Consider the following 53,819-nt stretch of genomic DNA (forward strand, 5'->3'; position numbering starts at 1 on the left):
TTTGTTGCTCAGGTACTTATAAATAAAGTTAAATCAAAGTGTTGCGGAATTAAGGAAATATTCATTTCTTATGGATAATGTGAACTTTTCCGGGGAGTGGACGGGACATTTCAGACAGGCTGAAAATGGAACGGAAGTGATTTTTACAGAGTCAATTAGCCTAAAGAAATGGTGGTTATATCCTTTTGCATTGTTGTATTTGAAATTACAGCAGAAACGGTATATAGCTGACCTGAAAAGAAAATGTGAACAAGAATGAACGGATCGGCCAAGTATATAATACGCCATTTGCAAGGTAGTGAGAACCATTTGCTAAGAGAATTTCTTTACGAAGCGATTTATATCCCTGAAGGAGTCAAACCGCCCTCAAAGGACGTGGTGGATTTACCTGAACTGAAACTGTATATTGAGGACTTCGGAAAGAAAAAAGATGACTTTTGTCTGGTCGCAGACTGTGAAGGGAAAGTGGTCGGTGCAGTATGGGTACGTATTATGAATGATTACGGACATGTGGATGACAGGACCCCATCGCTCTCCATATCCCTATATAAGGAATACAGGAGTAAAGGCATAGGAAGCCATCTTATGCGTGAAATGTTTCGATTACTTGAGAGCAAAGGATATAGTCGCGTCTCTCTGTCCGTACAAAAGGCGAACTATGCCGTCCGAATGTATCTAAAACTTGGATTTAAGATCATCCATGAGACTGAAGAGGAGTTTGTCATGCTTAAAGATCTCTCACTATCCTACTAAAGACGGACAACCTCTTATATATGTCATCTTCTTCAAGAAGACATCTCCCTATTATATTATAGATTACCGGTAAATTATCGGTAATCTTTTTCTTTTATAGTTCCATAGAACATTTCTTTTATAATTCATCTTTTACCGCTTTCCGGCTTCATTCCCGCCGCACCGGCCTTGGTTTTATCAGATGCAAAGGTCTGCTGTCGCGCTTGATCCTCCGGCTTGAAGTGCATTTCCTGCAAATTCTTCCTTTCTGTGAAAGAGTAATTGGCAGGAAAAGCCGTCGTATGAAGCTGTACCGACAGCTGTAAACCGCATCCATAAAACCCCAAGGCGGTTCAAACGGGAAAAGAACCGACCAGAGGGAAATAAAAAAACAATTCAAAATTGACATCGACATGGATAAAATAAGATTGGTAGTTTACAACGAATATGCACTGGGCTATATCATGCCCCAACAACCCGACAAGGTTTGCACATTGGCAGACAGGACTACGCTCGGCGCACCGTTCCGGACAATGCTTGAACCCTATTTCATCGGAAAGAACGATACCGTAAGGCTGGCCGGCAGGAAAGACTTCGACACGTTCCGGCTATCGTTCGGGGGGTACGACAATACGCAAATGTACGAGTATGACACCAACCAACAGGAATAGCAGTAATCAGAAAATCAATGTATAACAAATCAAAATTTATGAATTATGGAAACAATGAACATTCAATCAGTAGCAGAGAAGAACATCGTATCAGTAGTTTTGGCAGATATTCAGCCGAGTAACTATAACCCACGCAAGAATTTTGATGTAGCAAGCCTTGCGGAATTGGCGGAAAGCATCCGTCAGCAGGGCGTCCTCCAGCCTATCGGGGTGCGTCCCATTGCGGAGAACCGCTTTGAAATCATATTCGGGGAACGCAGGTATCGTGCCTCACTCATGGCAGGACTGGAAGAAATTCCGGCAATCGTTCTGAATGTTTCGGACGAGACCGCCGAAGAAATGGCGGTGACGGAAAACCTGCAACGCAAGGATGTAACCCCTATCGAGGAAGCAAACGCCTATCAGAGGCTGATAGAAAGCGGACGGCACGACATTCAGTCTTTGGCCATGCAGTTCGGCAAGAACGAGACCTATATCCGCACCCGACTGAAGTTCGTCTCCCTTATCCCCGAAATAGCAGAATTGTTGGAAAAGGATGAAATCACTATCAGCGTGGCAAGCGAAATTTGCCGATATGGCGAGGACATCCAGAGAGAGGTTTTCGACAAGCACTTGAAAGAGGGTATCATGTTTGGCAGTTGGCGAGGCATGAAAGCGACCGAGGTGGCAAAGAACATCGAGCGCCACTTCACGACAGACCTTGAACGCTACAACTTTGACAAGACCCTTTGCCTGTCATGCCCCCATAATACCAACAACATGACATTGTTCTGTGAGGGAACATGCGGAAAATGCGCCAACAAAGGCTGTCTTGATGAAATGAATGCCGCATTTTTGACGGAAAAGGCAATAGAGACCATTAAGGCTTATCCTGCACTATCTCTAAGCCATGACGCATATTGCTATAATGCGGATGCGGTTAATCGCCTCAAGGAAATGGGCTATGAGGTTGTGGCACTGCAATGCAGATACAAAGACTACCCGACACTTCCCGAAGAGCCTGAAGCCGGAGAATATGATACGGAAGACGAATATAAGGAAGCTAAGGTTGAGTATGAGCAGGATATGAACGATTATATGGAAGAGGGCAAGGAACTTGTACGCAGGGCAGAAGTAGGCGAAATATCGCTCTTCGCACGGATTGGGAACGAAGACATTGTCAAATGTTATGTGGAGAATTCCATGATGAATGCCGTCAGTGGACAACAGGCAGGACAGGAACAGCTTTCCCCGATTGAAAAACTGGACAAGCAGGACAAGCGAAACAAGGAGATTGCCAGGGAAAAGACCGTGGAAGATACCAAAAAACAGATTTTGGAAGTGGATATGACCGAAACCAAGTTCGGGGCTGACGAAGAAAAGATGATTTATTTCTTCCTGCTTTCATCGTTGAGAAAGGAACACTTTGCCGCCGTTGGCATAGAGGGAGAACATTCGCCCTATCTGTCCAACGAGGACAAGACAAATATTGTGGCCAATCTTACCCCAAAGGCAAAAGCCGTCATCCGCAGGGATTTCCTGATTGAGAATTTCAAGAACGCATACGGAAGCAACGCCATAGCCGACATGTTGCTTGAATTTGCAGGAAAACACATGCCGGAAAGACTTGCCGACATCGAGAACGGACATAATGAAGTTTACGAAAAAAGACATCAGCGCATCGAAGAAAAGAAAGCCGTCCTTTTGGTGCAGGAACAGGCCAAACAGGAAGCAGAGCAGACTGAAGCCGATGCGGACAACGAAAAACAACCTCAATCCCAAGAGGTTGCTGCTTGACCATAATTCATAGTTGATTTCAGATGCAGGGCGGAGAAATCCGTCCTGCTTTTCTGTTGAGTGCCGGAGGCAGACCGGCGCCGCCTGACCTTTTTTATACACCTCCCTGTCTTTCGGCAGTCTCCGTCTGCTGAAACAGTACGGACCGGGTTCTGGCTGATTCCTACAGGCCGCACGGGCGGTCTTCCGTCATCGGCCGGCCCGGATAACCTTTATAGCCGGACCTCTTATAATACCCCGGTAGTCTCAACATTTGTTTTCAGCGAAGTTACAGCATCTTTCCGGACAAACGCAAGATCCGGGTGAATTTGGGAAACAATCTCCAATCCTGCGGATAGTATTCTTTCCCAAAATCTTGCACGAAGTCCAGACAGAGCTGTGCACGGGCGAAAAAAATTGTTTCACCTTAAATCTTCGTTATTATGAATACATTTTCTTTCCCTCAGATTTCAGTAAATTACAAGGATGCCGATGCTGCAAAACGTACCTTGGTAAACTCCTCCAGAGTGAGCTACGACATCTTCAAGGAGGCATACGATGAATGTATGCAGCATCATGAGGAATGCTGGGTGATGTTCCTCAATCAAGCCAACAGGCTTCTCGGACTCTCCTGCATATCAAAATGCGGCATCAGCCAGACCGTTGTGGATGTCCGTATCATCCTGCAGACGGCTCTTCTGGCCCATGCCTCGGGCATAATCCTCAGCCACAACCACCCGTCAGGCAACATGGTGGCCAGCTCCAGTGACAATGCCATCACAAGCAAACTCAAGAAAGCCTGCGAAATCCTTGACATCACTCTCCTTGACCATATCATCCTCTCGGATACAGGCTATCTGAGCTACGCGGACGAAGGGATGCTTTGACAGCATCTCTTTTCACGGCAAATCCCGTTATACTGCCGCCCTCATGTGCGCCAGGCGGAGACTGTTATAAAACCTTCATGCACGACGGCAGCCCTGGGCTGCTGTAAGCACTCCGGTCCGGATCTGTGGCTGATGACGGAATCCGGCACGGGCCGTATTCTGCCATCGGCCGCTCCGGGAACCTTTATAGCGGCACCTGTTTTAACGCCGTCCGTCATAAGCCCCCGCCACCACCCTTATCCCTTTCTATTTTCCCTCTTGTATTGACATGAGAGTCATTTCTTCTTTCGTCGTCCTTCCCGTCGCCGCGTGGACTTTACTGGTGCGAATGTAGGCGGTCGAGCCTGTTCCCTCCGTTTTGAAGTGCATTTCCTGCAAATTCTTCCTTTCTCTGAAAGAGTAATTGGCAGGAAAAAACATCGGGAGAGGCTTTGACGACCGTCTATCGATGCACCGTAAATCCCGAAGCGGCTCCTCCGAAAAGGAGGCCGAACAGAGGGAAGAAAAACAAAATCGTTAAATATCAGAATTATGGACAAGGACATCAAAGAAAGCAGAGAGTACCGTCTCGCTAAAGACTGGGAAATGGCAGTCAACAATTACAGTTTCAATCCGGCTCGATTTGCAGCAGCAATACCGACCATGCACCCGACACTGCAGCAAAGCCTGTATAGGTTGATTAAAGAGTGCATCAAGGTTATGGCGGATGACAGCCGCAGGTACGACGAACGCAATATGGCTTCGCACGAGGAAGCGAAATGTATCATGGAGTACCTGAAAGAACACGGGAGAAACATACCATTAAAGTGATAGACCGATGAAAAAGAAAGAGGTGGAATTTGCCGGCAGAACTTATTCTTGCCGTGTGGTGAAATCAAATGAAGGTGAAGAACTCCTTATCGGCTCAACAGGTTTGCTTGACGCACTCCAGCCCGGTAGTTTCGACAGCGAGAACGAGGGCTTTGCGAGTAAGGAGGCTGAGAAATTATACGATGAGATTTTTTTCTTCACCGATGCCGGAAGTCTTGAGCTGCCGGATGACGAGCTGGTTGAGATGCTGAAAGAAGACAACCCGGAATGGTTTGAATAAAATGAATATATAAATCTATTAAAAATCAAGATTATGGATAAAGAGTATGTAATGAGAGTGGCTGCGACAATTCGCGAACAGCTGGTAACGATGACCGACACGCCGGTCCTTATGTCATGGGGCATCGGGGAGTTTATGGCAACAGTATTCAATGACCTGCCGGGACTGAAATTCCATGTAAACGGAAGACTCTTCCAAGGGGAAGTGCTGATCTGTCTGAACGGCTCGGACTATTATGAAGTATATCTCCGGAACGGGACAGACATAGAGTGCCTCAGTGACGAAGTCTGCTTCGATGAACTGGGAGAACTGATAGACCGCCATATTGAAAGCGGAACTGACAAAGAGGAATATGCACGCTTCTGTGAACAGGCAGCCATGTCATTCGGATTTGGCAATTGAGGAAGTACTGTACTTATAGGCTAACCCCGAAGGCTCGCATCTGAACCTCCGGGGTTATTGCTGTGTTATGGATGTGTTTTGTCCTTGTCTGTATCTTGATTCTCACACCGGTTCCCTTGTTTGTCAATGTAGTACCAGTCATCACTTTCCCAATACCAGTGCTCGCTGCCGGAGCCTGCCACCTCTTTCCGTTCCCCCGAATCGGTGACTTTCGCCTTGCCACCCTCGAATGGATAGCCGAAGGCAAAACGAGGACGGATGACGGTCTTGCCTGTCTCGTCTGCGTAACCGATACGCCCTTTCCGGTCCACTATGCGGTACAGTCCTTCACTTACATAGTCGTCTCCGTTGTCATATTGAAACGCTGCATAATGTCTTGCACTGCCGCAACTGCACAGCAGCAATACGGCACTCAGATAAATGATAATCTTGTTCATGATGCGGGTTGTTTTCATTTGATAATCTGTATTTGTTAATGTCAAGGCAGCAGGAACTGCATGTTGAAACGGCAGAACAGCATCCTTCTTTCCCTGATTATATTCATGTCTTCTTTTCTCCATATTCCATTCAATGATACCAAGTAAAAAGCCAGAAGATTAAACACAAATCAATCAGCCACAGACCAAGCGGCAATAGTAACTGAAGCCAGAAATATTTTTTATCCTTTTTTTTCAGGATATCGGCGGTAATAGGCTTGTTCTCTCGCTTTTGTGAAATATTTCTTTTCTATCCTGGAAAATTGACGGAAATACACCGAAAGATTCTCCCTTCTTTTTTACTCTTCAAAAAGCAGCAGATATTCCACCTTCCTTCTCCGCTCGATGCTCGGAACTACCTTGCCTTTATAGCAGCGGAAGGAAATGTACTCCTTGTAAATATCCCTGTTTCCGGCTTCCAGTTTTTGTATCAGCTTGCTTTTGGGAAAGTCTTTGCTACCTAAAAGCCGGTACGGGCCTACCTGGTAGGCAAGACACGAGAGCAACGTAGAATCACGCCCGAATCTGCTGAACAGACGGCAAAGTTTCATCATGTCCGCTCGCAGGATGGAGTCTCCCTGAGCTTTTGTGATGTCGTTGGTAAAACTCTCTCCGGGAAGAACCTTATGACCCCATCCCACATAGGGCCAATGTTTTTTCTCACCATGCCAACCCTCATAGTATTTCGTGCATCTGATTGCCCTCTCCAGCGGTGGCAGCTTGTATATGGACAGTTGGGCAGTTCCCGTTTCTGTCCCATGCCTTTCCTTCCCATAGACTGTTGCCACTGCAGATACCAGCAGTATGATGACAAACATCCTTACGTGCTTCATTTCGCACCCCGTTTGTTCAACACATCCTTGATCATCTCCTTCACGTCCTGACCCACCTGCACGAAGTTCTTGTACAGGATGCGTTCCCGTTCCTCCCTCGATTTGAAGGTGTAGAATCTCGGCAGCGGCACATACGCGGCTTCCTCTTTCTTTATCTCTCCCATATCGAAGTCCGTCTTGCAGAAAAACTTTGTGGTCTTGAACTCTTCCGACTCCTGAATGTTCATCGAGCCGCCTACGCCGGTCTTGGTTTTCACGAAGTCCCTCGCTGTCTGCCCGCATATCCATCCCGTTGCCATATCGGAAATCTTTGATGCCGGCACCAGACTGTCCATGTTCTCGTTCAGGTTAATGCTGGTCTTGTCACGGTCAATGGTCACGCCCTTCTTCACTTGCACGACCTTACCGAAAATGTCATTCGACAGCCATTCCAGTGTCTCTTTCGAGCGGGCCGAACCGCTGACCACGTTACCCACGGTCGTGATGATCTTCTGCATACCTACCTTGCCGTAGTCGGCCTCCAGCTGCGGCAGCTCCTGGAATCCCAAGGTCACGCTCACCTTGTTGCTTCGGGCAGTTCCTATCAGTCGGTCTATCTTGTGGAAATACAGCGTCGGCAGCTCGTCCACGATGATGCTCACCGGGATGTTCTTCCCTTGGCCTGTATTCACTCGGGTGACAAGACGGTTCAGGATAAGGGCGTTCAGCGCACCGATAATGCTCTCCATCTCCGGGTCGTTGGCGATGAGCAGGTAGCTCGGGTTCTTCGGATCGCTCACCTTCAGGTCAAAGTCATCCCCGTCACGGTGGAATATCCAGTACGATTCCTTGGTCGCCAGACGGGACGTATAGACACGCAGCGTACCGATCATACCTTCCAACTGCTCCATGGCCTTGTTCCTGAAGGCAGTCTGGAACGGCCCGAGCAGCGGTGCCACCTCGTTGTCAGTCTCCAGTACCTCAAAGATGGTCTGATAACTTTCGTTCAGGAACGATAATATGTGCGGCATGTCCGAATACTTTCCCAGCCAGTAGGCCGGCTCCACGATGTTGCCGCCCTCTTTGTCACGCACGACTCCGGTCGGCTTCCAGAATTTGGTTTCCGGGTCCTGACGTTTCTCCGCATACAGCATGTTTCCGTCCTTGTCATACGGCTCCCGTTCGTAATTGACAAAGAAATAGATGCAGGCAGCAAGGAAGTTCACAGCGGATGTCTGGAAAAACTGGTCGCTTCCGCCGCCACCTTCCTTCTTGCCCTTCTGCAATGACTCGAGCAGGGTTTCCGCCGTCTCACTGGCTGCCGCCAGGTTGTTGATGTATTTTGCCTGAATAGGATTGACACGACGGCTGTATTCCACGTCCACGAAGTTGATCATGTTGAACTTGCACCCCTTGGGAACTCTTCCAAGTTTCTCGTTCAGCTTGTAATGGTAGTAAAGTTTCGTGGCAAGTGTCGGGAATTTATAGTCATATACAACCATGGCAAACCCCTTGGCACTGTGCTGACGGATGAACGGTTCAATGATACTGAATGTTTTACCCGAGCCGGGAGTTCCCACGACCCACGTCCCGCGGAAAGGGTTGCTGATACTGACCCATCCCTTGCGGAACTTCCCCTTGTAATAGTAGCGCATCGGGATATTCACGCTGTATTTGTTCTCCTGAATCTCTTCGCTCTGCTCGAAACTCTCGTTCTCGAAGTTGAAGCGGTCCTTCATCAGGCCCTCCTTGATGAACTTGGAGATATTGTCCAGGGCTATATGTACCAGTATCACTCCCACGAGCGAAGCCGCCATGTATAGGATACGGTTCAGCGGCAGCGTATAGAGCCGCATTTCCATCGGATGTCCGAACAGCCATACGGACAGGACAAGCAGAAGCAGTCCGCCGGTCAGGGGAAAAATCACCTGCTTGCGGGCGTTGAACTCCAGATGCTTCTTGTTCCTCGTACCGATACAGGTGATGCAGATCAGCAGTATCGTGGCTATCTTGCTGTACACGAGATGGCCGTCCTGATAGATCGTCCATCGCTTGATACGTCCGTGGATGTCAGTCAGTATGCCGCCCCACTGGTCGAATACTGCCGGGTCAATGGCATACTCGAAGAACTCCAGCAGAACCGACACATAGACGACTGCACGGAATATCTTGTAGAATCCTTGTAACTCTTTGCTTTCTTCCATTTTTTATAGCTTTTTTATTGGGTTGTGGTTCTGATCGCCTCGGATATTGTTGGACTTGATTATTTTGATTCAGACGAAAATAAATGTCATGTTTTTGCAGTAAAAAACAAGACTTTTCTTATATTTGCATCCGGAACAAAACGATTCGATTATGGTGATTACTAAACAGGTACAGGAAATACTGGACGCCACGCCTCCGGGCAAGGTGCTTACCATTGCCGATTTCAATGTGCTGCCGGAGTACCAGCCTGCGTTGGTCAAGGCACTCAGCCGTCTGGTGGCAGAAGGCTCTATCTGCAAGATTGCCAAAGGACGGTACTACAAGCCTAAACAGACGGTGTTCGGCACATTGAAGCCTCCGGTGGCAGAGGTGGTCAAGGACCTTCTGGAACGTAACGGCAAGCCAATCGGCTATATGACCGGTACGGCAGCATTTGCGCAGTTGGGGTTGACGACACAGATCACATCGGCCATTACGATAGGCACGAACAAATACCGCCGGCCTATGAAACGGGGCGAATACAGCGTGTCCTTCCTTGTACAGCCTAATGCAATCACACGGGAGAACATTCCTCTGCTGCTGATCCTTGACGCGCTCAAATTGCTCCGTGAGATTCCGGCAACATCACCTGACGATTGTGTGCGGGGCGTTGCTCGGCTGATAGCCGCTCTGTCCGAAGGCGATCTGGAGAAACTGGCGGACCTGGCCGAAAATTACCAGCCGTATGTCCGGGCATTGCTGGGTGCCATTCTGGACAGTCTTGGAGCTGACACCCGACAATTGCGTGCGACACTCAATGGGGTCACGACCTACAAACTTCCTGTCACCGCACAGGCTTTACCCACCAAATTAAAATGGAACATCGTATGAGACTACACGAGAATCAGCAACTGTTTGCCGATGCCATAGAAGCGGCTGCACGTCCGGTACAGGACGGCGGACTCGGCATCAAGAGTATCTTTATCGAGAAAGACTATTGGATCTGTCGTTCGCTGTCGCTTATGGCTACCGGAGACAAGGATAATCGTGCCATTTTCAAGGGCGGAACTTCCCTGACCAAGGCCTACGGCATCGGGGCACGTTTCTCCGAGGACATTGACGTGGCCATCGCCGAAGCATGGACACTGAGCGGAAACCAGCTAAAGAACCTCATACGCCGTACATCGAAGAATATGACAGCCGGACTGGAGGAACTGGTCATCCCCGGCATGACAAGCAAGGGATCGCATTACCACAAGGCGTTTTACACCTATCCACGGGCCATAGATACGGAACAGGTCGGAGCAATCCGGGCTGGGCAACTCCTGGTAGAAATCAACAGTTTTGCCAATCCATATCCTTTCGAGCGGCGTTCTCTCTGCAGTTTCCTGACAGAGTTCCTGCAGGCTACCGGCAACAACCGTATGATAGAGGAATACGGGATGCAGCCGTTCGAGGTCAATGTGCTTGACCGTCGCCGCACGCTGACCGAGAAATTGGTGTCACTCATCCGATGCTCGCTGGCCAATCTGTATATGCCGCAGTTGACGGCCAAAATCCGTCATTTCTACGATCTGCATCATCTGCTGAAAGATGAAGAGTGCCTCACGTATCTTCATAGCGATGCTTTCCCCGAAGATTTCAGGTCACTGCTCGAACACGACCGGCAGAGCTTTGACAAGCCCGAAGGCTGGCGTGACCGGCGACTGGAGGAGTCCCCGTTGATGACAGATCTGCCGCAGGTTTGGGGCAACTTGCAGACAGTTTACATGGGTGAACTCCCGGATTTGGCATATCGTGCCATTCCGGCCCCCTCGGATGTCGAGGAAAGCATACGTCGCTTGATGGCATTACTGCGTGAATTCGGCTCTGGTTTGTAATCGTATGTTGTCCAACAATGTCAAAGAACGCAATCGTATATCTCTGGTTTACCGGTTGATGGTTATAATCGGGCGTACCTTGTGCGCCTGTGTCTTGGGTGTTTCCTGTATGGCTCCGCTGCCCATCGAGTAAAGCCAGGCTTTTGCCGTTTCCTGTTCGGCCACTTCCGTGGATGTCCAGTACCAGCAGTCGCCGTCGGTCAGGGGCAACGGATCGCCCCCGCACTGTTCGATGACAGGATTTACCGTTTCCCGGATAGTATATAGCAGACGCATCTGTGCCACCGACGGAACGTATGCGCTCTGCCCGTAACACCAGAGGTCAAAGACCGTTTCCGCCATCGGCGAAGCCGTTTCCTTCGTTTCATATAGAGCGAATGTATTGGCATTGCCGTCATGTGCCGCGAGGTCCGCAGATGTGCCTTGGGCAATACCGAGGCTGTCGGCAAATGCCTGCGGGGTGATGTCCCACAGGTAAACCGCGTAGCCGTTTCCTTCCGCACCCTCATGCTGCCGGGTGTCGAACACGACGGCCACAGCCTTTTTCCCGGATTGCTGGTATTCCGTGTAGGACAAGGCCGTTCCGTCCTCGCACAGGACATGTCCCGGGCGGACAGCCGTGTCCGGTACGTCTATATGCGCGTCACAACCTGTCACGGCGACTGCTGCGACAAGTACCGGTACGAACCGGCTCACCTTTCTGAAAATGTTCTGTTTCATCTTTTCCCTTATTTTATCGGTAGTTTCACACCAAGGGCTACACCTACCCGAAGCAGATCCGCGCCCTTTATCATCAAATCACTCTTCGCCTGCCAGTACAGCGTCCATCCGGACCGCAGCACGTAATTGTGCTCGTAACCGAAATGCAGGCCGCCCAGGAACTTCTTCGTGTCGCTTCCTGCCGAAGCTCCTATACGCAGGTTGCCGTAATGATTGCGGCCCCGTACCACGCAAGGCTTGTATGCCACGCCAAAGCCATAGGTGCGGTAGTTGCGCCAGAAGGATTCCGGACAGATATGGCCGCACGGGCCGCATTCGGCCCACTGCAGGTAGCCGTTGGCAAAGAACTCCCACGCGTGCCGGTAGTTCATTTCATGTTCGTATGAAAACGTCACGTCCATACCGTTCCTGTAAAGCAGCCCGACCCCCAGTGAAAGACGGCCGCTGTTGCGTTGTGCGTTCGCGCTGAAGGCAAGGCACATGCAGGCAAACATCAGAATCAGAGTCTTTCTCATAATCATTCCTCCTCCAGCAGGTCAGCGTTAAACGAATCGGCAGACAACACATCCTCATAATCGATGTTCAGGCTGATATTGCGGCCGCTGATTTGCTTTTCCGTCATTTCGACAGTCAGCAGCTTGTCGTTCGGGAAGGTCATCTTCTTGATGACAAGCACATTCCTGTAGCCATGTCGGAATGTCTTTCCCGGTTCCAGTATCATCGCCGGAGTAAGCTCGATAGTCTGGGCGTTGGTGGCCTTGGCGAGTTTCTTGTCAACGAGCTTTACCCTGATCTCATCGATGTCGAAACGGATGTTCGTCTTGTTCTCTATGGAAAAGTCTATGAAGAAGTAGTCCCCGACAGAGTATATGTTGTTCAGGCGCATCACCATACGGTGTGCCTTGGTGGCCACATTCCTGATTCTCGCCGGAGAGTTCCAGATCCGTCTGGCAAAGCGCGTCATCTCGGCGGTTGACATCGATACTGCCGGATTGTTGTAGGCGTTGCGCTCGTGAGGGAGTATCTCCTTGTCCGTTACGGCTTCCTTAAGCCGTGTGGTGTAAACCAGCGCGTATTGCGTGCGGTAGCGTTCCGTGATGACGGTCACGATGGCAATCACCTCGCCGTCCTCGTGCCCGGCTTCTTTGGGTTTCAGCCGTACAATGTTGTCCAAAGGCTGGTCGCCAACCACCTTGTCGGTGGAAATGTCCACCATGCGTACCGGCTCCGATGCCGTGATGACGGTCGTCACCTGTTCGTTGACCGTCAGTTGTTCCATTTCCTCGTAGGTCGTCTGCGCCTGTGCATTCCGCGTTCCCAGCAGTCCGGCTGTCAGAAGAAATACCGTTCCGATTTTCTTGAGATTCATATTCATGTCGTTGATTGTTTATATTCCATTTGTTTTTCTTTTACCCTTATGTCGTCGTATGTATTCGCTCCAGTTCTTCCCGGATACGGAGTTCGGCGATGTCGCAGTACTCCTTCACGGTCTCGAATCCGATATAGTGCCGTCCCGAACGGATTGCGGCAATGGCAGTCGTTCCGGACCCGATGCAGTTGTCCAGCACGGTGTCCCCCTCGTCGGTGTAGGTGCGTATCAGGTACTCGACCAGTGCCACAGGCTTCTGGGTCGGATGATAGAATGCCCCTGTCTTGTGTTCTTTCGGGATGAAAATGACCGATGTCGGATATTTGTTGTCCGCCATGCGTACCGGTACCAGCTTCATCTCCCCGTAGCACCGGTTCGTGAAACTGCCTTCCGTCATGCTGCGTCCATGGTTTCTCCTTTCGGGAGGGCACGGTGTCATCTGCGGATGATACACGGGCTGCTTCATGTAGAACACCAGAATGTCCTCATGCTGGCGCAACGGCATCCGGTTGGCATTGAGATGGCCCGTAACACGGTCCTTCTGCCATACGAGGTTATAACGCCAGATTCCCGGTTGGGAAAGCATGAGATGCGCGGAGAATATTCCCTGGGCGAACAGGATTATCGGACTGTCCGGCTTGATAATCCTACGGTACTGCTCCCACAGCGGACCGAGGGGTATCTGCCTGTCCCAACATGCTGACCGGTTGCCGCGGTTCAATACACCGTAAGGCAGGTCGGCGATGATGGCATCGACGCTTCCCTCCGGCATACGGCTCATGCCTTCCAGGCAGTCCATGTTGTATATCTTGTCCGTCTCTATCATATCGCGTTGTTTTTCGGCCCTCCAAGCTGCAGGGCACTCGCCCAAGTACAACGTCCCTTCCGGTTTTCCCGGACCTCACACTCCCAGAAGGTATTCATCTCCGCGTGCTTGAAATTGACCGCCCCGTCTCCCGGCCCGTAAAAGCCGGTGTATTTCTGGAAGGCGAACAAGGCGATTTTCCGCCCGTCCTCTGCCAGAAAGTTGCATATTAGGGCGAAGCGTCCACCTTTCTGCCACCATTGGGTACTCACGAGTTGCCCGACGAATGTTTCGGCCTTGTCGGGAGCGAGGAAGTCATCGTAGTAAAAGCCGTCCGTTCCCTCATGTAGTTTTGAAATATCTGTTTCCATTGTCTCGAACCTTTTTATTTCCTTTTTTCCTGACCATTGACCAGATAGACGAAAGTCCCGTATTTCAGCTTGACCTTGTTTTTCTTGATGGCCTTGCTGATGGCGTTGCTCGTCTTCTGGTAAGCGTTGTTCACCGCCTGCATTCCCCATTGGGCGAGGCTGTTCCCTGTAGTTCCGGTACTCATGCTCATGTTGCCCGACATGGCACTGCTGGCCACATCCTTGCTCGTTTCCCGGAACTGGCTGTTCGGTACATACAGGCCCTCCATACCGTCCGTGTCATAAAGCGCGAGACTGACCTTCACAAGCTCGTCGTCCACAAGGATGCTGTTGATGTTTCCCTTGACACGTCCGGACGAGAAGCCGCTTACCGTGGCGTACAGGTACGTACCCCGTTTCACTACGCACTCGTCTATTTCCACGTCATCCAGCAGGCGCAGCCTGATGCGCGAGCCGTCCACAGCCTTGATGTCCTCGTCTATGATGGCCTGGATCAGCTTCGGTTCACGGGCATCCTTCGCCAGCGTGTTGAAATAGTCCGAGGTGGTCTTCACCTTGCGGACTACCGCGCTGGGCGGTTCGTCTGCCGACGGTGCTTGCACCGGACGTTTCTCCTCGTCGATGGTGCCGGCCTCCGGTACATTCTGCGGCGGAACGGTGTCCGTGGTATCCGCCTCTTCAGGGGGCATCACCATGTTCTGTCCTTTCAGCCGTGCTTCGGCAAGGGCCTTTTCCAACTCCGCGAGTGCTTCCTGTTCACGCTCTTTGGCGGCGGCAATTTCCGCTGCCGCTGCTTTTTCCTGCTGTTGCTCATCGAGCAGGGCGATGTCATCCTGCGTGTATTGTGATTCATATTCTTCCTTGTTTTCATCAGGTTCGTCTCTTTCTATGTTGCCGACCGCCGAGTAGTCCTGTATCTTGCCCCACGATTTCTCCATGTTCTCGTATTTGCTGCCAATGCCGTCATCCTTGATCTGCGCTTCCGGCAGTTCCGGATTCAGGAATTCCGTTGTCTGCAGCGTCTTGTCCGGTATATCCGCCGTTTCAGTATGAAACAGGTCGAATATGAAGTAGGACGCACCGAGCAGAGGGATATAAAGAATGGCAGGGAGCATGTACTTCGGCTGTCTGAAATTGATTTTCTCAAATATCTTTTTCATGGCAAGTCTGTTTTGCTACGGTTTGTATTTCCTGTCCCGGTTTCCCTCAGTTCCTCTTCCTGCAACATCCTGTGCCGCTCCCTCAATACCGAATCCTGCATCTCTGTCGCTGTCCTCTCCGCCGGCTGGTGACGATATACCACTGTTATACGGTAGATGTTCCATGCCAGCCCGCCCAGCACGAAAGCGAACACGATGACCAGAAAAAGAGTACGGTGCACGTTGGCAAAGCCCTGCACCTTGGCTGCCGCCTTGTCTATACGGGTCGCCTTGGCAAACTTGCGTCCGGCTTCCACATCACGCTCATAGCGTTCCTTGTACTTCGGATCATTCCTGTCAGGCATCTTTTCGCCCAGCAGCATCCGTCTGAATCCCTTGATGTTCATATCCTTGATTGTTTAATAGTTGCTCTTGCTTTTCTGTTCTATATCCTTGTTAAGGAGAGTGCGCCAGTTCACTATCAGCAGACCGTGAGGGTTGTTCTCCGTTCTCGGTACACGCTTGAGCTGACCGGCTGTCACCAGCTCACGCATCAGGATGTTGCTTCTGCGTTCGATTCGCTGGCGGCCGTAATAGGTGAACTCCATGGTGCTCTTGTCAAAGCGGATGCTGTCACAATAAATCGAGAACACGGCACTCGTGCCGAGGATGTTGGAGTAAAAACCTTTCTCCTTAAGAGTGTTATATTGCGCCAGACCTGTTTCGTCCACCAGATACATCGCCTTTTCCATCGTGTATTTGATGTATTTATCATCAGGCGGCAAGGTGAAGAAATAGTGGTGGAACATCTCCACATGGCTTTTGGCTTCCACATCGAGCGTTTCCTCCATTGTGGTGCGGTTGACAAGAATGGGCACGTTGCCGTCCAGCACGTACACCTTTTTCTGTGCATCCGACACCATTGTCCTGGCTGTCCAGATGCTCGATACGCTGATGATGACACATCCCACGAGAAAAGCCGTGCAGATAATGCCCACCAGCCGTATCTTGTTTTCCAGATGCTTGATAATCATATCGGTTTATTGTCTTATTCTATTCAACTTCATTACATATTCATTGTGCAGCATCGGTATGATTGCTCCGTATGACTCCTTTTGGAGTTTCTCAAACTCCTTGGTGGTGATTTCCGTATAAAGTCTCAGTATGACTATCTGCACAAACACCCACCAGATGCCACGCCTGCGTTTCGATCTGTTTTTCTGCAACTTGGCGAGTTGCAGGCGATAGGTCAGATAAGTCGTCAGTGGGACGAAATACCGATCATCCAGGTCAAAGGCATCGTCCAGTTCCTTGTACTTCTGGTCGGGACGTTGTTCCGATACATGACGGATTTCTTCTTGTACGCGCATATTCACATAGTTCACGAACCGTCTGTCTTGATACCATTCTTTGATTTGTTCTTGTACGTTCATACTTTTTTATTTTTAAGGATTGTTGTTTATATGTTTTTTATCTTATCTCATGATTGCCCCGATACCGCCTGTCGCTGTCATCTTGGCCTGCTGTGCCACGCCTTCTCCAAAATTTCTCGTACTGAAGGCCGTGTCGCCCTCCGGTATCATCCACGCCGCAAGGTCAGGTACAAGGTTCAGACATTTCAAGGCTACAATGCTTGCCGCCATCAGATAACCGGCGGAGAAGAAACTGTTCTGCAGGTAGGCCGCCATTGTCTGCTCGCTGGCCGTGATTGCGGTCAGGTTTTCCACCTGGATGCACAGCACGATGTCGAAAAGGAGCAATACATAGAAGCCCACGAAGTAGAGCATGGCCCCGTAGAAATGTACCGTCAGGTAACGTGTCAGCCATTTTGCCCAGGAACCTTCCCATTTCGGCAGCAGAGAGAACGCCCATTGCAACGGGCCGAATATCGTCAGCATACCGAGCAATATCTGCTGGCAGTAGATCGTCGCCCACCAGCCTATGCGGAACACGACAAGGGCAATCAGCATGATGATTTTGTCTATTCCCACGACGACACCGGCCGTCAAGGAGGTGAACCACAGTTCCGCCGCATCCTTTTCCATGCTGGTCACTTCATCCACACCGGTCTGTTCCATGGTCGCCTCGATAAGGTTGGGGTCTGATGTTCCCGTGTGGGCGACATCCGCCTGTGCCTGCAGGCTGTGGTACATCGTGTCCCTTACGTGGATGAGCTGCTGCACTTCCTCGAACTTGTCCGCTATCTGTGTGGCTTCCGCCTCGTACAGGTCATGCGTGTACGAACCGATGCAGTTCGGGATGTAGGATAGGAAGTCCAGAAAACACCAGTTGCTTCCGCTGCCGGCCATACCCGTGTCTGCAGGCGGATACCACCAGCAGAGAACGATGGAAACAGCCAGCGGTCTGAACAGCTTCATCACATCCAGCGGCTCATGCTTCACCATCATCTTGTAGGCCATACCTGCCGCCATGACAAGCGAGAACAAGGCGGCCAGAGCCATGCACATCTGCAGTATCCACCAGAACGGCCCCTGCGAACCCGTAAACGTCGCGTCCGTGAGGAACTCGTTCGTTTGAAAAATCACATCGTCAATCTCCTCCTCAAGAAGATTGATACCGAAATCAGTGAGTATATTTCCGTCTGCCATTTGCCGTCTGTCTTTTTAGTTTCACCTGTTTACACTCTCTTCACCGTCACCTCCGGAACTGCCGCCCGACTGTGAGCCACGCACCGCGAGACGCGATTCGTTCCAGCGGCTCATGGCTTCCCTGATGACGCTGCCTTTGTCCAAGGTACGGTCCGAGGTCGCGTTCAGCAGGTTGCTCGTCAGGGTGGCATTCTGCCGTTTGGCGAGATAGCTGACAAGAATCTCATTCTGCTGCACCACGTCTTCGTAGATTCGCAGATACTCTTTCTTCCGCTGCGCATTGGGCATATAGGCATCCCTGGTAGCATCAATGGCGCACTGGAAAACATGGTAGTATTCCGTCCAGCGTTCCCTGTCCTCCGGGGTGCCCCCGGCAGGAAGGATACGGTCGATGTTACGCTTCATCCTTTCCATCTGGCCGTTGATCTTGTCACCTTCGGCAAGCCAGGCGATATCAGCCTGTCGGTCTGCCACGTTCAGGGCCTCTATTTTCGCGCGGCTCACCAATGCCGAATCGATGGATTCGGCTTCGTCCGTCTGGTTATAGAGGTTGATGCCGGCTGTCGTGCGGAACCCCAGTTTGTTCTTTGCCGCTGCCGATTTCTTGTATTTGTTGTGTAATGCCCAGTAGTACAGTTCCGGCGTGAGGGAGCCCGCACCGGTTTCCATGACCGTAATCTGGTTCTGCTTCGGCGAGTCGTGGTTATAGGTCACATACTGCGCCTGTGCCGTTGCTGTTGCAATGATCGCAACCGTCATGAGCATGAGTTTTCTGTTCATCTTTTTTCCCTTTTATCGTTAGTAATCCAGCCTTCCGGAGTTGCGCCAACGTCCGAAGGCTCCTTCAATTATCTCCTGTTTGGTATGTTCACGGTATATCTTCGACTTCCAGTAGCCGATTCTTACCTGTATGTATCGCCAGGTCTCCATATAGGCCCGGTTCAGATGCCGTTCGATGTCGTCCAGAGACCTGTTCACGGCCTCCAGCACCATCAGCAGATCCGAAGTGGAGCAGGCCGCCGCTCCCGTGGCATACAGCGCCAGGTCGCTGACCGACTTGTAGAGTTGCTCCCCGTCATGGGCTATATCCCGTATGGCTTTCTCGTTGATGGTGATGAGCAGGGCGTCGGAGGGTTCGATGCGTCCGCGTTTCAGCACCTTCTCGTGAAATGCCTCCAGCATCGACTTGTAGTCCGCTATCCGGTCACTTACCGTATTGTAGGTGTTCTTTGCGTTCAATACCGTGCGTAACGACTGGTACATCACATCAATGACATCAAAGGCACGGGTGTACCGGTCAAGGTCGATATTCAGTTCCTTGTATTCGCCGACCTCCTTGCGGCTGTATTCGTGCAGCAGCTGGTTGCTGTACTCAAGGGTACTTCGGGCCAGCAACAAGCTACGCTGCTTCTTATGGTCATTGATATAGGCTTCAACGGACACCACGTCGAATGTCCATTGTGCTTTGACGACATCAGGCAGGAGTGCAAGCAGCACTATGGTTATCAGCAAGGCCCGTTTCATGGTCTTTCCTCCTTTCTCCCGCTTCGCAGGCTACGGGCGTTTTCCACCCAACGGTCATGGCATTCTTCCACGAGAGTGAGGCGTCGCCCTTCGTCCATATTCAGATCCGGAAGGACATCCTTCAGCACGTCGATGATGCTGCGCTTGTAATGCATCATCTTTTCCAGGGATACCAGGTCGGCGTATATCTGCGTAATCCGGGAATCCACTTCACGCGCGATTTCAAGACGGTCACTTGACCACAGCAGGTGGTACACCTCTCCGGTAGAGGTATCTTCCATCGGGGTGGTACGGGCATATTCCGTCGTGATCTTGCATGACGGATGCTCCCGGGCGATTTCCGCGATACGTTCATTCACGATCCGCTCTTTTTCTTCTTCCGGAAGGTCCGGGTCGAATGTCAGCACGTCGGCCACATACGTGTCGGTGTATTGCGAGGTCAGTTCCCAGCTGATCTGTACAATGGCACGGTGAATCTTGATGCCGAGGAAGTATTTCGGCTTGCGTGCTATGCTGATGGTTGCCTTGAAAGTTATCTCGCCGTCTATATTCGGCATGGTCGCCTTGCGGACGAACGTGTATCCGTTCCACGAACCGCCGTCCTGCCACGACAGACTGTAGGCAGTCTTGCAGTCCTGCATGATGGCCGGGATACGGTAGTAGTCGTCCGTCGGCACGTCATTGTCGTTTGCCGCTTCCTGCTTCGCATCCGCGTATTCCTTCTGTTTCTTCTGCCACTCGGCCAGTTCTGCCTTCAACTCTCCGATACGCGTCAGGTTGGCGTTGTACTGCTGCCTGTAAACGGCAGCATCCTCCACACTGGCCTCGGATATTTTCTTCAGCAGCTCCTTGTTCTCATCCTCCAGTGCCTTGATCTGTGATTGAAGCATGGCTACCTGGTTGTCTGCCTCCCGTATCAGCTCATCCAATTCCGAAAAGTCAAGTTCATTTTCCGTCACGGAGGTCTGCATGGAGCAATCCTTGGTATGGGCATTGGGTGAACCGCCGCATTTCCTGCATTTGTACTGGGTCGAACCTTGGCCCAGAGTAGCCCCGTCCGAGCAGGTGACGCTGATGGTCACGCTCTCGCATCCTTTAAGTTTGGCGGCATCCGTTGCCTGATAGTAGTTCCACGCGTCGGAAGCTATGTAATAGACATAGCCGTCCTCGTTTTCGTTGAATTCCGACAGACGGGCATTGAGCTGCGCCTTGAAGGTCTCCAGATCCATAGTGTAGGAATCGAATATCTCTTCATACACGATTTCCTCATGGTTCCAGCTTTTCTTGACATGTATCTCGTAGGCGTAAGCCTTCTTTGTCTGCTTGCCGCCGCGGCTGATGATGTAGGCGTTCTGCCAGTAGTTGATGCTGTAAGTGTTGCCGTCATTCTGGTTGTTGAGCTGCTGTACACGGTTTCTCGACCATCCGGCATATCGTTCCGAGTTGGAGAGAGCCTGTTCCCGCTGCGAGGCATTGGGATAAAAACCGGGGTCGCTCGTTTCGAAACGGGTCCACTCACCGCCGTTCAGGATGCTGTTGTCGTCCGTGGGCGGGTAATAGTCACACAATGACACGCTGCCCTGGTCACGTCTGGCGATGTACCAGCGCTGCGTGTAATAAGTCCCGGCTTCGTCGTCTATATAGTCACTGATCCAGCCGGCAAGGTCGTAATCCCCGAACTCGAACAGGCCGGCCACGTTGTCAGGACCGCCGATCTTGTCCAGCAGCAGGTTCCCGATACCTTGTTCCGCTTCCTCGAACAGGCCGGAGTAATGGTCGTACAGGTTGGCAATCTCGCTGACCTTGCCCGAAAGCAGGTTATGGAACATACTTTCAGGCAGCAGGGCATCGCCGAGATTACCCGCACCGGCCGTTGCCAGACCGACACCCAGATTGTAGAGATTGTCAAGGTCGCTTTGCAGGTTCTCCCGTGTAAAGCGGTCAGGAATCCGGGAAAAATCGTCCAGCATCCGCTGCCAGTCTATACCGCCCAGTTCCGAAAGTTTCAGCAGAGGCACGACCTCGCTGTTGATCTCCAGAAAAGCGATGTCCGAGAACGAAAGTGTACTGTTTGTCACAACGCTTTCGAACTGCATACACAGGCTCTTCGTCTCATCGCACACCTTCATCAGGTAGCTACCCCAGTGGATCGCTGTCTGCGGGGAGTGAAGCATCTGCTTTGCCACCACCCAGATTTTCGGTATGATCTTGTCGGCCACCATGTGGTAGATACGGCGGTAATAGTAGTTTTCCGTGCTGCTACACCAGATACCGAGGTCCGAGAGTGCTTTGTGTTCCAGAAATTTGGAAGAGAAAATTCCGGCTGCCGCCACCTCCGCCGCCGTATAGTGCTTCAGGATGTCATCGACCTGCTCACGGTAGTAGCTTTCAGCCACGACCTCCGTACCGAACGCGGCTGCCATTGCCGCCACGGTACGTGCGTCATAGTTCACGCTGTAATACTGGGCGTGGACATGCTGCGTGAAGGCAAGCAGCAGAACTGCAAAGACAAGTGACAGTCGCTTCATGTTCATTCTGTTCAACGGTTGAAAATATTACCTCTCCGCTTGCTGCGGTTGTTCTTCTCAGGTACTCCCTGCAGGGCCAGTATCAGCTTCTCTGCTTCCTCCATAGCCTCGTATGGGGACAGACCCCTGTATCTGACATACAGGTCTCTGGCTACTTCATACCGGCGCTGGTCCCACTTGACCTCCTCCGATTCCTCGAAACGCATGATGGTAGTGACGTCTTTGTCATCCTCGGTTTCAAATCTCATATATGCGTCCAGATCCTCTTCGGTCATGCCCAGTCGCAATCCGAAATTGCCCAGCATTTCTTCCATGTGCGCGATGCTCCTTTCCCCCAAATGGCGGAAATGAAGCAAGTCCCAGTTGCTGTGCAGGCACAGTTCCCGGATGGTGGCAATATCGTGGCTGTTGCACACGTTGCGGATGCGGAGAGCGTAAGGCTCAACACTGAACAGTTCCGCTATAGGTCGGTCTATATCAAATTTTCCCATTGTATCTGATTTTATTGTTTTGCTTTCAGGTTCAGTACCCGTCCGGCCTCGTTGACCTTCTGGGCGAATGTCAGGGACTTGCTGATGCCGCTGGCATCCCAGTCCCGGCAATAGGCTTCGATGGCTTCCTGATGGCTGCACCGGAGCTCCCTCTTGTAGAGTTTCAGGGCTTCCTTCTCAGCACGTTCGGTCGTGTAGGTCATGTAGCATTCATGCGGCTCTTCCACGCCATACACGCCGCTTGTCGTTCCCCTTCGTATGAATACCTCCCGGAAGAACGAACGGCCGTCCTTGTTGTCCAGACGGTTGATCGTGAATATCTTCTTGCAGTCAACATCGGTGAGCCCGAGAATGGCCTTGATGGTGTCGAAACGCTCCTTGAACTTGCTTTGGTCAAGCAGCATCACCACGTCGCTGTTGTTGATGATGGCCTCTTTAACGATTTCACTGCCGATGATGTCCTGTATCTCCTGTGTCACAACGCCCACGCTGGCCCAGAACTTACGGGCCGTCTTGTACATGAACTTGATGTACTCGGCCATCAGCGGACTGGCAATGGCTTTCCAGGCTTCCTCGATGACAAGCACCTTGCGGTTCTTCTTGATTCGCATCTTCTGCAGGAACACGTCCATGATTATCAGCGTGACAAGCGGGAACAGCAGCGGATCATCCTTTATACTGTCAATCTCGAACACCACGAAGGTCTCGTCGAACAGCGAACTGTCCATGTTCTCGTTCAGGGTCTTTTCATGGTTGCCGCCCCTGTAGAAGTCCTTCATCATGTAGCGGTAAGTCGAGAGGTCTATGCCCGAAATGTGGTTCTCGTGACAGATGTCCGGAATACGCTGGACGGAGTATTCGTAAAATGAATTGAACGAGAGTTCTTCCACCTTCAACTCCTTGCGCCTGCGTTCCATTTCGTCTATCATGCACTCGATACGGCTGTTCCGTTCCTGCTCGCTTTCCTCACGGTTCCCGTCACGGTTGCGTTCGTCTATGGCGAGGCTTTTTCTCAGGTCTTCCCGCTGCATGGGCGTGAAGCCGTCGAAGCCGTTGAAATACGCATCGTAATAATCGGTGATTACATTTTCCACCAGACGGTCTTCCGTCTTCGTGACTGTTCCCTGCGTGCCCTTCCAGATCAGCAGGACAAGATTCTTTAGGAAGCCGGTCTTTTCCACGTTCATCTCTTCCTTGTGGATACGAAACGGGTTCATCGTGATGGGGCGTTCCTCCGTGTAGCTGATGTACTTGCCTCCCAGATACTCGCACAATCCCTCGTAGGAGTTTCCGGTATCGACCATTACGATGTCTGTACCCTGTTCGTGCAGCTGGCGCACGACAGAGTTCATGTGGAAGGATTTCCCGGAACCGCTCGGCCCGAGGGCAAAAAAGTTCGAGTTGTCCGTCAGCTTCTGTCTGCCTTCCTTGCCGGTGATGTCGATGGCGACAGGCACTCCCTGGCGGTCAGTGTAATAGACTTTCACCGGGGTGTCTTCGCTGTGCTGCACACGTTCCTTGTACATCAGGCACATCGCCGCGTCCGATAGGGTCAGGAACCGGTCATACTCTTCATTCAGGCTGTAGCAGTTGCCCGGGAACGAGCCGACGAACAGCTCCAGCTGGTTGTAGGCTCGTTTGGAAATATGGATTCCCATTCTACCGAAAGCATTCTCCAGATGATTCGTACACTTCTGCAGGTCCGTATCGCCGGACACGGCCACTATAAGGTTGAAATGGCTGTACACGAGCTGCTTGCTCTCGCGGGCAATCACCTCCTGTACACGTTTTATGTCTTCGACCGCTGCCTGGTTGCTCGGGTTGGGAATGCTCGCGTGCCGGTTCTTCTTCTTGTCCAGCAGCGAAAGTTCACGCTTCTGGTTGGGAAGGAAGATGACCTGGTTATAGACCACTGTATCGGCATTCGGAATGCTGTCAATGGCCGAGACAAGATCCACGGGCATTTCCGTGTTGTTCACTTCTATATTGGTATAGGGTCTGATCATCGAAGGCAGCGAGATGCAGTCCACGTCCACGAGACTGTACACCTTGCAGCGCTTGTCACCCATCGAGACGCTCTCGTCGTCCGACTTGAAGTTCGTCATCGAGATAATACGGTCCTTGAAGTTCATGGCGAAATACCGGTCCACGTAATCGCTTGCCTCGGATTTGTTCAGGAAACGCGCCTGCACGCCGCTGTCCCGCAACTGGTCCTGTACCTTGCGGATCTTGACAAGGAAATCACGCCATTTCTTGTTGTCGAACGAGAAAAGGCGGCTTTTCCTGGCTTCCTGCGTGATGGTCAGGTAACACATGCTGTCCGTGTACGCCCTTCCCTTGAAATACCGGAAATACGATTCAGAAAGGAACTCCTGCTTCCCGGTATCCTCGTTGACAAAACGCTTCCTCACGAAGATGTCCTGCTTGTGAATGGCATAACCTTCTCCCAAGGTCAGGGCAAGGGCGGAGAACAGATGCGTGAAATCGTAGTAGCTGTCTATGTTCGCCGAATACTTCTGTACCGGATTCTCGATCTTCAGCATGGCGGAATATTCGCCCGTCTTGGTGTACAGGACACCCACGCCTTCCGTGTCTTCCACCGAGAAATAGATGTCCTGGAAGATACGCTTGCGCTTGCCTCCGGTACCGAACGCATGGACGGATATGGCCATACCCGCGCATAAGGCAACGAAAATCAGGATAATGTATAGGGTCATTTCAATATACGTTCAATTAAATAGGGGTAGGCCCGTATCTCATACGAACCTACCCGCGTTCAACATTCAATATAGCCACACATTGCTGTGATGGTTTAATTTTGTCAGACCTTACGCGAGTAGGCATAGACGAACACGCCTCGGTCCGTTCTCTTGCTGTGCAGACCTTTCCGCTGCTTGAAGATGATTAGCACGATGCCCACCGACAGAATGACTGTCAGCGCGGCCAGTCCGGCCACGAATCCGGCAAGGCAGTAAGCGGCTATGAAGCCCGCGATGGCTCCGCCTGCCGTTCCTGCCGCCCAATAGATGTAGCGGCCCTGCAATCCCATCACTTCAAGAGGACGTTGCAGCCCCTTGAACAGCGGATAGTCCGGATAACGTGTTTCCTTGCTTTTCATCCCTCGGTACTTTTATGCGTCAATGCCGAAAAACAAAGGAAGAGCCTGTGCTGCTGCAATCAGGAAAAGACATGCACCAACCACCATCATGATCTTCTTTTTGACATCCTGCTCTTCGTTGTTCATGGCGATGTAAACGGAGATGGCGCCGATAATGGCGACTACACCGGCGATGGCATAGCAGAGCTTGACCATGACTGGTACATACTTGACAATTTCCTCCGCCACGGTAGATAGTGCGGTAGTACCGGCTGAATAGTCGCCGGCCGTACTCTGGGCCATTGCCGTGGTACCAGAGAACAAAGTGAGTGCAAGCATCTTCACTTTGGTGGAAACACCTTGGATGAATCCTTTTGCCTTTCGGCACATTTGTTTTACTTTCTGAAACATACTTGATCGTTTTTGAGTTAATATTTATGTATTGGATTGTTAAACAGCCTTATATGCGATAACCGAAAAATGCCGGAAGTACGATGGAGGCCCCGATGATGAACAGGCACGCGCCAAGCAGCGATAAAAAGGATTTGACGATGCCGTCCTCTCCAGTGTTCATCTTGATGTAGATCTGGAAGGCGGACACGATGACCAGAACGGATGCGATGGAGTAGCATATATACAGGACATACAGCATCATCGTGACCACGAAGTCGTGCATCGTGGCCAGCGCATCCGCTCCCCAGCTGTAGTTCACGCTGCCGCTCTTGGCGAAAGCCGCATAGGGTACAAGAATTAACAGGCATACTATCTTTTGCTTAATCGACATGCTACAATTTGTCTTTAATTGGTTTCCAGGCCATCTCCGGACGATTTTCCAGTTTGCCCCTGGAAAGCATCGCCTTGTACATTTCATCTGCACTGAAGCCATCAGACAGGTAGGGCGTGGTTTCCTCCATCTTTTCCTCCGCCTTGGCTTTGAGACGCTCCAGTCTTTCTTCCGGGGTCTCCTTTGTCTCCGGCTTTTTGTCCGCCGGCTTCTGGTCGGTGGCAGAATCGCCGCCTGATGCTGTTTCAGTATCGTATTGCTCGTTGCCGACACGGAACCCGGTTTCACTCTCGCTCACGGCAACACTCTCTTCGTCCTCCAGTGTGCCGAGGTCGAAAACTTCCTCCTCTGTCTTGCCGGTTCTCCTTTTTCCATAGAGATCCTGCATAATGATGACCGCGTAATAAATGAGGTACGCGACCGTCAGAACAATGGCAAAAATGAAATATGATCTCATATCTTTTAGTATGGATATTGAATTTTGTATTAGTTTGATTTCACAAATAAAAAAGGAGAATTTCGAACTACGAAATAATTGTGTATTAAACGGATGTTTTCTTTACAAGATTTATATCGATTTTGAAAATCGTACTATAAAATCGTACTATATCGCCTTAATGAACGGGAAAAATGAAGAAGTCAGGGCATAAAAAAAGCCCTCCGTTCAGGAGGGCTTCCATTGGCAGATTCGCTTTTTTTTAGGTCAGCGTTTCTTGCCTCGCAAGCAATCATTCAGATCCTTGTATTCGCTATATCGGACAGCTTCGTTGCTGACCCGTTCGCCGTATAGTCCGGCTATGGTTTCCACGGTCTTTTGCCCGGCAAGGTCGTTGTCGAGATAACAATGTATATGCAGGTATCTCTGCAGGTACATCAATGCCTTTTTCAGGTTGTTTACGGAGTTCATGACAAGGTAGTCGCAAGGCTGGTCTATACAAATGGTCCAGTTGCATGACTGCTTCAATGTCAGGTAAGACAGAAAGTCCATGAACCCCTCGAACACGCAGACCCGTTCCTGTATCTCTCCGCACTGATGTCCGATCAGGGAGATGTCCTTGTTCTTGATACATCCTTTATAATAGGCGTTGCGCATTTCATATCCGCCCGAAACATTACCGAACGCGAGGGCAAAATAATGCCGGTCACGCAATTCATAATGGATTTCCTTGCAGAACATACGTCCTATGTCAGCATCTATTTTCCGGGACTGAAGGTAAGAGTATAACGCGTGATGCCGTAACGGGACGACAATCAGATTTTTCATATCCGATTCCACGGGACGGGGCGGAAGAGCCTGGAAACGGACTTTCGGCAAAGGCATATCGCTGGAATGCCGCCCGATGTATGCCAGTACCTCGCTTACACTTTCAGTCTGGTAAAGGTATTTACCCAATTCCACGAGGTCGCCTCCGGTGGCCGCCCCAAAATCATACCATTCGTTCAACCGGTCATTGACCTTGAACGACGGCGACTGCTCATCCCTTAACGGCGAGAGATACCAGTACTGATCCGATTTAACGTATTGCGCATGGTGGCCGAGCTGCGCCAGAAAGTCCACTATGCGTACCTGTTTTGCTTCTTCTATAGTCATGGCTGTTTTCTTTCACTTGTTCACACGGAAATGGTTTAGTTTAGTTTTATTCCCTATATATATACATACTAAAGTAAACTGAAATATATATGCCCGCGCCCGGCTTCATTCTTCATCAAAAAGCCTTGCTTCCGCGGGGGTCATGTCATAGTAGAACAGCTTGTCCTGCTTGACAACAAGTTTAAGGTTGTCCGTCAGGTACTGCAGCAGTTTTATCATGACACTGCGGCCACGTTTGAAGCCTATGTTTTCATAAGAGGCGATCAGACGTTGCAGTACATTCTCAAAGCCCCTGATGGGTTTGCCGTCAAAGGCAGCGGAAAGGGCTTCCCGGTGCTGCTCGATGCTCAGCTCCGTAAAGCTTGTCCGTTGCCTGGGCTTCGGGGTGTCACCGAACGTGTGCCCTTCGGCGATGACCGGGAGCCCGTTGTCGTCCACGGTGAACGCGAAGGGTTTGAACTCCTTTTCCCGGATATGCAGGGCATGGACTTCACTGACAGACGGATTCTCGTTGCATTTGCTGATGACCAGTACTGTTTCCGCCTTGTTGCTCATCTCCGTACCGATATGGCCTCGTACATTGTTGTCCCCTTTGTTCAGGTGCAGCACGCAATGGATATGCAGGTCGTAACGAGAGGACCATTCCATCATTTTGTTGATTACCTCCACCGATTCGCTGGTGCTGTTGATGTCCAGCATAAGGTCGCGGATACCGTCAATGATAACCAGCCCGTAACCTTTACCCTGACGAAGGGCATAGTCTATCACACTTATACGGACTGTCGGAGAATACTCCCGCAGGCAGATGAAATCAAGGTTCTCGCTGTCTGCTGTGGTAGGAAGCCCGGCCAGACGCAGAATACGTTCCAGCACCGTGTGACAATGATAGCGGCTCTGCTCGGTATCGACATACAGGATCCGGCGTTTGCCTTCCGGCAGATGCGCCCGGTAGTTCAGCACCTGCTTACCTGCCAGGGAAGCGGCGACAAGGGCGGAGACATTGAATGTCTTCTTGGATTTTGCCTTGCCGGTCGATGCACTGAAATTGCCGAGAGTCGCTATGGTCGAATTGTCAATCCAGATAATTTGCGGCGGGGTCTCGTATGTATCCGTCGCCTTGATTTGGGAAGCTGAAAGAATATCTGACAGACGGGTCTCTTCCAATCCCATTCCCGTCTTCTGGTCAGTTCTTCTTTCGTTTTCCATGGCGTTTCTCGTTTAAGAAGGGTTGTACTGCTGCCGCCTCGTGTGCCATCCGCGTGGCATCATCGACGGCAAGTTCATGATTCTGCAGGAGCCATTCGTCCAGTTCCTCCTTGGCAAAGTAGATCATCTTGCCGCGAGGCTTGTAGTGAGGAATCTCCTTGTTGGCCGTAAGTTTATACAGCATACTTTCTGATACCCCGATGTACATGCAGGCTTCCGAAAAAGTAAAGACCTTTTTGGTCGCGTAAATGTTCTTTTCCAGCAATTCCACCCGTTCCAGAAAGCTCTCGACCGGTTCCAATTTCCGGATAATCGCTTCAAGGGCCGTGAGCCGTTCGCTCAACCTTTCCATGAATGTCAATCTGTTGGACATATTATTCGTGATTAAATTAGACAATAAGAGATGCACCTCTGTTTGTAACGCGTTGTATACAGAGGCAAAGGTAGAGTGTGAATATCTAAAAGCATTGGATGACAGTATGATACCGGTTTGGTAGCATATCAGTTATCATACTTTTGCTTTTCACATGGTTGACTTCTTAGCACTTCCTTTCATTCCTTCAGTTGGCTTACAAACTTTCTGATATTGTAAGCGGTTGAAGTCATTTTGTTCCTGACCAACGAAAGCGTGGTGGATATGCTCGTTGCGGATATGAAGTGCGAGCCGTCCTTGGATTGCAGGAAACGCCCTCTTTCGAGGACTGATTGCCAGTAAGGCTGAATGAATGAATTCTCAAGAAGGGCATCGAACAGGATAGCCACACGGCGCACGCTGTTCACCCGAAGACAGAAACCTATCTTGCAGGAGAAGAGAGATTCCATGTCGTCAATAGTTACGGGAGAACAGAACAGATGATAAGTATTGGCGCAAGAAACGATACCGGCCAGTTGTTTGCGCGAAAGACTGCAGTCAAAAGAAAGAAATGAAAACTTTGCCGGATTACAATCGGAAGATGCCAGTTCCGATGTGTCATACTTCCGCTTTAGTTCCATGCACTCCTCGAAAGAGAGGCTCGGGGCGGAAAAAAGCGGTTGGATAAGGTAGGGGCAGTCGGTCAGCAGTCCCTTGACGATGTGGATGTTCATTTCGTGGCAGTTCCGACAGACCGCGTTATCGCAGTCAATATACCGGTGACTGTTCACAAAATCCTCCACATAACGGCGATACTGTTTGCCGTGGATTTTGACCTCCTGGAGATAAACTGTTTTTGCTTCGGTAAGCAGGGCGAAAAGTTCTTCCGCCACGTCCTGTGCCGATTCAATGTGATGCGGGTGTTTGCTCCCCTCAAAAAGAGAGAAGGCCTTTGTCAGCTCTTGTCATGTCGATTTACATTTTATTGGTTTATAATAATATATCATCATAAAGGTATCGTTTTTCGATTGTATCTGCAATCGATGACGCCCTTAAAATATCTACTTGTAAATTTGACATGATATGGTATATCATTGGTCACTCAAACAATCCGTTGACCAGGTTGACCGCATCATCCTTTTTCTGGTTGATGATTTTGGCGTACACCTGTGTCATTTTCACGTCAGCATGGCCGAGCAGCTTGGATGTCGTATATAAGTCTGCTCCGAGTGTCAGCATCATCGTCGCGAACGTGTGCCGCGCCGTATGGAATGTAAAACGCTTGTTTATTCCCGCCGCTTTTGCCCATGGTTTGATAAGAATATTGACCATTGCTGGGGACGGCAGGTCAAACACATGGTCATCAGGAGTTTTGTCTCCACGCGCAGGCATCCACTTCAACGCTTCCGGGGAAAGCGGAAGATAAATCGGTTCCTTGGTTTTCTGCATTGAAACCGACAGACGGTATTGTCCACGATCAACGAATACATCTTTCCATTGCAACTTGATTATATCACTGATTCGCAGACCGCAGAAACAAGAGAACAGATAGGCACCTTTCACGGATTCATTTTTCATCGGGGTTGCGATCAATGCACGCACCTCTTCAATGGTCATGTATGACCGTTTGCTTTCAGGCAGACGGATCTTTTCCGACTTGCTGATTTTCGTGAAAGGATTGGACTTGATGATCTCGGCCCTGACAGCCGCATTCAAGGCTCCGTTCAATACCCGGTAATAAGTATGCAGTGTGTAATTCGACACTCGTTTGCCTCTGGAACGGTATTCGGACTGAAGGTAGTCAAGATAATTCTGGCAGAATGTCTTGTCTATTTGATCCATCAACATACGTTCTCCCGCATAATCCTTCAAGATGCGTATAGTGATGTCAATTTGATAACCGTCCTTTTTGCCACGCTTGGCCTGGTTCTCCTTGTAGGTATTCATCCAGTCAAGCAGGTAAACTCTCTCTTTGGTTTCTATACCGGCCTCGCCGTTGGTCAGCTCGATAATACGTTTGGACTTGATGGCATTGGCGGCATTCATAGTCGCCTGATTCTGCCGACGGGCATTGTTATCCGTTTCCGGAATGAGATACAACTTAAGATATTCGTATGTTCGTTTTCCGAAACGGTATATATCAAGATACAGACTTTGGCTTCCATCTGCCAGCTTCTTTGTCCGAAGGCGGACAGGCTCTTTTACTTTTGTAGGCTTCTTTACTCGTGGCATATCGATCCCTTCATAATTTTGTTTCTGTTGCAAAGATATGAATAAAGGTCGATATTGAGAAACAAACGAGAAACAAAATTGTACCGAAAAAGAACCAATCAACTGAAAAGAAAGAAAACAACTGAAAACATCAAGTACACTATAATCAATTGTAAATAAGCGGTTTTATTTGCACTTGTTTAGCTCTTGTTTTCATTTTAGGGCTTTACTTTATAAATCTGGTAAATATGAATAGCTTTTGATAAAGCTATTCATATTTTTCTTTGCCTTGTGCATATTCTTTTTTCTTCTTTGCGATATCCATGGATTGGTGAGTGGCACTGAAACGTGCATGTTGTACGATGATATCCTGGATGGCCGGATTCTCTCCGAGTCCCTTCATGAGTACATCTACGTGATATCCCTGCTTTTCCAGCTCTTCTTTCCAGTCGCCGGCAATGTCGTTTTTAACGTGTTCGCCGGCAACAAACAAGAACGGCATCAGTAGGATCGTTTTACAGTCTTTTTTCCGGATCTGTGACAATGCATCGTCAAAATACGGATACCCTTCTATGGTCCCGACGAACCACTGGTCGAATCCTTTTGCCTTCAGCATATAATCCAGCATGGCGTATTGTGCCGTATTGGGTGTATAAGTGCCATGTCCGACCAACAGAACAGCATCTTCCTTGCCTCGCTGAGTGGTAATGGCTTTTATCACCGCCTCATAGTCGTCCGGGCTGTACAACAAAGGAATGCTCAAGCGTACTTCTTTGAAATCTTGTTGCTGTGCTGCAATATCTTTACGCAACGATTCCGTCTCGATCCCGTCTATGATACTGCTGGGTTGGACCAGGATATGGGTATAACCGTCTGCTTTCAACTGCTTGAGCGCTTCTTCCGGATTCATCTTCTGTATGCCTTGCGCTTTCAAACGACGCATGACGATACGAGATGTCCAAGCCTCGCGGACCTCAATCCCCGGAAAAGCTTCAGCTATCTTCTTGTTGACGGCATCTATGGTCTTGGCACGCGTATCTTCGTGGGTTGTCCCGAAATGTACGACAAGCACGGCACCTTTCTCACCGTCTTTCAAGGAACCGAACAGATCGGATTCCATAAAATTACCCTCTGCCCGCACGGATTGTGACAAGATGCAGAATAAACAAAACACCCTTAAAACTGAATTGAAGGCATTCTTCAAAAAACTGAAACGATTTAAAATAGACATATGGCAAAAACATTTTAATTAATTACGACTCACATAGCGAATTGAGAGGATCACTCCGGTCACCGACAAGACGCATCCACCCAATAGCAAGATCCACATCAAAACATCCCTTAGCGTGTGGTGCCGGGCAAAAAAAACTGTGCTGAAACAGTGCAATCCTTTGTACATCCAGACACGATATCGGGTATTCTCGTTGAAATACCGGCAACTGCCGTCTACCGGATCCAGGTAGTAACAACTCTTATCGGCATCCCGGACTTTTATTTTATAGACCGGCAACGGCAATGCGTTTTTCAGGCTGATATAATAATTGTCATATTCTGTCAGCAAAGAGACTTCGACAGGAACCTCTTTTCCCCGAATGTGTTGCATCATTTCCCGGCAGAAGGTTTCGTCCACTTCCAACCGGCGGACTTCTGACGGTATGGTTGCATCAACAAGATAAGTCTCTTTTTCCGTTTCTACCTTGTAGCAAGGGTATCCTCCTAAACTTGTCCAAGTCAGATTCTTGATCCCCTCCTGTTCCAATATGCGTTGGCAATCCAGCCTGTACGCATCCAATGCCAACGACGAACCGTTTATTTCATCCCGGACATTGCGTGGCTCGTGGACTTTCGATATCCATTGCGGCACTTGAGCCAACGACATAAACCCGCTGAATATCCACGTCAAGGTGAACAATCCGAAACAAAGGCCGGCCAGATGATGCCACCGGAACAGCCTTTTCCGGTATGGAGTTCCTGTGTGATGCTTTTTCCGGGCTATCCGAAAAGAACGGATACCGACATAAATTCCGGAAAGCGTCATCAAAATACCGATTCCTGAAACCCATAGCACAATGTCTTTCCATGGTTGACGCCCGTGTGCCCGGAACTGCTTGACATAAATCCAGTGGGGGATAGCCCCGACCCAAGCCCAGAAACGTGACTTCCATGTCGTAAACTGCAAAGCGTCTCCTGTCCTGGACGACAAATAAAGTTCTCCCTTTTCTTCATCCGGGAAACAATAATGATAAACCGGGAAATCTTTGAACGGATATGCACCGATCAGCCAAACGTCGATCTCGTTGAGTGTATCTTTCAGCATCGCATCCCCGGAAGACCATCGATTCGCAATTTGCTGCAATTGCCCGGAGGAAAACTTGCCTATGGGAAGCCCTGTCCGGGCATTCAAAAGGAATTCTTCTTCCTCTGTCGAAATGCGAATGACGTTTTCTCCGGCACGTTTGTTGAGGCTGATGCTTTTCACCGGGTCTCGTAGCGGCAACTCTTCCACCAGATTTTGTATCGGCAACAGGACCGTGTCAATGTCTTCGGCAAACGCTAAGGCTTGTTCCTTTTCGACACGGGGGTATGTATGATACATCATCACAATGCCGCTGACAAACCACATAAGGAACAGGATACTGAGGCAAATCCCCAGTATCCTGTGCGTTTTTATGAATAAACGATGGATTTTCATTCTACATGTCAAATGAAACCGTAAACTTCACATTGCGTCCTTCTTCCGGAATGAAGCCGATCGTGTTGACGGAAGTCATATAATAATTCTTGTCGAAGATATTGTTGATATTCATTTGCAACTTCCAGTTTTTAAATGAATATCCCACCATTGCGTTGGCGATGGCATAAGGCTCGAATTCCAATGTATTGGCAGTGTTGACATACGCTTTGCTCGAATAATTGAAACCTACTCCTAACTTTAACCCTTTCAGCGAGCGGTCAAAGTCGTAAAAAGCCCATCCGTAAGCCATGTGCTTCGGGACAAGATTCAAGTAATTGCCGGCCTGTGTGTTCTCGGCATAGTCATTCTTCGCGTATTCTTTCAGTTTGGCAACTGTGAATGTATATCCGGCATTAATGTTAAACTGCTGCCACGGGCGAGTGTTGATATCCACTTCAAGTCCTTTAGAATCGGCTTTTCCTACCTGTCCCGAAATCGTTTGCCCGTCTTTTGTCCCTAAGCTTTGAACCATGTTCTTCCGCAGGATGTAGAATCCGGAGATGTTGGCATTGAACTTGTCTGAAAATGCTATGTGCGATCCGGCTTCATACTGGTATCCCTTTTCCGGACTGAACACGTTCTTGCCGCTGGGTTCGATCACCTTGCCGTCATTGCCGATATAGACATATCCCGGCGAAGCCACCGTACGTGTCGGCTTGAAGTAATTGCTGGTCGAAGCATAAACGTTGAACGCATCCGTGAACTGGTAAAGCAGGCTGAAACGATAGGTCAACGCATTGTCATGGATATGCGCCTTTTCGTCTTTGGAGGTTACGACTTTGTCTTTCGTATAAGCCTGTTGGTAAGTCCGGTCGTAACGGTCATAACGCAGACTTAGCAATGCCGATAACCGGTCTGTCAGATTCAAATAGTCTTGCACGTAAATGCCATGCATATATTCCCAAGCCAAGTTTCTTTTTTGGTAAGGCAGATTCAAGTCGCCTTGGTTCAAGACAGGATCGACGACGGAGAGATGTGCGTTTTTCCCGGGACCGGTTGCATCGGCAGCATAATTGGCCGTATAGCGAGGGGTGTACAGGGATGAGAAAGAATAGCCACCCAAGAAGTTATGCTTGACCTCTCCGGTCATGAATTTTCCTTTCAACTCCAATTGATTTTGTAAAAGGCTGACCTTGTATGCGAACTGGTAACCGACACGCTGTATGGAATCCAGGCTTATGTATGTCTTGGTGTTTCCATTCATATAATAATGGTTGTATATGGGATCGGAAGATGTCAGATACGTCAACTTCTCGGAAGCATAATAATCCAGATCGTCATAGTAGTAGGAGAGATAGTCCGACAAGCTCCAGTCCGGGTTGGTGAACTGGTGCGTCCATTTGGCAGACACAGTCAGGTCCTTGTCTGCAAGATGGTCCAAGGGGTCATTGTAGCGTGTACGGCGGTCGAAATCTTCCGGAAGATCGCCCGGCCGGTAAACCACCGATCCGTCTGCATCATAAATATCCTTGTCGACATGAGGTTGTCCGGTATCCGTCCCGTAACGGTCGTTTTTCGCACTGACGGAAAAGTTCAGTTTGTCATAATCGCTAAGGCGGAAGTTCAAGGCGAAATAGGCATTGTAGGCCCGATCGTTCGTGTGTCTCCATCCTTCACCTCCGCTCATGGAGAAGTCTGTCCTGAAATTGACGCCCCGGGCAATGTTGCCGCCGGCACCTCCCTGGATCGAATAGCGCCCCCAGCTGCCTATACTCATTTGCGCATTTACTCGCGGAACAGATGTCGGTTGCTTGTGTACGAGGCTGATGACCCCGCCGAGTGCCGAATGCCCGTACATGACGGATGCCGCTCCTTTCAGTATCTCGATGCTTTCGATCGAAGCTAAGGTTGTATTGGGGGCTGAAGCATATAAGTTATGACGTTCGTCGCGGATTCCGTCTGTCACTACCACAAACGTGTTGAAACCACGAATGTAGAACGACTGGAAGCCGCCATACGAATTGTTCGGGCGGACTCCCGTGACGTTACGGGCAACATCGATCAATGAATTCAAAGAAAGGTCGGAAATCATCGGGGCTGACATCCGGGACACGGAAAGTGGAGCCTGCGACAAAGGTACCGGTAACCTGCCGACTTCGGTCGGTTTGACATACTGGCTAGTGATGACAACCTCATCCAATCTCAACGTGTCTTTGGACAAATCTTGCGCAAAGGCACTACTTACTCCCAGGCATAACATGCCCACAGTAAAAAATTTCGATTTCATATAGCTATAAATAAAAATAAATAAAGATGCCTCTTACCCCGGAAGCAAAAGTTATCTATGTGCATTTGGCAGGTTTCCTGGCTCGATCCTATCAGACGCCTTCCCATTCCCGGTATGATATTGAGGAACAGTGGCATGCAGGTCTTTTTGATTTCTTGCGAAACGGACCATACAGTAGCGGGGAACTGCTCCGGCTTTCCACCGGATTCCCTTTTAAACACCGGCAGGAAGCCGGCGTTTCACCAAAAACGGTGCAAAATTATAAAATTTATAGATTGGATGTTCTCTGTAGTAGTAAAATACCTACTTATAGGTATTTTTCCATAATACAAGCCTTAACCCCTTGTCAAATCAAGCGGGGAACGTAATTTTGCACAAGTTTTTGGTTCCACGATACCCGTTCGTTACGGGGAGGTGTTAAAAAGGGAACCGGGTGCAAATCCCGGACAGACCCGCTGCTGTAAGTTCCACACCAAACTCTTTGAATATGCTACAAGCCACTGTCCGCAAGCCGGATGGGAAGGCATTCAAAGGCGGAATAAGTCAGAAGACCTGCCAAAAACAACATCGTTTTAATGCTTTCGGGGAATAGAGCAACAAAACATCGAGCCATGCCATTCTTTATCCTTGTATAGAGACATCATTTCTCCATGTGTACATTCTCTGTAAGCGATTCGATACCGGATAATATGTAATTATTAATATTTGAATAACTAAAAACAAAGAGAAATGAAAAAAATCAAATTTGCATTGTTTGCGTTCATGGTAGCCCTGACTTCCTTTGCGTTCACGGCTTGCGATGACGACGACAAAGTGGAAGTAGTCCCGGTGACCGGTGTCTCGGTCGGTCCGGAGACATTGGAATTGAAAGAAGGAACGACTGGCACGTTGACGGCTGCCGTAGTCCCGTCTAACGCCACAGTCGCGACGGTGACATGGAGCAGCTCGGATGAAAGCGTAGCCACCGTAGATAAAGGTGTCGTTACGGCGGTTGCCGAAGGAACGGCGACAATCACCGCTAAGACGGACGATGGCGGTTTCACAGCCACTTGCAACGTCACGGTGACAAAAGAAACACCTGCGTTTGACGAAAGCAAATACCACTTCGACCTCTTCCTGACCGTAGGCAAACATGGCGGCATGAGTTCCAAGAATACGACCGTGGTCAACAGCATCAGCAAGCTGACTGCCGATATGGGGGTAATCACCATTACGGGCGAAGGTACGGAGCTGAACGATTATGCGATGGAATGTATCTCAAAAGGCAAGTACTATTACCAGATTCCGTCGGACGAGAACCGCTTTGTGAAGTATCAAATCAAGGATAACAAAGTTGTCGTGATCAAAGATTGTCCGTTCAAGGGAAATGTTTATAAAGTACGTTCTTATACCCATGCTTGGTTGGACGACAACACCCTGCTGATTATGTCTGCCAACGGTAAAAAGACGGGTGTGATTTGGACAAAACTGAACACGGCCGACATGTCTATTATCGATGAAGGCGAGTTGAACATCTCTGTTCCGGAAGGTTATAGCAAACTGACATCATCCGGTATCCTGACTTACCGTCAGGCTGACAACAAACTGTTCTATTTCTATTACGGAAAAACGCAAGGGACAAACTCGATGGATAGTAAAAACGAACCGAACTTCCGTACTGCCGTGATCGCTCCGGAAACAATGGAAGTGGAACAAAACCTTGTTTCCCCTGTCCACAGCGAAATGGCCGGTAGTGCTTACGGCGAGTTGATGCAAAACTGCGTGATGTATGACGAAGCCGGTAACCTTTACCTCGCCGCTTTTGCCGATGAAGATATCGAACGCGGACTTCTGCTTCGTATCAATGCCGGTGAATATGAGTTTGACGCCTCTTACAATGGTTACCCGGATGCCGATGGCAAACTGATGACCGCTCAATACCTCGGAAACGGCAAGGCTCTTGTTTACGGACGTAACGATGCTTCAGGCACGAAGATCGACAGCTACAGCCACTACTACTCTATCGTCGACCTCGCCACCGGCCAGCGCACACGCCTCGCCTACAACGGTAAGGAGATTGCCTATAGCGGAGGACGATTCTCACAACGCAGCGTCATCTTCAACGGTAAGGCTTACATCGGCGTGAACACTGAAGCTGATGCAAACGCTGTCATCTACATCTACGACATCGCCACCGGCACGGTCGAAAAGGGTGCCGAAGTCGCAGGCGGTTTCTACTTCGACATGATCCGCGTCATGGAGAACGATTAAACCTATGGCATAAAAGTTATCAATTCGTTATATTCGGCAAGAAGCCGGTATCTCAAACACTTCTTTTGAAAAAGAGAAATGTATGAATAGTATAATCTAATGAATTATAATTATTGAACGTATCAGAGGAGATTGTATCTAAAAACTTATGGCTTTTAGATACAATCTCCTCTGATTTTTATCGTATTTCTTGTATTGTATGTTATTTTTCTAAACTGACAACTTCAATGATCCAGTCTTTTTTCTTACCTCCTGCAGCCTCGACTACATAAGTATTGGCTTTGCTCCAATCACCAGGAATACCTAATTTCGGAGAGCCATTAGTTGGCATCATACGAGCTGCCGTCGAGAGAGCAACGGCAATGACGAGTTCTTTTTTTGATAATTTATTCAACTGATCAGTCGGAAATTCCTCTGATATTGTAACATAGATATTTACGATTCCTGCATTGGAATCGATATCTGAAGTATAACTCAGGTCTACTTCTTTTACAAGAAATTCATCAGAAGATGGACTCTTTTCATCACTGATATAGCGGTAGCGTACTGTGCTGACAGATGCAATTTCGGCCTCTTCATACAACGGAAGTTCGTCCAAATTACCTTCCAAACAGGAGGATAAAGAAATGACAGACAGGATTAATAACAAACTATAAAATATCTTTTTCATGACTTAATTGTTTAATAATTACCAACCTTCATTTTGTTTATCAATAATGCCACTGGCCGCACGGGTGTCGATGTTTCCCTGTGGTATCGGGAATAAATATCTTTTCGTTGTGAACTTTCGATTCCAGCTGTTCAATAAGGTAAGTTGATTGATACATGCTGCTTTGCGATCGCTTGTGATAGAGATTTTATATATAGGAGCATTCAAATCTTTGATGACATCTCCAGGTTCTCTTCCGTAATTACTGTAAGAGCCATATTTACCCCAACGAAGATAGCTGTAATAGATATCTGCTTCTTCGTATGCCATTTCTACACGTCTTTCACGGATGTAATCTTTCCAAGCATCTTCAAGAGTGGTGGCTGTAGATCCTGGAAGTCCTCCGTGTATCACCCGAGTTTCATTCAGTGCTTTGATAGCAACCGGTATATTTCCTTTTAATAAGTAAGCTTCCGCCAAATTCATATACATTTCTCCTAATCTTACAATCACATAATGGAAATTGACTTTCTCTAAAAGAGGATCATGAGGTACGATATATTTCCTCCAGTAATAACCTGTAGCTGTGGTATACCATGCTCCGTTTTCATTAGCCCGTATTCCTTGTGAGGCATTTCCTCCCATGTTCATTTCCAAATATTCACCTAATAATGAAGTCTTGTCTCTTACAATTGTAGCATCCATACGTTTATCTCGGTTCATATACATGAGATCCGTTATATCACGGGGTGAGCTGTTTTTTATGTATAGATTATGGGTGATTAATGGGTAGTCGCCACGGCTGGTAGTCAAGTCCAAAGATGTTGGAATATATCTCTTTTCTCCGTCAAAACGTGTAAATGTTTCGATTGAACCTTTTTCTAATCCAGTCGTGTTTAAGAAATCGATATTATCTTTAATTTGGGAAGATTCATACCAAACTTTCGCTTCACCTGTTTTTTCATCCGTGACAAGGTATTGGTCAACCAAATCCTGAGTAGGCCAATAACGTCCCCATGAATCAAAAGTCTGTACTTCTGGGTTTAATGTATTAATCCCATTTTTACTTCCTTTGATAATTTCATCGATCGGTAAGTTTGGCATGACTCTGACCAATTCATTAAAATCTACAACAGAAGCATCTTCTTCCAAGTAATAACGTGCCATGATTATTTCTGCATCTTCGGGTGATTTGTCATTGAAAAGACTTTCATAATTATTAATGCGAATCAGCAGTTGGCTTTCTGATTCAAAAATTAAAAATTAACAAATGTAAGTAGAGCAATAGCCAACTTTCCAAAGGTATGTACCAACAGCCCTTTGGTAGCTCTTACTTTAGATGCTCTTTGAATTTCTGTTTTTTCATTCAGCCAGTTGAAAAAGGATTCGATAGGTTGTCTGACTTTAGAAACGGCTTGCGAGAAAAGGTCTCTTGCAGCTTTCTCCCTCTGTTTGAGAACTTCCGGTTCCCCTTTAATCTCTTTATGCGGAGTAAGCACTTTAACCGGATTGTTCTCATTAAAGAAAGAGAAATCGCTGTAAATCTTGTCTGCAAGCACCGTCTTTCCGGATAGGTATGGCACGCATTCGCTTTTGAATACGGTCAGGTCGTTGTCCGAAGCCGGTGTCAGAGTTATCATTTCCGGAAAAGGTAAGGTTCCCTCCCTACGCTGTCCTACCATATGCAGTTTCATGCCATAGTAGTACATGTTCTTAGTGGAGCAATACCCTTTTGATGTTATCTCCGTAGCTACTTTCCCCTCTCGGTTTTTCCCTTTACAGGTCACTATCGGCATAGAATCGACAATGGATATAATGGAGTCGCAATCCTTGGGCTTGAATGATTGTATCATGGTTTCCACCAGCACCTTAAATGTTTCTGAAAGCATATTTAGGCGTACGCAAAACGTTTGATAAGACGGCAATTTTGGAAACCATGATGACAGATACTCCTTAGCGAAGGTTTGTATCTCCTTGATGTTGAAGTATCTCTGGCAGTACCCGCAGAACAGATAGATGGTAAGAACCTCCTCATCCGTAAACTCAGGATTGGAATTGTTACTGAATCTCTGGCAGTGGAAACGCAGAGAAGACTTATGGACATCACAGATATACATATACAAACCTATTAGTATTAACTTTTTCTCCTTGGGAATCATAATTAGAAAAATGAGTGGTTTTATTCTTCTAATTTACTGATTTTCAAGGAGATTACAAAATAAAATAATGAGATAATTAACTGAATTACAAACTTTTAAATCAAGAATCTGAAGATGTTTTCAACTGCTGATTCGCATTAATAATTAGTATCTTAAGAACTTAGATATGGACAAGGAAGATTATATATACTGCATTAAAGATTTAATTTTAGATATATTACATCTGATTTGCATAGGCATAGCAATAACTATTATAGGAACATTCTTAGCTATACTTTTTTCATTCTTTGATAGTTTTTCAACAGCATTTATGCATGTTGGTACATGTGTATCCATAGCACTTCTAGTAAATTTAGTTATTGTTCTTCCTTTCGGTTTACTAGGCGTTCTGTTTATTTTAAAATCAGAAGAAAGAAACGAAAGGAAAAGGAAACAAAATAATTATTTTTTTTTTCTGGAAATAGATTTGTATCTTTTTTTTCGCTCGCATTTCTCCATTTTTCGGACTAATTTATTTCAAGAGGCAATTTTGCGAAGTACAATACAAAAAATAAATGGTACTATTATTCTACCGATAAGGTGTATCCCTTGAATATTCCCGACATTCATCATCCGATACCATAAAACCAGAACTGCATCTATAGCCCTAGTTATAAAACAGCTTTGAATAAAGCTGTAATAGTTACAGTAACAGATTCATTCCCGTCGGAACATTTTTCAATGTTTTACCCACAGGTAAATTGCTCCGGGCTTTATTTGGTATATTCCGATAAAATATTTACTCTTGCATAAATTCAATCAACTTAAAAGTAGAATAATCTTGGAGATTGTTGAAATATATGAGAATTGGCTGTACAGCATACAGTTTGATGAAGAAGACCTGAATGAATATGTCCGTGTGTTCAAGGAATGGCACGACCTCGATTATCTGGAGAAGTTTTTCACGGATAATGCAGTCCATATAGACACCCCTTTCTGAAAAGATGCAGGATTAGACCCCAATGAACCTGAAGCATCCGCCCAAAAGATCCTTGATGAAGCGGAAGAGCTGGAAGAATATATTGAAGAACTTGTTTCCAACATGAAAGTGGGCGAAAAGCCTAGTTTTGATGAATATTTCCACTTCCTGGATGGCAAATACAAATGTCTGTGGACTTTGGAACCCATGAAGTCGTATGGCACAAACCGCCCGTCGTTGCTCCGCTTGTATGCGATAAAACTGGGACCAAACTGTTATCTGATAGTATATGGAGGAATCAAGCTGGGAGATACCATACAGAATTCCCCGGTACTGAAAGACAAGGTGTTCAACAAAATAGACAACGTACTGAACTATCTGAAAGCGAACGGCATTGAAGACAGTGCAGACATATAAAAATGGAAGATATGAAATTCAATGTAGAGAAACTCAAGCAGATGTCCCGCCCGATGACAGACGAGGAAAAGAAGGACATCGAATTCCGCAAGGAAAACCGTGAATGGCTTGCCGTCTCCGAAAGACTGGCATTGAAGTTACGCCGTATTCTCCGGACTGAAGGCATCCTCCAAAGTGAACTGGCCGAACGGATGGGAGTGACACCCGCCCAGGTGACCAAAATTCTCAGCGGTAAGGAAAACCTCGGATTGAAGACAATCAGCAAGATAGAGAATGCCATTGGTCATAGTCTGATTGAAGTTACTATGGAAGACAATCATCCGGTTGTGGAATACGAGAGCAGGACTGTCTGCCGCCCATTCACCACGAACCGATATGCCGAGGGTGCCACTGCCGCTACCACAGCAAGAAGACGTTCCGTCCCCTATTCATCCATTGTCGCACATACAATGTTCTCCTGATATGCACAAAGAGATATTATACCAGTTCATCAACATGGATCTCATCCAGTTTGCCACATTTGTTGAGAACTATATGGACGATGGACAAGACATTGAAGTCGCAAACAAATTCCGGTTCTCTTATGATTTTGAGGAGAATGTGATGTGCTGCACAGTGTCCGTTACTCTGTCAAAAGAAAACGGTATCCTGCTGAAAGCGGATTTAGCATCTTATTTTGGTATAGAGCCCGACTCGGCAGAAGCGATGAAAAGTCACGAAGGCCTTATTGCCCCGGCTGATTTGCTTGCACAGTTCGCCTCACTGGCATACGGTTCCGTCAGAGGTGTAGTTTTCGCCAAGACTATAGGATTACCGCTTAACAACCTGATTCTCCCTCCCAATAATGTAAGGGCCATCTTCCGGACATCCCAACTGTTCAGGAAAGGCTGAATGAATAGGACAGAGGACAGTGTACGGGATTGGATGCAAATTCCGGACGCTGTCTTTTGCCATTTTTGCGGTTCACAAATTAGATTTCCCCCTTGAAATTTGGATTTATGGATTGGAACCCTTTTTAATAGATTACTCTTCTCCCCTTTTTCTTTATTTAATTTCTTTTTGCTCTCTTCTGATTCTATTTAAGCGCTTTCTTCCTCTCAAGCAAGAAACAGAATCTCCTCCACCACTTCCGGGAACGCACCCACGTTCCCTTTTCCCTTATCTGTATGTTTATACCGCATATATATCCATCTATGCAAACTTGTGATTTCCGAATTCATTACATTCCCATTCAAGCTAAATGTTAAAAGTGGAAGGTCATGACCAACTGTATCATTGTCAACAATTTTTCAAATTTGATTTTTTCAGGTTGAATTGTTAGTAATACCCTTCTTTTTGGGTATCATTACCATTCTTATAGTGGCCGCTATAATGGAATAGTATGGTTTGAAGGTTTAGAATTATATTAAGACCGGATAATTTCTGATCCTCAGTAGATATAGTTATCTTTGTATAGTTAAGAAAATCAATAGATTATATAGATATGAATATAAAGCAAAACCTTGGAATACTTGCCCAAAGAATATCACGTTCCCGTAATGCCACCCGTACATTCATGATGGGTCTGAATCCGATGCCGGAAAAGGTCAACGAATCTTCGTTGATTCAGAAGTTGGTAATCACACCTCTTTGCAAGATGCTTTCCAGTGAAACGGGTGCTAATGTTTCTGCCAGGAAGGGGGTTTCTCCCAGAATATTCTGGTTACTGGCCAACGGCAAGAAGTTTGCCATTCTTTCTTTCCCGAATCCGGCAAACGGAAGGGCATTCATCCAATACCTTAACCGAAAAGGACAGGTCTGCACCGGACAGATAGAAATTAGAGATATTCAAACAATCCGTGATTATATAAAAGAGTCCACCACTACTGAAAATAATAAAGACAATGGAAAAGAATAAATATAACTGGCTGACCCGACTTATCAATAAAATTACCAGAAAAGAGGAATCCAACAACCAGTCATTCGTGTACTATGGCCATCTGGTTCATGTACAGAGCGGCACTGTCGATTTTATGGACGTGACGGTTTGCAACACAGCCGATGGCGGTGACGTGTTGGCTAGCTTTTCTTTTGACTTCTGGACAAAGGAACTGGAGATTAACCAATGCAAACATGACGAAATCAGAGACGTGATTGAAGATGCATTTTGTAAGATTTATCGTGGGGTGAAAAGCAATCACATATCAATGACCAACCTGAACAAGATTCTGACACACGGTGAAGCCGAAATCACGGATGCAAGCAACTGCCAGATTTGTGTCCATCTGGGTAAGGACCGCTTCATTTACCTGGAACCCAAATGCATGATTCCGGACACACAACATCCGAACGCTGCCACGATTATCCAAAGAGCGAAGAAGGGACTCCAGACAAAAGCGGATTTCGACCTTTTTCGTATCGAGGAAATCGACTATAATGACTTAGACGATGAAATTAAAAAAGAGATTATTGACGCCTACGGAATCGGCAAACCTGAAAATTATACCCAGGACTACTACAGACAGTTGATTGTCGAAGGTGTATTTGAACTGGAATATGTCTAACTAAAAAACAATAAGCCATGCGATTCAAGACATGTAGTTACAAGAGTATCAATATTCTGGAGAAATACAGTTTTGTCCCTATCTCGATAGAGGCCAATCCTCCCAAATCATATACGGGAGTCACATTGCCTGAACTGGCTCCCCTACCCTTCCTTATAAAAGGTTTACAGAACGGGACCATAAGCAAAAATCTGTTCCGGATGCTTTATATCAAGCAGCTGGATCGCTGCAACGATATGTCAAACCTGATTTTGAAACTTCTATCCTATGGCGGCAAAATCTGCCTGGTATCTTCAGGAGGTTACAACGAATTGAACCATAGGGTGATATTGGGAGAGTGGCTAAAAAGGAACGGATGCAACTGCAAAGAATATGGTGTCAACAAAAAAAAGACGCAATGAGGAAATGAGCGGTAATACCGACAACAAAACATCAATACATCTTTTTCCGAATTGGGATTTTTAGTTCAAGGAGTAAACGAAATCTTTTCCCTTTGGGGTAACGGTCATTTTTCCTTCTCTTGACAACCAGCCGATAGCTGCATAGATTTCTGCTTCTTTCAGTTTGGTTATAGTTTTCAATTCCTTAACGGTCATTGGTTGCTCAGATAAGACTGCCCAGATTTTTCCGGCCAGCGTACCAATCATTTCTTCATTCATATCAATTGTATTATTAAAAACAGTTACAAACTTACGAATAAATTCACATTTATAATCAATTAGGCGTATTAAATTCGGTAATTAAATTTAATCGCCCCAATAATACACATAACAATTTAATAATCAATATATTGTAAAATTTATGATTTTAATTGAGAAACAAACAAGAAACAAAATCATCAATTAAAGGCATTTCCTGATTTTTTGTTTTCACTCTGTTTCTTTCCTTGCACTTGCTTATAATCGGGATTTCTTGAACAGCTTCCTTCCAAAATTTTTTCCTCGTCCTACAATTACATTTGAGCTTCCAAGAGCCATTACAACCAAAAGAAAAGCAAGCATTCTTTAGTCTATACAAATGATAAGGAAAAAACTTATAGATAGGCAAATATGTCTGCCTAAATATAGTTTACTTTGATTTAGCATATATATAGGCTAATGGACTAAACTAAACCTTCTCTCAGACTTCATAAAATAGTCCGATCCCTATTGTACAGCGAAAAGAGAAAATATTCTACGGCATATTTTTCTTTTCGCTGCCCCCCCTTTTTTTATAAGCCATCAACCTTTTATACGAGATCTTCTCTTCCCTGTATTAGCACATCCGCTTTCGCTACCTGATATGAATTGTGCCGCAAAAGTATTTGTCATGTCTTTCTTGTATGCCAGGTCAAAGCCCAACGGTTCACGATAAAATCTCCACCCTCCGCTTCGCATAGGTAGTATTTAATCATGAAACCTTGCATAAAGAGCCATGACACCTTTCGAGGCGACATAATTAAATCAAAAACCCGAAGTTTATAAATTCTCCTAAAGGGGTGGTTGAAGTTGTAGAAGTGATTTATGACGGCAAAGATGATCCAGCATATTCACTGGCTATTATTAAATGGGAAAATACCTATAAATTAGGTATTCGTTGGAACATCGCTTATAGTGAATGGGACGATTACCGCAAACAGAACGGGCAAGATGAATGTATAGGTAATCCACAGTCGAGAGGTATTCCCACCTGGTTTGTTTTGCCCGATGATATGATGTTTAGTGAGAAGTTCAGCGGTGCGATGCAGAGGCTTGATGAATTAAGAAAAGGTAAGTAATGGAACAGGGAGAAATCATATTATACCAGCCGGATGAAGCGGTCAGGTTGGAAGTGAGGCTGGAAGATGAAACCGTTTGGTTGACACAGGCACAAATTGTGGATCTTTTTCAATCCAGCAAAGCAAATATAAGCGAGCATATAAAAAACATATATGATCAGAAAGAATTAGAGGAGAGTTCAACTGTTCGGGATTTCCGAACAGTTCGACAGGAAGGCAAACGGCAAGTGATGCGCAATCTGACTTATTACAATTTGGATGCGATCATATCCATTGGGTTTCGTGTCAATAGTAAAAGAGGTATTTTATTTAGGCAATGGGCGAATAAGGTTTTAAAGGACTATCTTTTAAAAGGGTATTCCATTAATAAACGTTTGTCAGAACTTGAAAGGACTGTCGCTCAACATACCGAGAAGATAGATTTTTTCGTGCGTACTGCCTTGCCCCCGGTCGAAGGCATTTTTTATAACGGCCAGATTTTCGATGCGTACAAGTTCGCCACCGATCTGGTAAAGTCGGCCAGGCGTTCGATCGTGCTTATCGACAACTATGTGGACGAAACGGTCTTGCTCATGTTGAGTAAACGCAGCGTCGGTGTCTCGGCCACCATTTACACCCAGCGTATCACGCAGCAACTCCAACTTGATCTTGACAGGCATAACAGCCAGTACCCGCCTATCGACATCAGGATGTACCGGGACAGTCACGATCGTTTCCTGATCGTTGATGAAACGGACGTGTATCATATCGGAGCCTCGTTAAAGGATCTGGGGAAAAAGATGTTCGCTTTCTCAAAGCTGGATATTCCGGCGGCTGTGATTACTGACCTGTTATAATATCCTTTGTCTTATGAGTGGACTGTTGCAAAAAAATGCTTGTAAATAATAAGGTTTATGAAAATATCATTATTTTCGCAAATGAAATGTTGATTGAATGGTCTTAAATCGCTAGTAATATGTTCGATATTTCTTTATTGTATAAACTAAAGAAAGGGAATAGAGAAGCCTTTAATAGTGTTTTCCGTTACTATTATCCCCGGATAATGGCTTATGTTGCTTCTATAGTCGAGCAAAAAGCAGCGGAGGATATTGTTCAGGATGTTTTTCTGTATGTTTGGGAAAACCGTGAAAAGCTATATGTCAGTGATGGTTTCCATTCTTATCTTTTTCAATCCGCTTATACTCGTTGTCTGGACTATTTCAAGAAAAACCTCTCGATTGAAAAATACCATTCTCATACTTACGAGAAATATTTGGAAGATTATCAGAATCTATTGAAAGGTGATGATTCTGTTATAAAGGAACTTTCTGTTAAGGATTTTTATCGTCATTTGTATGAATTACTGGAACACCTGCCAGCGCAGCGTCGTGAAGTTTTTATCCTTACTTATATAAAAGGGCTGACGGCTAAAGAAGTTGCGGAGCAGATCCAAATGCCGCAACGTACGGTGGAAAGTCATTTGTATTTGGCGCTCCGGTTTTTAAAGAGGCATATGTCCAGAAATGATTATTATATACTTTGTGCCGTTTTTCTTTCTATTAACTTGGTTACGTGTTTTTACAACAGAGACTTTACCAAGCATTACGATACAAAGATAGTAATTATAGATTGATTCGCGAATTTCTTTTTTGGATAGATCAGGAAATCATGCCGCCTTTGAAAGAGGTGGATAAGTGATTAAAACAATAGATAAGGAATAATAAAAGAAAAAGGGATGAATGTGGTTATTTATTCACGTGTAAGCTCGCAGTCGGCCAGGCAATCGACCGAACGGCAGGTCGTTGATCTGGAAAGGTTCGCAGCCGGACGGGGGTACGAGGTGACAGCGGTCTTTGAGGAAAAGATAAGCGGACGAAAGGCCAATATCGAACGTCCAGTGTTAAGCCGTTGCCTGGAATACTGCACAAATCCGCAGAACCGGGTGGATATGTTGTTGCTGACCGAGATCTCACGCCTGGGGCGTTCCACCCTGGAGATCCGAAAGGCACTCGATACGCTGCATACGCATAAGATATGTGTGTATATCCAAAATCTGAATCTGGAAACATTACGGCCGGACAAGACGGTAAATCCCTTGTCCTCTTTGATCACTACCCTATTGGGGGAACTGGCCGCAATTGAACGCCAGGGGATCATTGACCGCCTAAACAGCGGACGGGAGTTGTATATCCAGAAAGGGGGCAGGTTGGGACGGAGGCCGGGAAGCCGGAAAACGGACGAGCAGAGGAAAGAGGAATACCGGGAGGCGATCGCCTTGTTAAAGAAAGGCTATTCGGTTCGGAACGTGGCGAAGCTCACGGGAAAAGCTGTGTCAACAATACAACAAGTAAAAAAACACTTCATTAATAGCTAATTACCTGAATAAATATTTTTTTGCAACAAAAACGAGTATTTGCACGAAATGGTGGAGAAAATGAATCAACTCATGACTTTGACACAGCTATGTGTCGTGATCGGTTGATATGTAATGAAAACCGGTCATTATTACTGCAAAGTAATAGCAAGGTTATGTTTCCGGATTCTCGAAAACTCTTGCTCCCCGCGCTCGGCGGTTGCAGAGAGGGTAAATCTACTCCCGCCGGTCGCAGATTTTGAAATGAAAGAAGTACGGACGAAAAAGAAAAATATATGACAAAGGATATGAATGAGATGAAGAAAAAACGCGGCCGTCTGACATTGGGCAGGCCGCGTAAATTGACCAGAGGCGTGACAGTGAAGTTCTCCTCCGTCAGCTACGAGGCTCTCAGATTCAGGGCCAGAAAGTCCAGCCGGAGTCTAGCGGCCACCGTAACTGCAAGGCATACGCCTGAAGAGAACGCGCTACTGCGCAGCCTGGCGGGAATGGCGAACAACCTGGACTAGCTGACAAAGCTCTCGCATCAGACAAGCTTTTACAGGACAAGGCTGCTGATAGACGGGTTGCTGGGAAAGCTGAAACGGATCATAGACGATTATAGACCTGAAGGAGGATAGCGTCATGATAGGAAAGATCAGAAAAGACCACTCGTTCGGCGGCTGCATACGTTACGTGACGCAGAAGGACGACTCGAAAATCATCGCCTTGGAAGGCGTGCTGCTGGAAACGACGGAGGAGATGGTACGCAACTTCCGGTGGCAATCAAAGAAATCTTCAAAAGATCACAGCTTGAAGAAAATTTACTGACTTTTATAGGCGATGATGAACAAAGAAGGTGCATCGTTCATTACGACACACCTTCACTCTACTACATAGTAAAGGGAGCGTTATTTCAACTCTTTAATACGAATATTGCGGAACTTGACAGGAGAACCATGGCCCAAGAAACCAATATGTCCCTTCTTATTGAACAGGCCCGGATGTTCCTTATGGTCGGCAGTACCGTTCTTTGTCGCCTCGCGGATATTACCTTCCATGATGACCACCCCGTTGACCGTTACCTTGATGTTATCGCCATCGGCCACAATTTCTTCATAATTCCATTCACCCGCAGGTTTGAACGCGCTATGATGGTCCGCCTTAGCCGGGATAATTCCATAAACGGAACCGTGATGCTGCAAAGGAGTAATATCCTTATAAATCGGATGTTCACAATCCAGAATCTGGATTTCCATACCGACATAAGCGGCATCCCCTTCCATCGGGGTACGGATACCGACACCGTTATTAGCACCCGGAGTCAACTGGAATTCGAAACGGTATACGAAGTTGCCATACTCGTCTTTCGTATACAAATTTCCACCGTAGCTCTTGCTCGGTATCATAGAAATGCAACCGTCTTCCAGAGTATAATCGACAGTGTTACCTGTCCATTCATGCATATTCGTACCGTCGAACAGCACCTTGAAACCTTCCTTCTCTTCTTCAGCCGACAGTTTGAACGGTTCCTTACGTTCCAGTTCTTTTACATAAATATTCCGGTAATAGACCTTGCTGCCATGAGCCTGCAATTCAATCTGCTCGATCGGGAAGATCGGAAGTTTACGATCCCAATAGTTCTCCAGGATCACATCATCCACGACTTTCTCTCCGTTCAGCACGACTGTCACACGGTCACCGACCATCTTGATATAGAAACTGTTCCATTCACCCAGCTTATTATCCGCCACTTTCGACGGCTTGCTTTCGTTCACCTGATTGTTGTATAATCCGCCGGAACCGACTTGTGCTCCCACGTTGACACGCGAAGTATCCCAGATCTGCACCTGAGGCGTACCACGCAAGTAAATACCGGCATCCGCTTCAGGACCGGCCGGATCAAGCATCCAGTCTACATACATTTCGAAATCTCCGTATTGCTTTTCCGTGCACAGATTGTCCCCCTTGCCATTGAATATCAGCATACCGTCTTCCACGCTCCAGCCTTTACGCATGACTTCATCGGCTTTTGCCTGCTCTTTGGCCAACTGTGCCGGCTTCATCTTCGCACGGGCAATCGGGTTTTGCACCAGACCTTTCCAGCCGGTCAAATCCTTGCCATTGAACAAAGAAACGAATCCTTCACCTTGCGGCATCTCTGCCAGATGTTTCTTGATTGCTTCCCTTTGATAGCCGGCATCCGGATTGTCGAGCACCTCCATCACCTTATTCAACAGGGTACGGACATTCGCCCCCATATACTCCTTATTACCCAAAGCAATATTCATGACTGCATTGGCGGCCGCCTGTTGTACAGGTTTCTGATCCAGAAATTCGCCGGCATACAACATGCCCAAGAACGTTCCGGTATTTTCAATCTGTTGCAGGATTGCGATCTTTTGTGCATCTGTTTTAGCAATTTCCATTGCCTTACGTAAGCTTAACAGACGGTTTTCACCTGTAAATGCAGGATTGGACACCAGTTTCACATAGGTAGTGAGAGCCGGGTCGAAATAATTGGAGGATGGGTTTTCCTTACAGATCGTGTATAATTCGTCTGCCACTTCAATACCTTTCCAGTTCAGCAGGGCTTCGAAGGCTGCATCCCTTTTGACACCCGTATTGGAACGGAAACCTTTTACGACCGTCGCCAGCGCATCCGGTTGTCCGGTAGAAGCCAACACCAGATAATACAAATAATCTTTATTGCCGGCCTGCAACATACGACGTGTCACCGTTTCGACCCGGTCGGCAGCAGAAAGAGAAGACAATGCCGAAATAACAGCCCGTTGCATAGGAGGAACAGCCAATGCGTCTGCCGTTTCCAGCATACCACACATATTGGTTATATCACGTTCTCCCACCACATCCTTCAAAGCCACATAAGCCGCGGCTTTCACTTCTGGAGAGCCTATCTGTATCTGATCAAGTACGGTATTGATATTGGCAGTAGCCTTGCGCATGGCCAACAATTCCAATCCTGCTATTTTTCCCGCATTGGCAGCAGAAGAGACAGCTTTCGCCACTGCCCCGTCAATATCTCCCGGGAAGGCGGCCAAAGCATCCTGTCCCAGCAAGACAACTTGCTTGTCATCGCTCTTCAGTAATTCGGCCAATGAAGGGATATAGGACTTATCGCCGATCTTTACCAATGTCCAAGCAGCAGCCTGCTTCACATCGAAGTTCGCATCACCGAGCTGCTCCAACAGGATTTGCTTGGCAGGAAGATCGAAACGTATTTCCAGATTCTGGATAATGTCGTGTTTGGCAGATTTCTTGGCCTCACGTCCGATCCAGTTCAGGATATCTATTTTCAGTTCCGGTTTGACTTTAGGAACCATTTTCATAAGTTCTATATACAGCTCCTTATCTGCAAAATCAGAAGCGTAGCTCAAAGCTGCGTTCCGGTAGTTCTTGCTCGGATCTTTCATGGCTGCGATGATCATCTTGGATACTTTGGCCGGTTCCTCGGCTGCTAACAGTATCTGCAAGGCTGCTTCCCGCGTCTGCTCCTGTCCGGCTTTAGCCGCTGCTTTCTGCAATTTCTTTGCAGCTTTCATCACCGCATCACGATCACTCTGGACCAATCGTTTCAGCAAAGCGATATAGGCTTCGTTGGCACCAGTCACTTCCATCGTGTAACCGGCATTTTCGGCTGCTTGCGCCAAGACCGGCAAAGAGGTAGAACCTCCGACACAACTCAAGGCATACAAAACCTCTTTCTGCATATTCGGATCGGCTGCTCCCTGCAATGTCAACAGGAGCGTTTCCGCCTCTTTCACCCGGGCATCGGCAATCGCACGGATCACATCCTTTTGTGTTTTGGAAGAACCGGAACGCATCTTCAAGGCTGCAACCAATGCCTGCCCTGCCTTTTCGCTACCGTTGGCAGCCAGTGCCCGGGCAGCGGGACCGCTCAACGCCTCGTCATTCAGGTAAGAAGCCAATACTTCTATGCATTCATCTTTTCCCAACATCTGAAGTTGGCGGATAATGAATGCTTTCGTTTCTCGCTCGTTTACCATTTCCAAAGCTTTCAGATAAGCCTTCGCAGTCACTAACCGGGCATTCTCCTCCCCTTTCGCCATGACATAATGCGTAAGAC

The 53,819-nt window shown here is 47.7% G+C and carries 57 protein-coding genes, 2 pseudogenes and 2 riboswitches; of the genes and pseudogenes, 24 read left to right on the forward strand and 35 right to left on the reverse strand.

Annotated features, from left to right (window positions below):
- Positions 1-255 precede the first annotated feature (255 nt).
- The 7 genes from KTG12_RS16030 to KTG12_RS16060 all read left to right on the forward strand — a co-directional run bounded on the left by KTG12_RS16030 (position 256) and on the right by KTG12_RS16060 (position 5,537).
- Positions 256-753, forward strand: a complete 498-nt coding sequence (locus KTG12_RS16030) for a GNAT family N-acetyltransferase (RefSeq protein WP_005807130.1) — start codon at positions 256-258, stop codon at positions 751-753.
- A 392-nt stretch (positions 754-1,145) separates the two neighbouring features.
- Positions 1,146-1,403: a hypothetical protein gene (locus KTG12_RS16035; protein WP_005807128.1), complete on the forward strand. Its 258-nt coding sequence runs from the start codon at positions 1,146-1,148 to the stop codon at positions 1,401-1,403.
- A 45-nt stretch (positions 1,404-1,448) separates the two neighbouring features.
- The gene (locus KTG12_RS16040) at positions 1,449-3,179 is read left to right on the forward strand and encodes a ParB/RepB/Spo0J family partition protein (protein WP_005807126.1); all 1,731 of its coding nucleotides are present in this window, start codon (positions 1,449-1,451) and stop codon (positions 3,177-3,179) included.
- Positions 3,180-3,601: 422 nt separating this feature from the next.
- Entirely contained in the window at positions 3,602-4,045 is a 444-nt protein-coding gene (locus KTG12_RS16045) for a JAB domain-containing protein (RefSeq protein WP_005807125.1), read from the forward strand.
- A 531-nt stretch (positions 4,046-4,576) separates the two neighbouring features.
- Positions 4,577-4,855 carry a hypothetical protein gene (locus KTG12_RS16050; protein ID WP_005807124.1) on the forward strand — a complete coding sequence of 93 codons (279 nt, stop codon included), beginning with the start codon at positions 4,577-4,579 and terminating at the stop codon, positions 4,853-4,855.
- A 7-nt stretch (positions 4,856-4,862) separates the two neighbouring features.
- On the forward strand, positions 4,863-5,135 hold the full coding sequence (locus KTG12_RS16055) for a hypothetical protein (protein WP_005807122.1): 273 nt from the start codon (positions 4,863-4,865) through the stop codon (positions 5,133-5,135).
- Positions 5,136-5,168: 33 nt separating this feature from the next.
- A complete protein-coding gene (locus KTG12_RS16060; protein ID WP_005807120.1) occupies positions 5,169-5,537 on the forward strand; it encodes a hypothetical protein in 369 nt (122 codons plus the stop codon).
- Positions 5,538-5,602: 65 nt separating this feature from the next.
- Here the strand turns inward: KTG12_RS16060 and KTG12_RS16065 are convergent, their stop codons facing one another.
- From KTG12_RS16065 to KTG12_RS16075, 3 genes are all read right to left on the reverse strand, one after another.
- Positions 5,603-6,097: a WG repeat-containing protein gene (locus KTG12_RS16065; protein WP_005807119.1), complete on the reverse strand. Its 495-nt coding sequence runs from the start codon at positions 6,095-6,097 to the stop codon at positions 5,603-5,605.
- A gap of 215 nt (positions 6,098-6,312) precedes the next feature.
- Positions 6,313-6,846, reverse strand: coding sequence for a glycoside hydrolase family protein (locus KTG12_RS16070; protein WP_005807116.1), 534 nt, complete (start codon positions 6,844-6,846; stop codon positions 6,313-6,315).
- On the reverse strand, positions 6,843-9,029 hold the full coding sequence (locus tag KTG12_RS16075) for a type IV secretory system conjugative DNA transfer family protein (protein ID WP_005807115.1): 2,187 nt from the start codon (positions 9,027-9,029) through the stop codon (positions 6,843-6,845). Before KTG12_RS16075 ends, KTG12_RS16070 begins: the two co-directional genes overlap by 4 nt.
- A 151-nt stretch (positions 9,030-9,180) precedes the next feature.
- Between KTG12_RS16075 and KTG12_RS16080 the strand changes: the two genes are divergently transcribed.
- Both KTG12_RS16080 and KTG12_RS16085 read left to right on the forward strand, forming a co-directional pair.
- A complete protein-coding gene (locus KTG12_RS16080) occupies positions 9,181-9,900 on the forward strand; it encodes a DUF6088 family protein (RefSeq protein ID WP_005816027.1) in 720 nt (239 codons plus the stop codon).
- Complete coding sequence (locus KTG12_RS16085; RefSeq protein WP_005807111.1) at positions 9,897-10,889, forward strand: nucleotidyl transferase AbiEii/AbiGii toxin family protein; 993 nt, start codon at positions 9,897-9,899, stop codon at positions 10,887-10,889. Before KTG12_RS16080 ends, KTG12_RS16085 begins: the two co-directional genes overlap by 4 nt.
- Positions 10,890-10,937: 48 nt before the next feature.
- On the opposite strand, the gene KTG12_RS16090 is transcribed toward KTG12_RS16085, so the two are convergent.
- The 27 genes from KTG12_RS16090 to KTG12_RS16220 form a co-directional block, all read right to left on the reverse strand.
- A complete protein-coding gene (locus tag KTG12_RS16090) occupies positions 10,938-11,609 on the reverse strand; it encodes a DUF1566 domain-containing protein (RefSeq protein ID WP_254189045.1) in 672 nt (223 codons plus the stop codon).
- An 8-nt stretch (positions 11,610-11,617) separates the two neighbouring features.
- Complete coding sequence (locus KTG12_RS16095) at positions 11,618-12,130, reverse strand: hypothetical protein (RefSeq protein WP_005807106.1); 513 nt, start codon at positions 12,128-12,130, stop codon at positions 11,618-11,620.
- Positions 12,127-12,978 carry a conjugative transposon protein TraN gene (gene traN, locus KTG12_RS16100; RefSeq protein ID WP_032534606.1) on the reverse strand — a complete coding sequence of 284 codons (852 nt, stop codon included), beginning with the start codon at positions 12,976-12,978 and terminating at the stop codon, positions 12,127-12,129. The genes KTG12_RS16095 and traN overlap by 4 nt, the downstream gene beginning before the upstream one ends.
- A gap of 46 nt (positions 12,979-13,024) precedes the next feature.
- Positions 13,025-13,804 (reverse strand): site-specific DNA-methyltransferase, encoded by a 780-nt coding sequence (locus KTG12_RS16105; RefSeq protein ID WP_005807102.1) that lies wholly within the window; start codon positions 13,802-13,804, stop codon positions 13,025-13,027.
- The gene (locus KTG12_RS16110; RefSeq protein WP_005807100.1) at positions 13,801-14,154 is read right to left on the reverse strand and encodes a hypothetical protein; all 354 of its coding nucleotides are present in this window, start codon (positions 14,152-14,154) and stop codon (positions 13,801-13,803) included. Before KTG12_RS16110 ends, KTG12_RS16105 begins: the two co-directional genes overlap by 4 nt.
- Positions 14,155-14,168: 14 nt before the next feature.
- Complete coding sequence (gene traM, locus KTG12_RS16115; RefSeq protein WP_005807097.1) at positions 14,169-15,314, reverse strand: conjugative transposon protein TraM; 1,146 nt, start codon at positions 15,312-15,314, stop codon at positions 14,169-14,171.
- Positions 15,311-15,700, reverse strand: a complete 390-nt coding sequence (locus KTG12_RS16120) for a hypothetical protein (protein WP_005807095.1) — start codon at positions 15,698-15,700, stop codon at positions 15,311-15,313. Before KTG12_RS16120 ends, traM begins: the two co-directional genes overlap by 4 nt.
- A 12-nt stretch (positions 15,701-15,712) precedes the next feature.
- Positions 15,713-16,327 carry a conjugative transposon protein TraK gene (gene traK, locus KTG12_RS16125; RefSeq protein WP_005807093.1) on the reverse strand — a complete coding sequence of 205 codons (615 nt, stop codon included), beginning with the start codon at positions 16,325-16,327 and terminating at the stop codon, positions 15,713-15,715.
- A 6-nt stretch (positions 16,328-16,333) separates the two neighbouring features.
- Positions 16,334-16,726, reverse strand: a complete 393-nt coding sequence (locus KTG12_RS16130) for a hypothetical protein (RefSeq protein ID WP_005807091.1) — start codon at positions 16,724-16,726, stop codon at positions 16,334-16,336.
- A gap of 42 nt (positions 16,727-16,768) precedes the next feature.
- Positions 16,769-17,902, reverse strand: a complete 1,134-nt coding sequence (locus KTG12_RS16135; RefSeq protein WP_005807089.1) for a hypothetical protein — start codon at positions 17,900-17,902, stop codon at positions 16,769-16,771.
- Positions 17,903-17,923: 21 nt separating this feature from the next.
- Positions 17,924-18,682 carry a DUF5045 domain-containing protein gene (locus KTG12_RS16140; RefSeq protein WP_005807087.1) on the reverse strand — a complete coding sequence of 253 codons (759 nt, stop codon included), beginning with the start codon at positions 18,680-18,682 and terminating at the stop codon, positions 17,924-17,926.
- A gap of 18 nt (positions 18,683-18,700) precedes the next feature.
- Positions 18,701-19,426: a hypothetical protein gene (locus KTG12_RS16145; protein WP_005807085.1), complete on the reverse strand. Its 726-nt coding sequence runs from the start codon at positions 19,424-19,426 to the stop codon at positions 18,701-18,703.
- Positions 19,423-21,960 (reverse strand): hypothetical protein, encoded by a 2,538-nt coding sequence (locus KTG12_RS16150; protein ID WP_005807083.1) that lies wholly within the window; start codon positions 21,958-21,960, stop codon positions 19,423-19,425. The genes KTG12_RS16145 and KTG12_RS16150 overlap by 4 nt, the downstream gene beginning before the upstream one ends.
- Positions 21,961-21,965: 5 nt before the next feature.
- A complete protein-coding gene (locus KTG12_RS16155) occupies positions 21,966-22,445 on the reverse strand; it encodes a DNA-directed RNA polymerase subunit alpha C-terminal domain-containing protein (protein ID WP_005807080.1) in 480 nt (159 codons plus the stop codon).
- Positions 22,446-22,456: 11 nt separating this feature from the next.
- A complete protein-coding gene (locus KTG12_RS16160; protein WP_005807078.1) occupies positions 22,457-25,162 on the reverse strand; it encodes a helicase HerA domain-containing protein in 2,706 nt (901 codons plus the stop codon).
- 104 nt (positions 25,163-25,266) lie between these two features.
- The gene (locus KTG12_RS16165; protein ID WP_005807076.1) at positions 25,267-25,563 is read right to left on the reverse strand and encodes a hypothetical protein; all 297 of its coding nucleotides are present in this window, start codon (positions 25,561-25,563) and stop codon (positions 25,267-25,269) included.
- 12 nt (positions 25,564-25,575) lie between these two features.
- Complete coding sequence (locus KTG12_RS16170; protein WP_005807074.1) at positions 25,576-25,953, reverse strand: DUF4134 domain-containing protein; 378 nt, start codon at positions 25,951-25,953, stop codon at positions 25,576-25,578.
- A 49-nt stretch (positions 25,954-26,002) separates the two neighbouring features.
- Positions 26,003-26,326 (reverse strand): DUF4134 domain-containing protein, encoded by a 324-nt coding sequence (locus KTG12_RS16175; RefSeq protein WP_005807072.1) that lies wholly within the window; start codon positions 26,324-26,326, stop codon positions 26,003-26,005.
- A 1-nt stretch (position 26,327) separates the two neighbouring features.
- Positions 26,328-26,783: a hypothetical protein gene (locus tag KTG12_RS16180; RefSeq protein ID WP_005807070.1), complete on the reverse strand. Its 456-nt coding sequence runs from the start codon at positions 26,781-26,783 to the stop codon at positions 26,328-26,330.
- A gap of 246 nt (positions 26,784-27,029) precedes the next feature.
- The gene (locus KTG12_RS16185) at positions 27,030-27,917 is read right to left on the reverse strand and encodes a toprim domain-containing protein (protein WP_005807068.1); all 888 of its coding nucleotides are present in this window, start codon (positions 27,915-27,917) and stop codon (positions 27,030-27,032) included.
- Between the two features lie 105 nt (positions 27,918-28,022).
- Positions 28,023-29,123 (reverse strand): AAA family ATPase, encoded by a 1,101-nt coding sequence (locus tag KTG12_RS16190; RefSeq protein WP_005807066.1) that lies wholly within the window; start codon positions 29,121-29,123, stop codon positions 28,023-28,025.
- Positions 29,101-29,496, reverse strand: a complete 396-nt coding sequence (locus KTG12_RS16195; protein ID WP_005807064.1) for a helix-turn-helix domain-containing protein — start codon at positions 29,494-29,496, stop codon at positions 29,101-29,103. The genes KTG12_RS16190 and KTG12_RS16195 overlap by 23 nt, the downstream gene beginning before the upstream one ends.
- Before the next feature lie 179 nt (positions 29,497-29,675).
- Positions 29,676-30,368: a hypothetical protein gene (locus KTG12_RS16200; RefSeq protein ID WP_008781591.1), complete on the reverse strand. Its 693-nt coding sequence runs from the start codon at positions 30,366-30,368 to the stop codon at positions 29,676-29,678.
- A 205-nt stretch (positions 30,369-30,573) separates the two neighbouring features.
- A complete protein-coding gene (locus KTG12_RS16205) occupies positions 30,574-31,707 on the reverse strand; it encodes a site-specific integrase (RefSeq protein ID WP_005807062.1) in 1,134 nt (377 codons plus the stop codon).
- A gap of 247 nt (positions 31,708-31,954) precedes the next feature.
- Positions 31,955-32,890: a sirohydrochlorin cobaltochelatase gene (locus tag KTG12_RS16210; RefSeq protein ID WP_371745148.1), complete on the reverse strand. Its 936-nt coding sequence runs from the start codon at positions 32,888-32,890 to the stop codon at positions 31,955-31,957.
- A gap of 45 nt (positions 32,891-32,935) precedes the next feature.
- Positions 32,936-34,378, reverse strand: a complete 1,443-nt coding sequence (locus KTG12_RS16215) for a PepSY domain-containing protein (RefSeq protein WP_122298847.1) — start codon at positions 34,376-34,378, stop codon at positions 32,936-32,938.
- Position 34,379: 1 nt separating this feature from the next.
- Positions 34,380-36,647 carry a TonB-dependent siderophore receptor gene (locus tag KTG12_RS16220; protein ID WP_122298849.1) on the reverse strand — a complete coding sequence of 756 codons (2,268 nt, stop codon included), beginning with the start codon at positions 36,645-36,647 and terminating at the stop codon, positions 34,380-34,382.
- Positions 36,648-36,696: 49 nt separating this feature from the next.
- A riboswitch (cobalamin riboswitch) is annotated at positions 36,697-36,909 on the reverse strand.
- Between the two features lie 104 nt (positions 36,910-37,013).
- A riboswitch (cobalamin riboswitch) is annotated at positions 37,014-37,222 on the forward strand.
- A 154-nt stretch (positions 37,223-37,376) separates the two neighbouring features.
- On the opposite strand from KTG12_RS16220, the gene KTG12_RS16225 reads away from it, so the two are divergent.
- Positions 37,377-38,897, forward strand: a complete 1,521-nt coding sequence (locus KTG12_RS16225) for an Ig-like domain-containing protein (RefSeq protein ID WP_122334234.1) — start codon at positions 37,377-37,379, stop codon at positions 38,895-38,897.
- A gap of 202 nt (positions 38,898-39,099) precedes the next feature.
- Here the strand turns inward: KTG12_RS16225 and KTG12_RS16230 are convergent, their stop codons facing one another.
- From KTG12_RS16230 to KTG12_RS16240, 3 genes are all read right to left on the reverse strand, one after another.
- Positions 39,100-39,567: a hypothetical protein gene (locus tag KTG12_RS16230; protein WP_122334235.1), complete on the reverse strand. Its 468-nt coding sequence runs from the start codon at positions 39,565-39,567 to the stop codon at positions 39,100-39,102.
- 18 nt (positions 39,568-39,585) lie between these two features.
- Positions 39,586-40,713: a RagB/SusD family nutrient uptake outer membrane protein gene (locus KTG12_RS16235; protein ID WP_216945479.1), complete on the reverse strand. Its 1,128-nt coding sequence runs from the start codon at positions 40,711-40,713 to the stop codon at positions 39,586-39,588.
- Positions 40,714-40,802: 89 nt separating this feature from the next.
- Positions 40,803-41,663, reverse strand: coding sequence for a transposase (locus KTG12_RS16240; protein ID WP_122334247.1), 861 nt, complete (start codon positions 41,661-41,663; stop codon positions 40,803-40,805).
- Between the two features lie 208 nt (positions 41,664-41,871).
- On the opposite strand from KTG12_RS16240, the gene KTG12_RS16245 reads away from it, so the two are divergent.
- From KTG12_RS16245 to KTG12_RS16280, 8 genes are all read left to right on the forward strand, one after another.
- On the forward strand, positions 41,872-42,297 hold the full coding sequence (locus KTG12_RS16245; RefSeq protein ID WP_075967687.1) for a hypothetical protein: 426 nt from the start codon (positions 41,872-41,874) through the stop codon (positions 42,295-42,297).
- 228 nt (positions 42,298-42,525) lie between these two features.
- A complete protein-coding gene (locus tag KTG12_RS16250) occupies positions 42,526-42,684 on the forward strand; it encodes a hypothetical protein (protein ID WP_167369897.1) in 159 nt (52 codons plus the stop codon).
- 102 nt (positions 42,685-42,786) lie between these two features.
- A complete protein-coding gene (locus KTG12_RS16255; protein ID WP_075967686.1) occupies positions 42,787-43,080 on the forward strand; it encodes a hypothetical protein in 294 nt (97 codons plus the stop codon).
- An 11-nt stretch (positions 43,081-43,091) separates the two neighbouring features.
- Positions 43,092-43,541 carry a helix-turn-helix domain-containing protein gene (locus KTG12_RS16260; RefSeq protein ID WP_167369896.1) on the forward strand — a complete coding sequence of 150 codons (450 nt, stop codon included), beginning with the start codon at positions 43,092-43,094 and terminating at the stop codon, positions 43,539-43,541.
- Between the two features lies 1 nt (position 43,542).
- Positions 43,543-43,971, forward strand: coding sequence for a hypothetical protein (locus tag KTG12_RS16265; protein WP_075967684.1), 429 nt, complete (start codon positions 43,543-43,545; stop codon positions 43,969-43,971).
- A 592-nt stretch (positions 43,972-44,563) separates the two neighbouring features.
- Positions 44,564-44,977 (forward strand): glypican family protein, encoded by a 414-nt coding sequence (locus tag KTG12_RS16270; protein WP_216945480.1) that lies wholly within the window; start codon positions 44,564-44,566, stop codon positions 44,975-44,977.
- A complete protein-coding gene (locus KTG12_RS21820; RefSeq protein ID WP_075967682.1) occupies positions 44,964-45,623 on the forward strand; it encodes a hypothetical protein in 660 nt (219 codons plus the stop codon). The genes KTG12_RS16270 and KTG12_RS21820 overlap by 14 nt, the downstream gene beginning before the upstream one ends.
- Positions 45,624-45,640: 17 nt before the next feature.
- Positions 45,641-46,024: a hypothetical protein gene (locus KTG12_RS16280; RefSeq protein ID WP_075967681.1), complete on the forward strand. Its 384-nt coding sequence runs from the start codon at positions 45,641-45,643 to the stop codon at positions 46,022-46,024.
- 60 nt (positions 46,025-46,084) lie between these two features.
- Here the strand turns inward: KTG12_RS16280 and KTG12_RS16285 are convergent, their stop codons facing one another.
- Positions 46,085-46,282, reverse strand: coding sequence for a winged helix-turn-helix domain-containing protein (locus KTG12_RS16285; RefSeq protein ID WP_075967680.1), 198 nt, complete (start codon positions 46,280-46,282; stop codon positions 46,085-46,087).
- A 782-nt stretch (positions 46,283-47,064) separates the two neighbouring features.
- Here KTG12_RS16285 and KTG12_RS16290 point away from each other — a divergent pair.
- The 6 genes and pseudogenes from KTG12_RS16290 to KTG12_RS16310 form a co-directional block, all read left to right on the forward strand.
- Entirely contained in the window at positions 47,065-47,379 is a 315-nt protein-coding gene (locus tag KTG12_RS16290) for a hypothetical protein (RefSeq protein ID WP_075967679.1), read from the forward strand.
- On the forward strand, positions 47,379-48,215 hold the full coding sequence (locus KTG12_RS16295; RefSeq protein WP_122298926.1) for a virulence RhuM family protein: 837 nt from the start codon (positions 47,379-47,381) through the stop codon (positions 48,213-48,215). The genes KTG12_RS16290 and KTG12_RS16295 overlap by 1 nt, the downstream gene beginning before the upstream one ends.
- Before the next feature lie 119 nt (positions 48,216-48,334).
- Positions 48,335-48,991, forward strand: coding sequence for an RNA polymerase sigma-70 factor (locus tag KTG12_RS16300; protein WP_229101655.1), 657 nt, complete (start codon positions 48,335-48,337; stop codon positions 48,989-48,991).
- Between the two features lie 102 nt (positions 48,992-49,093).
- Complete coding sequence (locus KTG12_RS16305; protein WP_075967675.1) at positions 49,094-49,732, forward strand: recombinase family protein; 639 nt, start codon at positions 49,094-49,096, stop codon at positions 49,730-49,732.
- A gap of 275 nt (positions 49,733-50,007) precedes the next feature.
- A pseudogene (locus KTG12_RS21825) lies at positions 50,008-50,352 on the forward strand (mobilization protein).
- A 4-nt stretch (positions 50,353-50,356) separates the two neighbouring features.
- A pseudogene (locus KTG12_RS16310) lies at positions 50,357-50,497 on the forward strand (mobilization protein); the annotation flags it as partial.
- Between the two features lie 125 nt (positions 50,498-50,622).
- On the opposite strand, the gene KTG12_RS16315 reads toward KTG12_RS16310, so the two are convergent.
- A partial coding sequence (locus KTG12_RS16315; RefSeq protein ID WP_216945481.1) for a family 16 glycoside hydrolase occupies positions 50,623-53,819 on the reverse strand: 3,197 nt, incomplete at its 5' end.

This window comes from Parabacteroides sp. MSK.9.14, from assembly GCF_019041495.1.
Classification (GTDB): Bacteria; Bacteroidota; Bacteroidia; order Bacteroidales; family Tannerellaceae; genus Parabacteroides; species Parabacteroides merdae.

Coding starts and splice junctions, on each gene's coding strand:
- KTG12_RS16030 (WP_005807130.1), top strand. CDS start 256: ATGAACGGATCGGCCAAGTATATAATACGCCATTTGCAAGGTAGTGAG.
- KTG12_RS16035 (WP_005807128.1), top strand. CDS start 1,146: ATGGATAAAATAAGATTGGTAGTTTACAACGAATATGCACTGGGCTAT.
- KTG12_RS16040 (WP_005807126.1), top strand. CDS start 1,449: ATGGAAACAATGAACATTCAATCAGTAGCAGAGAAGAACATCGTATCA.
- KTG12_RS16045 (WP_005807125.1), top strand. CDS start 3,602: ATGAATACATTTTCTTTCCCTCAGATTTCAGTAAATTACAAGGATGCC.
- KTG12_RS16050 (WP_005807124.1), top strand. CDS start 4,577: ATGGACAAGGACATCAAAGAAAGCAGAGAGTACCGTCTCGCTAAAGAC.
- KTG12_RS16055 (WP_005807122.1), top strand. CDS start 4,863: ATGAAAAAGAAAGAGGTGGAATTTGCCGGCAGAACTTATTCTTGCCGT.
- KTG12_RS16060 (WP_005807120.1), top strand. CDS start 5,169: ATGGATAAAGAGTATGTAATGAGAGTGGCTGCGACAATTCGCGAACAG.
- KTG12_RS16065 (WP_005807119.1), bottom strand. CDS start 6,097: ATGGAGAAAAGAAGACATGAATATAATCAGGGAAAGAAGGATGCTGTT.
- KTG12_RS16070 (WP_005807116.1), bottom strand. CDS start 6,846: ATGAAGCACGTAAGGATGTTTGTCATCATACTGCTGGTATCTGCAGTG.
- KTG12_RS16075 (WP_005807115.1), bottom strand. CDS start 9,029: ATGGAAGAAAGCAAAGAGTTACAAGGATTCTACAAGATATTCCGTGCA.
- KTG12_RS16080 (WP_005816027.1), top strand. CDS start 9,181: ATGGTGATTACTAAACAGGTACAGGAAATACTGGACGCCACGCCTCCG.
- KTG12_RS16085 (WP_005807111.1), top strand. CDS start 9,897: ATGAGACTACACGAGAATCAGCAACTGTTTGCCGATGCCATAGAAGCG.
- KTG12_RS16090 (WP_254189045.1), bottom strand. CDS start 11,609: ATGAAACAGAACATTTTCAGAAAGGTGAGCCGGTTCGTACCGGTACTT.
- KTG12_RS16095 (WP_005807106.1), bottom strand. CDS start 12,130: ATGATTATGAGAAAGACTCTGATTCTGATGTTTGCCTGCATGTGCCTT.
- traN (WP_032534606.1), bottom strand. CDS start 12,978: ATGAATCTCAAGAAAATCGGAACGGTATTTCTTCTGACAGCCGGACTG.
- KTG12_RS16105 (WP_005807102.1), bottom strand. CDS start 13,804: ATGATAGAGACGGACAAGATATACAACATGGACTGCCTGGAAGGCATG.
- KTG12_RS16110 (WP_005807100.1), bottom strand. CDS start 14,154: ATGGAAACAGATATTTCAAAACTACATGAGGGAACGGACGGCTTTTAC.
- traM (WP_005807097.1), bottom strand. CDS start 15,314: ATGAAAAAGATATTTGAGAAAATCAATTTCAGACAGCCGAAGTACATG.
- KTG12_RS16120 (WP_005807095.1), bottom strand. CDS start 15,700: ATGAACATCAAGGGATTCAGACGGATGCTGCTGGGCGAAAAGATGCCT.
- traK (WP_005807093.1), bottom strand. CDS start 16,327: ATGATTATCAAGCATCTGGAAAACAAGATACGGCTGGTGGGCATTATC.
- KTG12_RS16130 (WP_005807091.1), bottom strand. CDS start 16,726: ATGAACGTACAAGAACAAATCAAAGAATGGTATCAAGACAGACGGTTC.
- KTG12_RS16135 (WP_005807089.1), bottom strand. CDS start 17,902: ATGGCAGACGGAAATATACTCACTGATTTCGGTATCAATCTTCTTGAG.
- KTG12_RS16140 (WP_005807087.1), bottom strand. CDS start 18,682: ATGAACAGAAAACTCATGCTCATGACGGTTGCGATCATTGCAACAGCA.
- KTG12_RS16145 (WP_005807085.1), bottom strand. CDS start 19,426: ATGAAACGGGCCTTGCTGATAACCATAGTGCTGCTTGCACTCCTGCCT.
- KTG12_RS16150 (WP_005807083.1), bottom strand. CDS start 21,960: ATGAACATGAAGCGACTGTCACTTGTCTTTGCAGTTCTGCTGCTTGCC.
- KTG12_RS16155 (WP_005807080.1), bottom strand. CDS start 22,445: ATGGGAAAATTTGATATAGACCGACCTATAGCGGAACTGTTCAGTGTT.
- KTG12_RS16160 (WP_005807078.1), bottom strand. CDS start 25,162: ATGACCCTATACATTATCCTGATTTTCGTTGCCTTATGCGCGGGTATG.
- KTG12_RS16165 (WP_005807076.1), bottom strand. CDS start 25,563: ATGAAAAGCAAGGAAACACGTTATCCGGACTATCCGCTGTTCAAGGGG.
- KTG12_RS16170 (WP_005807074.1), bottom strand. CDS start 25,953: ATGTTTCAGAAAGTAAAACAAATGTGCCGAAAGGCAAAAGGATTCATC.
- KTG12_RS16175 (WP_005807072.1), bottom strand. CDS start 26,326: ATGTCGATTAAGCAAAAGATAGTATGCCTGTTAATTCTTGTACCCTAT.
- KTG12_RS16180 (WP_005807070.1), bottom strand. CDS start 26,783: ATGAGATCATATTTCATTTTTGCCATTGTTCTGACGGTCGCGTACCTC.
- KTG12_RS16185 (WP_005807068.1), bottom strand. CDS start 27,917: ATGACTATAGAAGAAGCAAAACAGGTACGCATAGTGGACTTTCTGGCG.
- KTG12_RS16190 (WP_005807066.1), bottom strand. CDS start 29,123: ATGGAAAACGAAAGAAGAACTGACCAGAAGACGGGAATGGGATTGGAA.
- KTG12_RS16195 (WP_005807064.1), bottom strand. CDS start 29,496: ATGTCCAACAGATTGACATTCATGGAAAGGTTGAGCGAACGGCTCACG.
- KTG12_RS16205 (WP_005807062.1), bottom strand. CDS start 31,707: ATGCCACGAGTAAAGAAGCCTACAAAAGTAAAAGAGCCTGTCCGCCTT.
- KTG12_RS16215 (WP_122298847.1), bottom strand. CDS start 34,378: ATGAAAATCCATCGTTTATTCATAAAAACGCACAGGATACTGGGGATT.
- KTG12_RS16220 (WP_122298849.1), bottom strand. CDS start 36,647: ATGAAATCGAAATTTTTTACTGTGGGCATGTTATGCCTGGGAGTAAGT.
- KTG12_RS16225 (WP_122334234.1), top strand. CDS start 37,377: ATGAAAAAAATCAAATTTGCATTGTTTGCGTTCATGGTAGCCCTGACT.
- KTG12_RS16230 (WP_122334235.1), bottom strand. CDS start 39,567: ATGAAAAAGATATTTTATAGTTTGTTATTAATCCTGTCTGTCATTTCT.
- KTG12_RS16235 (WP_216945479.1), bottom strand. CDS start 40,713: ATGGCACGTTATTACTTGGAAGAAGATGCTTCTGTTGTAGATTTTAAT.
- KTG12_RS16240 (WP_122334247.1), bottom strand. CDS start 41,663: ATGTATATCTGTGATGTCCATAAGTCTTCTCTGCGTTTCCACTGCCAG.
- KTG12_RS16245 (WP_075967687.1), top strand. CDS start 41,872: ATGGACAAGGAAGATTATATATACTGCATTAAAGATTTAATTTTAGAT.
- KTG12_RS16255 (WP_075967686.1), top strand. CDS start 42,787: ATGAAAGTGGGCGAAAAGCCTAGTTTTGATGAATATTTCCACTTCCTG.
- KTG12_RS16260 (WP_167369896.1), top strand. CDS start 43,092: ATGAAATTCAATGTAGAGAAACTCAAGCAGATGTCCCGCCCGATGACA.
- KTG12_RS16265 (WP_075967684.1), top strand. CDS start 43,543: ATGCACAAAGAGATATTATACCAGTTCATCAACATGGATCTCATCCAG.
- KTG12_RS16270 (WP_216945480.1), top strand. CDS start 44,564: ATGAATATAAAGCAAAACCTTGGAATACTTGCCCAAAGAATATCACGT.
- KTG12_RS21820 (WP_075967682.1), top strand. CDS start 44,964: ATGGAAAAGAATAAATATAACTGGCTGACCCGACTTATCAATAAAATT.
- KTG12_RS16280 (WP_075967681.1), top strand. CDS start 45,641: ATGCGATTCAAGACATGTAGTTACAAGAGTATCAATATTCTGGAGAAA.
- KTG12_RS16285 (WP_075967680.1), bottom strand. CDS start 46,282: ATGAATGAAGAAATGATTGGTACGCTGGCCGGAAAAATCTGGGCAGTC.
- KTG12_RS16295 (WP_122298926.1), top strand. CDS start 47,379: ATGGAACAGGGAGAAATCATATTATACCAGCCGGATGAAGCGGTCAGG.
- KTG12_RS16300 (WP_229101655.1), top strand. CDS start 48,335: ATGTTCGATATTTCTTTATTGTATAAACTAAAGAAAGGGAATAGAGAA.
- KTG12_RS16305 (WP_075967675.1), top strand. CDS start 49,094: ATGAATGTGGTTATTTATTCACGTGTAAGCTCGCAGTCGGCCAGGCAA.